The 55991-nt window shown below is 61.1% G+C and carries 56 protein-coding genes, 1 tRNA gene and 2 pseudogenes (2 of these 59 only partly in view); 30 read left to right on the forward strand and 29 right to left on the reverse strand.

Features of this window, described 5'->3' with window-relative positions; translation table 11 throughout:
• Together ACSQ9D_RS19950 and ACSQ9D_RS19955 are read right to left on the reverse strand one after the other, a co-directional pair.
• Window positions 1-491: the beginning of a BMP family lipoprotein gene (locus ACSQ9D_RS19950; protein ID WP_024313430.1), read on the reverse strand. The gene continues 502 nt to the left of window position 1, outside the view; 491 of the gene's 993 nt are visible here — the first part of the coding sequence; the start codon lies at window positions 489-491; its stop codon lies off the left edge, out of view.
• A gap of 316 nt (window positions 492-807) precedes the next feature.
• Window positions 808-1125 carry a hypothetical protein gene (locus ACSQ9D_RS19955; RefSeq protein WP_436283597.1) on the reverse strand — a complete coding sequence of 106 codons (318 nt, stop codon included), beginning with the start codon at window positions 1123-1125 and terminating at the stop codon, window positions 808-810.
• Window positions 1126-1353: 228 nt separating this feature from the next.
• On the opposite strand from ACSQ9D_RS19955, the gene ACSQ9D_RS19960 reads away from it, so the two are divergent.
• A tRNA-Ser gene (locus ACSQ9D_RS19960) sits at window positions 1354-1443 on the forward strand.
• A gap of 191 nt (window positions 1444-1634) precedes the next feature.
• Here the strand turns inward: ACSQ9D_RS19960 and ACSQ9D_RS19965 are convergent.
• The 12 genes from ACSQ9D_RS19965 to ACSQ9D_RS20020 form a co-directional block, all read right to left on the reverse strand.
• A complete protein-coding gene (locus tag ACSQ9D_RS19965; protein ID WP_436283598.1) occupies window positions 1635-1889 on the reverse strand; it encodes a hypothetical protein in 255 nt (84 codons plus the stop codon).
• Window positions 1890-1983: 94 nt separating this feature from the next.
• Entirely contained in the window at window positions 1984-2343 is a 360-nt protein-coding gene (locus ACSQ9D_RS19970) for a type II toxin-antitoxin system PemK/MazF family toxin (protein ID WP_436283599.1), read from the reverse strand.
• Window positions 2340-2576, reverse strand: a complete 237-nt coding sequence (locus ACSQ9D_RS19975) for an antitoxin MazE family protein (protein WP_436283600.1) — start codon at window positions 2574-2576, stop codon at window positions 2340-2342. The genes ACSQ9D_RS19970 and ACSQ9D_RS19975 overlap by 4 nt, the downstream gene beginning before the upstream one ends.
• 387 nt (window positions 2577-2963) lie before the next feature.
• Entirely contained in the window at window positions 2964-3485 is a 522-nt protein-coding gene (gene msrA, locus ACSQ9D_RS19980; protein ID WP_047516145.1) for a peptide-methionine (S)-S-oxide reductase MsrA, read from the reverse strand.
• 127 nt (window positions 3486-3612) lie between these two features.
• Window positions 3613-4008: a hypothetical protein gene (locus ACSQ9D_RS19985; RefSeq protein ID WP_436283601.1), complete on the reverse strand. Its 396-nt coding sequence runs from the start codon at window positions 4006-4008 to the stop codon at window positions 3613-3615.
• Window positions 4009-4198: 190 nt separating this feature from the next.
• Window positions 4199-5503, reverse strand: coding sequence for a nicotinate phosphoribosyltransferase (gene pncB, locus ACSQ9D_RS19990; protein WP_436283602.1), 1305 nt, complete (start codon window positions 5501-5503; stop codon window positions 4199-4201).
• Window positions 5504-5674: 171 nt separating this feature from the next.
• Window positions 5675-6028, reverse strand: coding sequence for a hypothetical protein (locus ACSQ9D_RS19995; RefSeq protein ID WP_436283603.1), 354 nt, complete (start codon window positions 6026-6028; stop codon window positions 5675-5677).
• Between the two features lie 87 nt (window positions 6029-6115).
• Complete coding sequence (locus tag ACSQ9D_RS20000; RefSeq protein WP_436283604.1) at window positions 6116-7075, reverse strand: 2-hydroxyacid dehydrogenase; 960 nt, start codon at window positions 7073-7075, stop codon at window positions 6116-6118.
• An 8-nt stretch (window positions 7076-7083) separates the two neighbouring features.
• A complete protein-coding gene (locus ACSQ9D_RS20005; protein WP_436283605.1) occupies window positions 7084-8721 on the reverse strand; it encodes an ABC transporter ATP-binding protein in 1638 nt (545 codons plus the stop codon).
• Window positions 8718-9866, reverse strand: a complete 1149-nt coding sequence (locus ACSQ9D_RS20010; RefSeq protein WP_436283606.1) for an ABC transporter permease — start codon at window positions 9864-9866, stop codon at window positions 8718-8720. Before ACSQ9D_RS20010 ends, ACSQ9D_RS20005 begins: the two co-directional genes overlap by 4 nt.
• A complete protein-coding gene (locus ACSQ9D_RS20015; protein WP_436283607.1) occupies window positions 9866-10957 on the reverse strand; it encodes a microcin C ABC transporter permease YejB in 1092 nt (363 codons plus the stop codon). The genes ACSQ9D_RS20010 and ACSQ9D_RS20015 overlap by 1 nt, the downstream gene beginning before the upstream one ends.
• Before the next feature lie 169 nt (window positions 10958-11126).
• Window positions 11127-12962, reverse strand: coding sequence for an extracellular solute-binding protein (locus tag ACSQ9D_RS20020; protein WP_436283608.1), 1836 nt, complete (start codon window positions 12960-12962; stop codon window positions 11127-11129).
• 224 nt (window positions 12963-13186) lie between these two features.
• On the opposite strand from ACSQ9D_RS20020, the gene mepA reads away from it, so the two are divergent.
• From mepA to ACSQ9D_RS20050, 6 genes are all read left to right on the forward strand, one after another.
• Window positions 13187-14260: a penicillin-insensitive murein endopeptidase gene (mepA, locus tag ACSQ9D_RS20025; protein ID WP_436283609.1), complete on the forward strand. Its 1074-nt coding sequence runs from the start codon at window positions 13187-13189 to the stop codon at window positions 14258-14260.
• 88 nt (window positions 14261-14348) lie between these two features.
• Complete coding sequence (locus tag ACSQ9D_RS20030; protein ID WP_037115063.1) at window positions 14349-14729, forward strand: methylglyoxal synthase; 381 nt, start codon at window positions 14349-14351, stop codon at window positions 14727-14729.
• 36 nt (window positions 14730-14765) lie between these two features.
• On the forward strand, window positions 14766-15791 hold the full coding sequence (locus ACSQ9D_RS20035) for a glucokinase (protein WP_436283610.1): 1026 nt from the start codon (window positions 14766-14768) through the stop codon (window positions 15789-15791).
• A gap of 96 nt (window positions 15792-15887) precedes the next feature.
• Window positions 15888-17675: an ABC transporter ATP-binding protein gene (locus ACSQ9D_RS20040; RefSeq protein WP_436283611.1), complete on the forward strand. Its 1788-nt coding sequence runs from the start codon at window positions 15888-15890 to the stop codon at window positions 17673-17675.
• A gap of 21 nt (window positions 17676-17696) precedes the next feature.
• Entirely contained in the window at window positions 17697-18521 is an 825-nt protein-coding gene (gene dapB, locus ACSQ9D_RS20045; RefSeq protein WP_436283612.1) for a 4-hydroxy-tetrahydrodipicolinate reductase, read from the forward strand.
• 21 nt (window positions 18522-18542) lie between these two features.
• Window positions 18543-19178, forward strand: a complete 636-nt coding sequence (locus ACSQ9D_RS20050; RefSeq protein WP_047516166.1) for a 2,3-bisphosphoglycerate-dependent phosphoglycerate mutase — start codon at window positions 18543-18545, stop codon at window positions 19176-19178.
• Window positions 19179-19233: 55 nt separating this feature from the next.
• Here ACSQ9D_RS20050 and ACSQ9D_RS20055 read toward each other — a convergent pair.
• A pseudogene (locus ACSQ9D_RS20055) lies at window positions 19234-19543 on the reverse strand (winged helix-turn-helix transcriptional regulator).
• A gap of 86 nt (window positions 19544-19629) precedes the next feature.
• Here ACSQ9D_RS20055 and ACSQ9D_RS20060 point away from each other — a divergent pair.
• Window positions 19630-20466 (forward strand): oxidoreductase, encoded by an 837-nt coding sequence (locus ACSQ9D_RS20060; RefSeq protein ID WP_436283613.1) that lies wholly within the window; start codon window positions 19630-19632, stop codon window positions 20464-20466.
• Between the two features lie 192 nt (window positions 20467-20658).
• Here ACSQ9D_RS20060 and arsK read toward each other — a convergent pair whose 3' ends face one another.
• Genes arsK through ACSQ9D_RS20090 form a run of 6 tightly spaced genes read right to left on the reverse strand, consistent with a single transcriptional unit; the run spans window position 20659 to window position 24693 of the window.
• A complete protein-coding gene (arsK, locus tag ACSQ9D_RS20065) occupies window positions 20659-21999 on the reverse strand; it encodes an arsenite efflux MFS transporter ArsK (protein ID WP_436283614.1) in 1341 nt (446 codons plus the stop codon).
• Window positions 21996-22739 carry an arsenical resistance protein ArsH gene (gene arsH, locus ACSQ9D_RS20070; protein WP_436283615.1) on the reverse strand — a complete coding sequence of 248 codons (744 nt, stop codon included), beginning with the start codon at window positions 22737-22739 and terminating at the stop codon, window positions 21996-21998. Before arsH ends, arsK begins: the two co-directional genes overlap by 4 nt.
• Entirely contained in the window at window positions 22696-23118 is a 423-nt protein-coding gene (gene arsC, locus ACSQ9D_RS20075; protein ID WP_436283616.1) for an arsenate reductase (glutaredoxin), read from the reverse strand. Before arsC ends, arsH begins: the two co-directional genes overlap by 44 nt.
• Window positions 23115-23810 (reverse strand): aquaporin, encoded by a 696-nt coding sequence (locus ACSQ9D_RS20080; RefSeq protein WP_436283617.1) that lies wholly within the window; start codon window positions 23808-23810, stop codon window positions 23115-23117. Before ACSQ9D_RS20080 ends, arsC begins: the two co-directional genes overlap by 4 nt.
• The gene (locus tag ACSQ9D_RS20085; protein WP_436283618.1) at window positions 23807-24340 is read right to left on the reverse strand and encodes an arsenate reductase ArsC; all 534 of its coding nucleotides are present in this window, start codon (window positions 24338-24340) and stop codon (window positions 23807-23809) included. The genes ACSQ9D_RS20080 and ACSQ9D_RS20085 overlap by 4 nt, the downstream gene beginning before the upstream one ends.
• Entirely contained in the window at window positions 24337-24693 is a 357-nt protein-coding gene (locus tag ACSQ9D_RS20090) for an ArsR/SmtB family transcription factor (protein WP_436283619.1), read from the reverse strand. Before ACSQ9D_RS20090 ends, ACSQ9D_RS20085 begins: the two co-directional genes overlap by 4 nt.
• Window positions 24694-24735: 42 nt before the next feature.
• Between ACSQ9D_RS20090 and ACSQ9D_RS20095 the strand changes: the two genes are divergently transcribed.
• A complete protein-coding gene (locus tag ACSQ9D_RS20095; protein ID WP_436283620.1) occupies window positions 24736-25254 on the forward strand; it encodes a DUF6428 family protein in 519 nt (172 codons plus the stop codon).
• Between the two features lie 94 nt (window positions 25255-25348).
• Here the strand turns inward: ACSQ9D_RS20095 and phnF are convergent, their stop codons facing one another.
• Window positions 25349-26080 carry a phosphonate metabolism transcriptional regulator PhnF gene (gene phnF / locus ACSQ9D_RS20100; RefSeq protein WP_436283621.1) on the reverse strand — a complete coding sequence of 244 codons (732 nt, stop codon included), beginning with the start codon at window positions 26078-26080 and terminating at the stop codon, window positions 25349-25351.
• A 98-nt stretch (window positions 26081-26178) separates the two neighbouring features.
• Here phnF and phnG point away from each other — a divergent pair, with 98 nt between their 5' ends.
• From phnG to ACSQ9D_RS20115, 3 genes are read left to right on the forward strand one after another with little or no spacing between them, the layout of a single operon-like run.
• A complete protein-coding gene (gene phnG, locus ACSQ9D_RS20105; protein ID WP_436283622.1) occupies window positions 26179-26649 on the forward strand; it encodes a phosphonate C-P lyase system protein PhnG in 471 nt (156 codons plus the stop codon).
• Complete coding sequence (gene phnH, locus ACSQ9D_RS20110; protein WP_436283623.1) at window positions 26649-27257, forward strand: phosphonate C-P lyase system protein PhnH; 609 nt, start codon at window positions 26649-26651, stop codon at window positions 27255-27257. The genes phnG and phnH overlap by 1 nt, the downstream gene beginning before the upstream one ends.
• A gap of 4 nt (window positions 27258-27261) precedes the next feature.
• Complete coding sequence (locus ACSQ9D_RS20115) at window positions 27262-28371, forward strand: carbon-phosphorus lyase complex subunit PhnI (protein ID WP_436283624.1); 1110 nt, start codon at window positions 27262-27264, stop codon at window positions 28369-28371.
• A 5-nt stretch (window positions 28372-28376) separates the two neighbouring features.
• Here ACSQ9D_RS20115 and ACSQ9D_RS20120 read toward each other — a convergent pair whose 3' ends face one another.
• Window positions 28377-28571: a hypothetical protein gene (locus tag ACSQ9D_RS20120; RefSeq protein WP_436283625.1), complete on the reverse strand. Its 195-nt coding sequence runs from the start codon at window positions 28569-28571 to the stop codon at window positions 28377-28379.
• Between the two features lie 47 nt (window positions 28572-28618).
• Between ACSQ9D_RS20120 and ACSQ9D_RS20125 the strand changes: the two genes are divergently transcribed.
• The 4 genes from ACSQ9D_RS20125 (at window position 28619) to ACSQ9D_RS20140 (ending at window position 31663) form a co-directional block, all read left to right on the forward strand.
• Window positions 28619-29500 (forward strand): alpha-D-ribose 1-methylphosphonate 5-phosphate C-P-lyase PhnJ, encoded by an 882-nt coding sequence (locus ACSQ9D_RS20125; RefSeq protein WP_037115024.1) that lies wholly within the window; start codon window positions 28619-28621, stop codon window positions 29498-29500.
• On the forward strand, window positions 29497-30273 hold the full coding sequence (gene phnK / locus ACSQ9D_RS20130; protein WP_436283626.1) for a phosphonate C-P lyase system protein PhnK: 777 nt from the start codon (window positions 29497-29499) through the stop codon (window positions 30271-30273). Before ACSQ9D_RS20125 ends, phnK begins: the two co-directional genes overlap by 4 nt.
• Window positions 30274-30338: 65 nt before the next feature.
• Window positions 30339-31049 (forward strand): phosphonate C-P lyase system protein PhnL, encoded by a 711-nt coding sequence (phnL, locus tag ACSQ9D_RS20135; protein ID WP_436283627.1) that lies wholly within the window; start codon window positions 30339-30341, stop codon window positions 31047-31049.
• Window positions 31046-31663: a DapH/DapD/GlmU-related protein gene (locus tag ACSQ9D_RS20140; protein ID WP_436283628.1), complete on the forward strand. Its 618-nt coding sequence runs from the start codon at window positions 31046-31048 to the stop codon at window positions 31661-31663. Before phnL ends, ACSQ9D_RS20140 begins: the two co-directional genes overlap by 4 nt.
• A 93-nt stretch (window positions 31664-31756) precedes the next feature.
• On the opposite strand, the gene ACSQ9D_RS20145 is transcribed toward ACSQ9D_RS20140, so the two are convergent.
• Window positions 31757-31969 carry a hypothetical protein gene (locus ACSQ9D_RS20145; protein WP_024313466.1) on the reverse strand — a complete coding sequence of 71 codons (213 nt, stop codon included), beginning with the start codon at window positions 31967-31969 and terminating at the stop codon, window positions 31757-31759.
• A gap of 324 nt (window positions 31970-32293) precedes the next feature.
• Between ACSQ9D_RS20145 and phnC the strand changes: the two genes are divergently transcribed.
• The 8 genes from phnC (at window position 32294) to ACSQ9D_RS20185 (ending at window position 39627) form a co-directional block, all read left to right on the forward strand.
• Window positions 32294-33139: a phosphonate ABC transporter ATP-binding protein gene (gene phnC, locus ACSQ9D_RS20150; RefSeq protein WP_436283629.1), complete on the forward strand. Its 846-nt coding sequence runs from the start codon at window positions 32294-32296 to the stop codon at window positions 33137-33139.
• Window positions 33140-33224: 85 nt separating this feature from the next.
• Entirely contained in the window at window positions 33225-34130 is a 906-nt protein-coding gene (gene phnD, locus ACSQ9D_RS20155) for a phosphonate ABC transporter substrate-binding protein (RefSeq protein ID WP_037115015.1), read from the forward strand.
• A gap of 70 nt (window positions 34131-34200) precedes the next feature.
• Complete coding sequence (gene phnE, locus ACSQ9D_RS20160; RefSeq protein WP_436283630.1) at window positions 34201-35172, forward strand: phosphonate ABC transporter, permease protein PhnE; 972 nt, start codon at window positions 34201-34203, stop codon at window positions 35170-35172.
• A gap of 8 nt (window positions 35173-35180) precedes the next feature.
• Window positions 35181-36521 carry a phosphonate ABC transporter, permease protein PhnE gene (gene phnE / locus ACSQ9D_RS20165; protein ID WP_436283631.1) on the forward strand — a complete coding sequence of 447 codons (1341 nt, stop codon included), beginning with the start codon at window positions 35181-35183 and terminating at the stop codon, window positions 36519-36521.
• Window positions 36522-36652: 131 nt separating this feature from the next.
• Window positions 36653-37348, forward strand: coding sequence for a DUF1045 domain-containing protein (locus ACSQ9D_RS20170; protein WP_436283632.1), 696 nt, complete (start codon window positions 36653-36655; stop codon window positions 37346-37348).
• A gap of 12 nt (window positions 37349-37360) precedes the next feature.
• Window positions 37361-38500, forward strand: a complete 1140-nt coding sequence (locus tag ACSQ9D_RS20175; protein ID WP_436283633.1) for an alpha-D-ribose 1-methylphosphonate 5-triphosphate diphosphatase — start codon at window positions 37361-37363, stop codon at window positions 38498-38500.
• Window positions 38497-39096 carry a phosphonate metabolism protein/1,5-bisphosphokinase (PRPP-forming) PhnN gene (phnN, locus tag ACSQ9D_RS20180; RefSeq protein ID WP_037114999.1) on the forward strand — a complete coding sequence of 200 codons (600 nt, stop codon included), beginning with the start codon at window positions 38497-38499 and terminating at the stop codon, window positions 39094-39096. The genes ACSQ9D_RS20175 and phnN overlap by 4 nt, the downstream gene beginning before the upstream one ends.
• A 9-nt stretch (window positions 39097-39105) precedes the next feature.
• A complete protein-coding gene (locus tag ACSQ9D_RS20185; protein WP_436283634.1) occupies window positions 39106-39627 on the forward strand; it encodes a GrpB family protein in 522 nt (173 codons plus the stop codon).
• Window positions 39628-39640: 13 nt separating this feature from the next.
• Here ACSQ9D_RS20185 and ACSQ9D_RS20190 read toward each other — a convergent pair whose 3' ends face one another.
• Both ACSQ9D_RS20190 and polA read right to left on the reverse strand, forming a co-directional pair.
• A complete protein-coding gene (locus ACSQ9D_RS20190) occupies window positions 39641-41971 on the reverse strand; it encodes a DNA translocase FtsK (protein ID WP_436283635.1) in 2331 nt (776 codons plus the stop codon).
• A gap of 172 nt (window positions 41972-42143) precedes the next feature.
• On the reverse strand, window positions 42144-45143 hold the full coding sequence (polA, locus tag ACSQ9D_RS20195; RefSeq protein WP_436283636.1) for a DNA polymerase I: 3000 nt from the start codon (window positions 45141-45143) through the stop codon (window positions 42144-42146).
• 422 nt (window positions 45144-45565) lie between these two features.
• On the opposite strand from polA, the gene ACSQ9D_RS20200 reads away from it, so the two are divergent.
• On the forward strand, window positions 45566-45982 hold the full coding sequence (locus ACSQ9D_RS20200) for a MarR family winged helix-turn-helix transcriptional regulator (RefSeq protein WP_016552356.1): 417 nt from the start codon (window positions 45566-45568) through the stop codon (window positions 45980-45982).
• A 43-nt stretch (window positions 45983-46025) separates the two neighbouring features.
• Here the strand turns inward: ACSQ9D_RS20200 and ACSQ9D_RS20205 are convergent.
• A pseudogene (locus ACSQ9D_RS20205) lies at window positions 46026-46435 on the reverse strand (MHYT domain-containing protein); the annotation flags it as partial.
• Between the two features lie 204 nt (window positions 46436-46639).
• Here ACSQ9D_RS20205 and ACSQ9D_RS20210 point away from each other — a divergent pair.
• Both ACSQ9D_RS20210 and ACSQ9D_RS20215 read left to right on the forward strand, forming a co-directional pair.
• A complete protein-coding gene (locus ACSQ9D_RS20210; RefSeq protein ID WP_436283637.1) occupies window positions 46640-48028 on the forward strand; it encodes a M20/M25/M40 family metallo-hydrolase in 1389 nt (462 codons plus the stop codon).
• 483 nt (window positions 48029-48511) lie between these two features.
• Window positions 48512-49294, forward strand: coding sequence for an SH3 domain-containing protein (locus ACSQ9D_RS20215; RefSeq protein WP_436283638.1), 783 nt, complete (start codon window positions 48512-48514; stop codon window positions 49292-49294).
• Between the two features lie 182 nt (window positions 49295-49476).
• Here the strand turns inward: ACSQ9D_RS20215 and ACSQ9D_RS20220 are convergent, their stop codons facing one another.
• Together ACSQ9D_RS20220 and ACSQ9D_RS20225 are read right to left on the reverse strand one after the other, a co-directional pair.
• A complete protein-coding gene (locus ACSQ9D_RS20220) occupies window positions 49477-49659 on the reverse strand; it encodes a hypothetical protein (RefSeq protein ID WP_436283639.1) in 183 nt (60 codons plus the stop codon).
• A gap of 168 nt (window positions 49660-49827) precedes the next feature.
• Complete coding sequence (locus tag ACSQ9D_RS20225) at window positions 49828-50154, reverse strand: GCG_CRPN prefix-to-repeats domain-containing protein (RefSeq protein ID WP_436283640.1); 327 nt, start codon at window positions 50152-50154, stop codon at window positions 49828-49830.
• A gap of 229 nt (window positions 50155-50383) precedes the next feature.
• Between ACSQ9D_RS20225 and ACSQ9D_RS20230 the strand changes: the two genes are divergently transcribed.
• The 3 genes from ACSQ9D_RS20230 to dnaJ all read left to right on the forward strand — a co-directional run.
• Entirely contained in the window at window positions 50384-52729 is a 2346-nt protein-coding gene (locus ACSQ9D_RS20230; protein ID WP_436283641.1) for a transglycosylase domain-containing protein, read from the forward strand.
• 236 nt (window positions 52730-52965) lie between these two features.
• Entirely contained in the window at window positions 52966-54882 is a 1917-nt protein-coding gene (gene dnaK / locus ACSQ9D_RS20235; RefSeq protein ID WP_024313480.1) for a molecular chaperone DnaK, read from the forward strand.
• A gap of 84 nt (window positions 54883-54966) precedes the next feature.
• Window positions 54967-55991, forward strand: the 5' portion of a protein-coding gene (dnaJ, locus tag ACSQ9D_RS20240) for a molecular chaperone DnaJ (protein ID WP_436283642.1). It continues 103 nt past the right edge of the window; the window shows 1025 of its 1128 coding nt (coding positions 1-1025); its start codon is at window positions 54967-54969; the stop codon falls past the right edge of the window.

Consider the following 55991-nt stretch of genomic DNA (forward strand, 5'->3'; position numbering starts at 1 on the left):
TAGCCGCATTCGAACTTGCGGATCAGCGGAATGTCCATGCCGCCGACGAAGCCGACCTTGCCGGTCTTCGAAGCGAGGCCAGCAAGTGTGCCAACGAGGAAGGAACCTTCTTCTTCCTTGTAGACGACGGAACGGACGTTCGGTTTGTCGACGACGGCGTCAACGATGACGAACTTTGTGTCGGGAAATTCAGCTGCGACCTTCTCGATGGCCGAGGTCCAGGCGAAGGAGACGGCGATAACCGGGTTGAAGCCACGGCTTGCGAAGTTGCGGATTGCCTGTTCGCCCTGGGTGTCGCCGGTCGGCTCGAAGTCGCGATAAGCGATCCCCGTTTCCTTCTTGAACTTCTCGGCGCCATTGTAGGCTGCTTCGTTAAAGGACTTATCGAACTTCCCGCCGGTACCGTAGACGAGCGCCGGTTTGACGTCGGCGGCGAGCGCCGTCGTGGACATGGCAGCCACGGCCAGGAGAGTCAGAAGGGATTTTTTCATGAGTTGCAGCCCTATTGTTTCTAATTGTTTGGGTCCTCCCGCAAGCCTGATCCAGGCATGTCTGCGGAACCACCGACCTCCCCCCGGAGGCCTGGCTGGGCGCATCCTTGCATGGCTCAAAAAAAATTTCACGAGAAATTTTTCGGCTGGTAAAAATTTGCCGCAATTGCCAAAAATCAGCTCATACGGGCTGATTTTTGCGCAAAATCATCGTCGGGCTGCGATTTTTCTAGCCAAGCGGGAAGCTTGAGCCGGTTTCGCGCAGGACCCCATATCCGTTCGGATTTGAGGCCAACGAGATAGGTAGCGACTTGGATTATGCAGCAAAACGGCCCGCGATCGGCGGCTTTTTGTAGCCCGCCATCCACAACAGAAGCGACAGCACCAGAAATACCGCGAAGGCCGGCTGAAGCATGAGCCACTGGAAGGCAAGGGTGTAGAACCGCGGGTGGATATAGTAGGCAATGCTCGATTGCAGTGCTTCCAACGACGACGGATTCAAGTCCTGCCATGCGTCACCCATGGGCGTTATGACCACGGAAGAGGCGGCAACGGACTGAATAGAATCGATCGTTCCGGCAATCACGGCAACAGCCAGCGCAACAAGACTTGCCAAACGCAAAAGGAAACGCATCGATCTCTCCGGCCACTAATGCACCGGACTCTCAGCCGGCCAGCCGCGCCATTCGCCACCCAAATGAAAGATAGTTACGGGCGGGTGGAACTGCAATGGAGGCCTTGGCCGCACTTTTACCGGAAGAAGTCAAAAAACTGTTAGATTTGGGTTGATCGGCGAAAATTCATCGGTATATATCGCGGCCGTTCCGACGATTTGCATCTTAGCCGATGCAGACCGCCTAATGGACAGGTGGCCGAGTGGTTTAAGGCGCACGCCTGGAACGCGTGTGTACGTGAAAGCGTACCGTGGGTTCGAATCCCACCCTGTCCGCCATTTCAGTATAGAACTTTGCACGCCAGTTTCCGCCGATTTCCCGCCCCCGATGGCGACAAGCGGGCGTAAAAGCTCGTCTTTCGATCCCTTGATGAACACCTCGCGCTCTGCTCGGCCTGTCGCGCCGTCGAGACGCGCAGATAGAGGGCGGCGCGTAGCGGCACGGTCATAGGGCATGTCTCCTTGTCATGTCATGGGGTCGGCCCGAACAGTTCGCCAAAGAAATCACCGAACCACGTCTCGAACAGCTCGATCTCGGCTTGCGTGACCGGAAGCGGATCGGACCAGTCGTCGGTCACGGTCCATGTCTCGGGTTCAAGCTTGGGCGGACGCCCGATACGGGGCAAAGGCCGGACCTCGGCGTAGCTGTAGAGGTCGTTCGGCAACGCGCCGTTCGTAGCGCGCCCGCGGCGTTTGGGGCTTCTGTGGGCACACGTCTTGGACATCCACCAAGCATCGCGCGAGCGGCAAGATTCCAGAACGACCTATGCGCCGCCGATGGCCGTCTTTTGCCGCGCGGTCGGGGTTATGCGTCGCGCATCATGGCTGCTTTCCCCTTCCGGCCCTTGGCGTCACCGCCATGCCAAGGAACACGGTCATGGCCTGATTGAGCCGCACCATGTCCTCGTCATCGAGCCGTCCGACATGCGCGCCCATCTTGGCCTTGGGAACGGTGGTGATCTTGTCCACCATCAGGCGGCAGGCGGAACGCAGGCCGTTACGCTCGTTCGGTTCCACGACAAGACGGAACAGCGGCGCGTCGGTCGGATCAAAAGTGAAGGCGCAGATCGTGATGGAGTCGGTGGCGTCGAAACTGTCGTCCTGCACGATGACGGCGGGGCGCGGCTTTCCCGCATAGTCCTTGCCCCCGGAGACGGTCCAGACCTCGCCGCGCCTCATTCATCGCCACCGTTAAAGTCGATGGCCGACACGGCGTCGATGAAGGCTTGATCGTCATAGGCGTCGGCACTGGCGGCGACGGCCTGCGACTGGCGGCGGGCCTGCTCCCGGAAAGAGGGAGAGCGCACGTCCGGCACCCAAATCTGGATGGGACGCAGCCCCTGCGCGCGCAGCCGCGCGCGATGCTCGCGCACCTTCTCCCGAACGAACTTGGTCCTCGATGCTGTCACCATAATCGGCCTCCGAATGAATGTTTACATGTAAACTAGCATGTGATGCTTTCGAAAGCCAGATTTTTGTGTGTGACGGGGCAGAATGCCACGCCGCCAGAGTGACGCCGGGGTTGCTGCCGGATGGAAACGGAACGAGGCCAATCCGCCAGATTATTATCAGATGGCGATTAAACGCTGACCTGATCTGATGCAGCGATTGCGCGCTGTCCGCAGGAATTGCATGTGGCACCGGTTGCGCGTCTTGGGCCAACCATTCGCATGGGCCTGATGGCCGCTTGAAGTCTCCGGGCAGCTTGCCTCTTGATGTGCGTTACCTCCCGACGTCCATCCCGAAATGCAAAGGCCTTGCCGTCAGGCAAGGCCTCCTTTGTTTCGCGCACGCTCGGCTCATCCAACGGCGGCGGTGTCTTCCTGCCGTTTCGGCAATTTCCACCCGGGTCGGACAAAATGGCATGTGTATCCGCTCGGAATGCGTTCCAAATAGTCCTGGTGCTCCGGTTCCGCTTCCCAGAAATCACGTGCGGGAGCGACTTCGGTAACCACGTTCCCGGGCCATAGACCCGATGCGTTCACGTCGGCAATGGTGTCTTCGGCGGTCAAGCGCTGTTCGTCGTCGGCGTAGAATATCGCAGACCTGTAACTGCTGCCGAGATCGTTGCCTTGCCGGTTGAGTGTCGTCGGATCATGGATCTGGAAAAAGAACTCAAGGATGTCGCGGTAGCTGATCTTCGAGGGATCGAACATGATCTCGATCGCCTCGGCATGGTTGCCGTGATTCCGGTAGGTGGCGTTTGCTACCTCGCCACCCGTGTAGCCCACGCGAGTGGACACGACGCCGGGATAGCGTCTGATGAGATCCTGCATACCCCAAAAGCAACCGCCCGCCAGTACCGCACGCTCTACAGTCATTGGATCGTCCTTTCAGCCAAACAATGCGCGTCAAGCATAGGCAGCCCGCGCCTTGCCCCTAAATGGGGACTGGAACCCACTTTTGCCAGTTCATGCCTCGCTCCAGCCTTGGGATCTATGGCTCGAACTAGCGCTTCATGTCGGGACAGACGTACGGAACCTTCGCCGCAGCATAGGTCCGCTCGATAACATCCTTTCCCGCGGTGATCTGAAGAGTGAGACCATCCGAGGAAACGGCTTTTATTTTGGCCCGTATCGTCGCTCCGTCCTCGTCCCATGAAAGCTCCTTGGGGGACGATTGCTTCCAAGTCCTCAGAGCATACGTCTCCCAGCAGGAATCGATAAGGAGTTTGCCCTTCGGCAGGAAGATCATCATCGGGCCGGGTAGGCCGGACTGGGCGTTGGTTTCAATCCACGGCGTGCCAACCAGCGAAGACGCAAATGCCTTCTCTGCGGCAAGGGTGGGCGTTGCGATAGGCGTGACTGCGATCGTGGCAATTGCTGCAACGGAGGGGATTTTCAAACTCTTTCTCCACAGGCGGGAAATCGGATCGCCGAGCATCATTCAACGTAGGGCGACAATGTGGCGGGAGGAGCACCCTTAGAGCGGCATCCGAACGGTGCAGCCTGGTCCCTCCTCGGGAGATCATGGTCGGCAAAGCGCAAGGTCATGACGCAACACTGGCGTTGGTTTGATGAGAGCCCGGCGGCGCTTAAACGAGCACTGCCTGATCGACGCGGTCTTCCGTCCCGAAGAACTTCAGGTAGCGTTGAACCTCCGCCGGATCGCCCGTCGCCTTCTGCGGATTGTCCGACAACTTCACCGCAGGGCGGCCGTTGGCGTCGCTGACCTTGCAGACGATCGAAATGGGATTGAGCCCGGAGATCTCCGTCGGCGCGCAGCCGACGAAGTCGTTGGTGAGGTTGGTGCCCCAGCCGAAGCTCATGCGAACCCGACCTTCGAAGTGCTTGTAGGTGTCGATGATAGCATCGACATCAAGCCCGTCCGAGAAGATGAGCAGCTTCTGGCGGGGATCGCGGCCCATCTTTTTCCACCATTCGATGATCTTCTCGCCGCCCTCGATCGGTGGGGCGCTATCCGGGCGGAAGCCGGTCCAATCAGCGACCCATTCGGGCGCGTCGCGCAGGAAGGCGGCCGTGCCGAACGCATCTGGAAGCACGATCAGCAGGTTGCCGCCGTAAAGCTTGTTCCAGTCCCGCAGAACCTTGTAGGGCGCATTGCGCAGTTCCTTGTCTGTCGCGGCGAGCGCTGCGGCCACCATCGGCAGCTCGTGGGCATTCGTGCCCACGGCCTCCAAATCGGAATCCATGGCGAGCAGGACGTTGCTGGTGCCGGTGAAGGCAGGGCCAATGCCTTCCTTCAATGCTTCGACGCACCAGCGCTGCCACAGGAAGCTGTGGCGGCGGCGCGTGCCGAAATCCGAGATGCGGAGACCAGGCAGTTCACGCAGCCGCTCCACCTTCTCCCACATCCTTGCCTTCGCGCGGGCATAGAGAACATCGAGCGTGAACGGCCCAAGCGCTTTCATCGCAGAGCGCGAGCGCAGCTCGTTGACGATGGCGAGTGCCGGGATTTCCCACATGGTCGTGTCCTTCCACGATCCGTGGAAGTCGAGCACATACTGGCCGTCGCGCTTCGACAGCTCATATTCCGGCAGTTGGAAATGAGAGAGCCAGGCGAGGAATTCAGGCTCGAAGATCTGCGCGCGCCCGTAGAAGCTGTTACCTGCGAGCCAGATCATCTCCTTCTTGGAGAGGCGGAGCGAACGGGCATGGTCGAGTTGCTCGCGCAGTTCGCCCTCGTCGATCTCTTCGGCCAACAGCACCCGTTTTGTACGGTTGATGAGCGTGAAAGTGGCGTTGACGTCTGGATAGAGTTTCCAGATCATCTGCAGCATGAGCAGCTTGTAGAAGTCCGTGTCGATCAGGCTGCGAACAATCGGATCGAGCTTCCAGGTGTGATTGTAAACGCGCCGTGCGATATCGGTCTTGGCCATGAACTCCGCCCATTCCCAAACCGGACAAATCGCGCCAAAAGCCGACGCACGAAGACCGGCTCGTGTGCTTTCTTATCGAAAAATCAGCCGATAAAGTCCAGCGCAAATAGAAATGTACCCCGCCGGCAATCCGGCAGGGCTTGCTGGAGACCGCCTTGACCCGCCCTGTTCTTATTGCGCAGGCGCGTTCGGGGTTGCCGGTGCCGCGTTCGATGCCGGCGGCTGGGACGGTGTCTCGGTTGGTACGGCCGCCTTGCCGTTCTGCAGCGAAGGCAATGGCGCCGGTGACGGCTGCTGCGACTGAAGATGCTGTCCAGGCTGCTGCGGCGCGACGTCCGCCAACTCCTTCCTGCCCCAGATTTCAACGGGGATCCATACGATGAAGGCAAGTATCAACGCGACGATCAGGACCATAAGAATACGAGTGCCCATGCGGCCCTGCTTTGCCTTGATTGGCGAAATCGTTTCTTCGGCGTGGAGCTTGCCGTCGGATTCTTCCCAGTGCGTTTCCGTCTGGTGAGCCATGCCTTTCTCCTTCCGGTGCCGCGCGGGCCATGGTCGGCCCGGCACCTCATCTGGGAGAACGAATGGCGCGCAGCATGGTTCCTGCGCTCAATAGCCTGCCTGTCGGTCGACAATGAATTGCAGCGGCTCGCCGCTCTCATAGCGGGCGATCTGGTGCTCGACGTGCCGGAAGAGCGCGGTCTCGTCGGATACGGCTGCATCGTGCGGCGTGATGAACACGTTTTCCAGCCCCCAGAGCGGATCGTCGGACGGCAGCGGCTCGACCGCGAATACGTCGATCGAGGCGCCGCCGAGCACGCCGTTCTGAACCGCGGCGACAATGTCGGCCTGGACCTGGCTTTTACCGCGGCCGGCATTGATGAACACTGGCTTGCCGAGCGCTCCGCCCTGCCGCAGTTTTGCGAACAGCCTGGCATTGTAGAAGCCGGTGGTCTCAGGGGTCAGCGGCAGCAGGCCGACGAGAAAATCCGTTCTGGACAGGAATTCATCGAGCTCGCTGGCGCCGAACGTCTCGACGCCGTCGATCTCCTTGCCGCTGCGCGACCATCCGATGACGTTGAAACCCATGATCTTCAGCTTGCGCGCCGCGTCCTGGCCAAGCACGCCCAGTCCCATGATGCCGACGGTGATCGCGGCTGCCTCAGGCGCAACGAGCTTGCCCCAGATGCGCGCGCGCTGGTCCTTGTCATGCTGGTATTGTTGCCTGAGGTGCATGAGGCACTGCATCACGACCCATTCGCTCATACGGGTCGTCAGGCTCCGATCGACGAAACGGACGATCGGAACGTCGGGCAACCCTGCAAGGTTCATGAAGCTGTCAACGCCGGCGCCGCCGGAGAAGATGGCCTTGAGGTTCGGGGCGCGCGTAAAGAGATCCGCGTCCGGCTTCCAGAGTAGCGCATAGTCAATGCCGGTCAGATCAAGATCCTTGCTCGCCGGGTCGGCAATATTGATGCTGCCGCGGTCCGGAAAGGCCGTCTTGAGGATGCGGGCGACGGTCTCAGGGTCGAACTTGAGGTCGACGAGGATGGGCGGTCTTGCGGACATGGTGTTCTTTACTGTTGGACGGCGAGTGTCGGAACCGCCTCGATGTTGAAGGCGGCAGCCATCAGGGCCTTGGTATAGTCGTCCTTCGGCGCGCGGAAGATCTCCGCGGACGGACCCTGCTCGACGACCTTACCGAAGCGCATGACGATGACGTCGTTTGCCAGCGCCTTCACCACTTTCAGGTCATGGCTGATGAAGAGGTAGGCGAGGTCATGCTTCTTCTGCAGATCGCGCAGCAGGTCCACGACCTGTGCCTGAACGCTCATGTCGAGCGCGGATGTCGGCTCATCCAGCATCACGAAGCGCGGCTTCAGCACCATGGCGCGGGCAATGGCGATGCGCTGGCGCTGGCCGCCGGAAAACTCGTGCGGATAGCGCCAGCGGGTCAGCGGGTCGAGGCCGACTTCCTCCAGCGCCCAGCAGACGCGCTGATCGCGCTCCTCGTAGGAGAGTGACCGCTCATGCACCTTGAGGCCTTCCGCGATGATGTCGCCAACCGACATGCGGGGGCTGAGCGAGCCGTAGGGGTCCTGGAATACGACCTGCAACTGATTGCGCAGAGGGCGCATTTCCGTGAATGAATAGTTGGCTATATCCTCGCCGACGAAGCTGATCCGACCTTGCGAGGAGATCAGCCGCGTCAGCGCCAGGCCCAACGTTGTCTTGCCGGAGCCGGATTCGCCGACGACGCCGAGCGTCTGTCCGGCGCGCAGCTGAAGATCGATGCCGTCCACGGCCTTCACATGATCGACGACCTTGCGCATGAGGCCGGCCTTGATCGGAAACCAAACGCGGATATCGGCCCCCTGCATCACGACCGGCTTGGAGGGATCGGCAAGCGGCGGCTCGCCGCGCGGCTCTGATGCCAGTAGATGCCGGGTGTAGTCGTGCTTCGGATTGCGGAAGACCTGTTCCACCGTACCAGTCTCGACGATCTTGCCCTTGGTCATCACGCAGACGCGGTCGGCAAATTTGCGTACGATGCCGAGGTCGTGGGTGATGAAAAGCATGGACATGCCATGCTGGCCCTTCAGTTGCCGCAGCAGCTCCAGAATCTGCGCCTGCACGGTGACGTCGAGCGCGGTCGTCGGCTCGTCGGCAATCAGCAGCTCCGGCCGGTTGGCGAGCGCCATGGCGATCATCACGCGTTGGCGCTGCCCACCGGAAAGCTCGTGCGGGTAGGCCTTGAGGCGCTTTTCCGGCTCGCGGATGCCAACCTGGTTCAGCAATTCAAGGATCCGCTTGCGGGCAGCCTGCCCGGTCAGGCCTTGGTGCAGTTCGAGGATCTCAGCAATTTGCTTCTCGATCGAGTGCAGCGGGTTGAGCGATGTCATCGGCTCCTGGAAGATCATCGTGATGTCATTGCCGCGCACCTCGCGCAATGCTTTGTCGGATGCCTTCAGCAGGTCCTTGCCCTTGAAGAGGATTTCGCCCGAGGGATGGCTTGCCGCCGGGTAGGGAAGCAGGCGCAGGATCGAATTGGCAGAGACCGATTTGCCGGAGCCGGACTCGCCAACCAGCGCCACGACTTCGCCCTTGCGGATATCGAACGACACGTGATCGACAGCCAGCGATGTATCTCCGCCCTGGTGGAAAGCCACCGAAAGATCGCGCACGGAAAGCAGTGTTTGGGCAGCGTCACTCATTGAAACGTCTTCCTGGGATCGAATGCATCACGAACTGCTTCGCCGATGAAGATCAAGAGCGACAGCATGATCGACATGGTGAAGAACGCGGTCAGCCCGAGCCACGGCGCCTGCAGGTTCGCCTTGCCCTGGGCGATCATCTCGCCGAGCGAGGGCGAACCGGGCGGCATGCCGAAGCCGAGGAAGTCGAGCGAGGTCAGCGTCGTGATTGAGCCCGACAGGATGAACGGCAGGAATGTGAGCGTCGCCACCATCGCGTTTGGCAGCAGGTGACGCCACATGATCGTCCGGTTGTTCACCCCGAGCGCGCGGGCAGCGCGCACATATTCGAAGTTGCGGGCCCGCAGGAATTCCGCGCGCACGACGCCGACGAAGCCGACCCACGAGAAGAGCAGCATGATCCCGAGCAGCACGAAGAAGCCGGGCGGCAGGATGGCGGCGATGATCAAGAGGATGTAGAGCACCGGCATCGACGACCAGATCTCGATGAAGCGCTGCAGCAGCAAGTCCGTCCAGCCGCCGAAGTAGCCCTGGATCGCGCCGGCGCTGACGCCGATGATGGCCGAGCAGATCGTCAGTACCAGGCCGAACAGGACCGAGACGCGGAAGCCGTAGATGACACGGGCAAGCACATCGCGTGCCTGATCGTCCGTGCCGAGCCAGTTGAGATTGCCAAAGTTGCAGCCGGGGTCGGCCGCTCCTTGTGGATAGCCGGAGCAGCGCTCCTCCTTGCTCATCAGCCAGAAGGGCGGTGTCGGTGCCGAATGCGGGATGTTCGAATTGACAGAGCGATAGGAGTAGCGGATCGGCGGCCAGATCATCCAGCCGTTGGCATTGATCTCGTCGGTGATGACGTCGGAGCGGTAGTCCGTCTCGGCCAGGAAGCCGCCGAACTTCTCCTCGGGATAGTTGACGAGTACGGGAAACAGGATCTCGCCCTTGTAGGAGGCGATGATCGGCCGGTCATTGGCGATGAACTCCGCAAACAGGCTGAGCACGAACAGGATGAGGAATAGCCAGAGCGACCAGTAGCCGCGCCGGTTCGCCTTGAAATTCTTCCAGCGGCGGACGTTGGTCGGCGACTGTAGGCCTTTGCGAGGCGGCTTGACCGGCGTCGCTGTCGTCGGATTGGCGGCGGTGTCCATCAGACGTCCCTCCGCTCGAAGTCGATGCGCGGATCGATCCATGTGTAGATCAGGTCGGAGATCAGGCTGACGAACAGCCCGAGCAGCGAGAAGATGTAGAGCGTCGCAAAGACGATCGGATAGTCGCGGTTGACGACCGAGAGATAGCCGAGCCGCCCCAGCCCATCGAGCGAGAAAATGTTCTCGATCAGCAGCGAGCCGGTGAAGAAGGCGGAGATGAACGCGCCGGGGAAGCCGGCGATGATGATCAGCATGGCGTTGCGGAACACATGGCCGTAAAGCATCTGCCGCTCGTTCAGCCCCTTTGCCCGCGCGGTCACGACATATTGCTTCTTGATCTCCTCGATAAAGGAGTTCTTCGTCAGCAGCGTCGTCGTCGCAAACGCCGCCAGCGAGAGCGAGATCAGCGGCAATGTCAGATGCCAGAAGTAGTCGAGCGGCTTCTGCCACCAGGCGAGCTGGTCGAAATTATCGGAGACAAGCCCGCGCAGCGGGAACCAGTCGTAGAACGACCCGCCGGCAAAGAGCACGATCAGCAGGATGCCGAACAGGAAGCTCGGAACGGCATAGCCGATGATGATGATACCCGAGGTCCAGACGTCGAAGGTGGAACCGTCCTTGACCGCCTTGCGGATGCCGAGCGGGATCGAAATGCCATAGGAAAAGATCATGATCCAGACGCCGAGCGAGGCCGAGACCGGCAGCTTTTCCTTGATCAGTTCGAGCACGGATGTGTTGCGGAAGAAGCTCTCGCCGAAATCGAAGCGGATGTAGTTCCACATCATCGCGCCGAAGCGCGTCAGCGGTGGCTTGTCGAAGCCGAACTGCTTTTCCAGTTTGGCGATGAGTTCCGGATCGAGGCCCTGGGCGCCGCGATATTTCGAGCTGCCTTCGTCAAGTCCGCTGCCAAGAAGATCACCGCCGCCACCGGAAATGCGCGCATCTGCGCCCTGTGCATCGCCGGTCAGTTGCGCGATGACCTGTTCGACCGGACCGCCGGGAGCGAACTGAATGACGGTGAAGGAGATGGCCATGATGCCGATGATCGTCGGGATCATCAAAAGCAGGCGGCGAAGGATATAGGCTCCCATCAGTGAAGACCCTTCCGGGAAAGCGCGCGTCGTGTGCCGTCCAGTCTATCGCCGTTCAATCGGTGCAGTCTCCTTGTGATGTCGCCCGGCACGCAGTGCCTTGTCCTGATTCGCATTGGTCATTTGGAGCCCAGTCACCTCCTCAATGCAAGTCCGCCTGCCTGCATGCCTATTTCGCATCCTTCGACCACCAGACATCGGGAAAGCCGATGGAGTAAGTCGGCAGTTCCGCGGGATGGGTCAGCTTGTTCCAATAGGCTATGCGCGAGTTATTGCTGTAGAAAAGCGGGATCACATAGTGATTGGCGAGCAGGACGCGGTCCATCGCCTTAATCGCCGCGACCTGTTCATCACGATTGGGCGCGAAAATAATCATCCGGATCAGGGCGTCGATCGCTGGATTGGCGATGCCGGCGTAGTTGCGCGAACCCTGCTGGTTTGCGGATTGCGAGCCCCAATAATCCATCTGCTCATTGCCCGGGTTCATCGTCTCGGCCCAGACAGACCAGATCATGTCGTAGTCGAAACTTCTGACGCGGTTGGTGTATTGGGAAGCGTCAACAGTGCGCAGGCGCGCGTCGATGCCAATCTTCTTGAGGTTGTTCACAAACGGCATCACCGAGCGCTCGAAGGACGGGTTGGACAACAGGATTTCGAAGCTTATCGGCTGGCCGGTCTTGGTATTGACCATGCGGTTGCCCTGAAGCTCGTAGCCCGCCTCCTTGAAAAGCCCGATCGCCTTTCGCAGATTGTCCCGAAGCTTCTGCGGGTCGCCAGCGACCGGATTGGTGTATGGCGTGGTGAAGACTTCAGGAGGAACCTGGTCTTTCAGGCTTTGGAGAATTTCGAGTTCGCGCCCTTGCGGCAACCCGGATGACGCAAGTTCCGTGCCCCAGAAGTAGCTGTCGATGCGCTTGAACGCATTGAAAGCGAGGTTGCGGTTGAGATCTTCGAAATCGAGAGCGTAGTTTAGGGCTTCGCGAACGCGTGGATCCTTGAACTGATCGCGTCGCAGATTGGGCGTTAGCGCCTGCATGACGCCGACGGCGCGCAACGCATTCGGCACCTCTTCACGGATCACGCGGCCATCCTTGATGGCGGGAAAGTCATAAGCCTTGGCCCAACGGCTCGCCTGCGTTTCCTGGCGGTAATCCACGTTGCCGGCACGGAAGGCCTCGAATTCGACCTCGCGATCTCCGAAGAAGGTGTAATTGACATTGCGGAAGTTGTTCTGGCCGACATTGACGTTGAGGTCCTTGCCCCAATAGTCGTCGCGGAGTTCGTAGCGGACCGTGGATCCGGCGGTAAATGCGGCAATCTTGTATGGACCGGAGCCCATGATCGGCTCCAGCGTGGTTTTGGCAGTATCGCGCGGCTTGCCGTCCGAACCCGTCCCTTCCCACCAATGCTTCGGCAGGATCATCAACTGCCCGAGGATGTTTGGAAGCTCCTTGTTGCCCTTCTCATCAAAGATGAAGGTCACGTCGCGGTCGCCGGTCTTTTCGGCGCGAACGACATGCTTGTAGTAGTTGGCGTAAAGCGGGTTCAGTTCCTTGAACTTGTCAAGGCTGAAGATGACGTCCTCAGGTGTAACCGGCTGACCGTCCGCCCACTTTGCTTCGGCGCGCAGCCGGAAGGTTGCGCTCGATATATCCGCCGGAAAGGAAATGCCCTCGGCCAAAAGTCCATAGCTGGCAAGCAGCTCATCATCGGCGGACTTGGTCAGCGTCTCGAAAACCAGCGCGGCGCCGTCGGCAAGTTCGCCCTTCGCCGGCAACGGGTTGAACGTGTCGAAGGTGCCGGTCGTCGAAAGATTGAGCGTCCCACCCTTCGGCGCATCCGGGTTAACGTAATCGAAATGCTTGAAGCCGGGCTTGTATTTGAGTTCGCCGATGGTCGAAGTACCAATTTGGAAGTTCTGGTCCTGTGCCTGAACCGGCGGGGCCAACCAGCTCAAAGCGACCAGAGCAACAATCAAACTTCTTTTCGACCACGTACGCGCCATTCGCCAACCCCGATTACTTCGCTTTCATCGACAATAGGCGAAAACCGGGCGAAAAACAGGTGATATGACAGTTTTTGTCAGGCTCGCGGGATCGAACCACTTTGTTGCCCGGGTAAGCTCGGCTCATTTGCTGCTTATGCAAAACATCGATTCACCAAAATTGCCTTTCACGGTAGATTGGACGCAAATCACTCGGCCGCGGCCGCAGACGTTCAGGACATGGCATGGCCCTCCATACCGCTCGGACTTTCCAGACATTTTTGAAATTGGCATTCGCCGGCGTGCTCGGTGCAAGTCTCGTCGCCGGCGATGCCAGCGCCGAGCAGAAGCAGCCAAGTCCCGGGAGCGCCAAGGCCCTCTTCGGCGCCGTCGCCTTGCCAAACCAGGGGGCGGTGCAGCCCTTCGGCTTCTACGCGAAGGGCTGCATGTCCGGCGCCGTCGCACTTCCGACCGATGGCCCCACCTGGCAGACCATGCGGCTGTCGCGCAATCGCCGCTGGGGCAATCCCGCCATGATCTCTCTCTTGGAGCGGCTGTCCCGGGATGCGGCAAAGTATGACGGATGGCCAGGCCTGCTGGTCGGCGATATCTCGCAGCCGCGCGGCGGTCCGATGTTCAACGGCCACGCCTCGCACCAGATAGGACTTGATGCCGACGTGTGGCTGACGCCGATGCCCGCTCACCCGATGAGCGTCGAGGCGCGCGAAACCGTGCCCTTCACGACGATGCTGCAGAAGGGTGCCTTCCTCACCATCGATCCGAACGTCTGGACCGAATCGCGCGCCCGGCTTTTGATGCGTGCGGCCAGCTACCCGCAGGTCGAGCGGATCTTCGTTAATCCAGCCATCAAGAAAAAGATGTGCGATACCTGGAGAGGCGACCGCACCAATCTCGCCAAGCTGCGCCCGATCTACGGTCACGATTCCCACTTCCACATCCGCATCAAGTGCCCGCCGGGCGCAGCCTCGTGCAAGCCGCAAGCGCCGGTCCCTGCTGACGACGGATGCGGCAAATCGCTGGCATGGTGGTTCACGAAGGAACCATGGGCGCCGCCGAAGCCGCCGAAGCCCGGTACGAAGCCGGTCAAGCCGCGCGAAGTGATGGTCTCCGATCTTCCGAATGCCTGCTCGTCGGTTCTCACGGCGCCGTCCGTCAGCTCGGTGCAGACGGCCACCTTTGGCGGCGCCGCGGCTGCTGCCCCGGAGGTCGCGCCGATGGCGCTGGTGCCTGCCGCGGCGTCTGATGAGGCGCTGCCTGCCATCGGACCGGTACCGGACGACAAGCCGTCCGGCGAGTGAGGCGCTGCCAGCGCGGTGGTCTTTCAAAAGACGGGCGCTTCGTATAGAAGCAGCCAAATCGATTGAATTTCACGTGGAGGTCCTTTTCATGGCCGGCGGCAAGTGCCTTGCATTGATTGCGCATGACCAGAAGAAGGATGACATGGCGGAGTTTGCACGCCGCAACCGCGAGACATTCGCAAACTGGAAAATCGTCGCCACGGGCACGACCGGCGGTCGGGTGCTCGAGGCCGCTCCGGACCTCGATGTGACCCGCTTGAAAAGCGGCCCGCTCGGCGGCGACCAGCAGATCGGGGCGCTTATTGCCACCGGCGAAGTCGATGCGCTGATCTTTTTTGTCGATCCTCTGACGCCGATGCCGCATGATGTCGATGTCAAGGCTTTGATGCGGCTTGCAATCGTCTACGATATCCCGATGGCGCTCAACGAAGCGACCGCCGACAAACTTATTGCCACCCTTCACGCGTAACCGGCGCTTGAAAAGCGCGCACGCACGGAACCCGCCATGCCACAGCTCGATACCAGCGAAACCGCCATGCCCTTTCCGATCCTGATCGGCGACATTGGCGGCACGAATGCCCGTTTTGCGATTATCCCGGACGCTGCGGCAGAGCAGATCCATTTTCCCAACGTTCGCACCGCCGATTTCGAGACGATCGACGATGCGATCCGCAGCTGCATTCTCGAAAAGAGCAGCTTGCGGCCGCGTTCGGCGATCTTGGCGGTGGCCGGGCCGATCAGCCGGGACGAAATACCGCTGACCAATTGCGACTGGGTGGTGCGCCCGCGAACCATGATCGATGGCCTCGGTATCGAAGACGTCCTCGTCGTCAACGACTTCGAAGCGCAAGCGCTGGCAATCGCTGATCTCTCTGACGACAACCGCGAGCGCCTTGGCGATGCATCGGGCGACATGATTGCATCCCGCGTCGTCCTCGGCCCGGGCACCGGTCTCGGTGTCGGCGGGCTCGTTCACGCGCGAGGCTCCTGGATTCCCGTGCCGGGCGAGGGTGGTCACGTCGATCTCGGGCCGCGTACCGCGCGCGATCTCCAGATCTTCCCGCATGTGGAGACGATCGAAGGCCGGATCTCGGCAGAGCAGATTCTCTGCGGCCGCGGCATCGTCAACCTCTACCGGGCCATTTGTGCCGCTGATGGCATTGCCCCCGCCTATTCCGATCCGGCGGACATCACGTCGCACGCGCTTGCCGCTTCCGATGAGGTCGCCGTTGAGACGATTAGCCTGTTCTCGACGTATCTCGGCCGCGTCGCCGGTGACATGGCGATGATCTTCATGGCCCGCGGTGGCGTCTTCCTGTCGGGCGGCATCTCGCAGAAGATCCTTCCGGCGCTGAGAAAGCCGGAATTCCGCGCTGCGTTCGAGGACAAGGCGCCGCATTCCGAGCTGCTGGCGACGATCCCGACCTATGTCGTCACGCACCCGCTTGCGGCTCTGGCGGGTCTCTCGACCTATGCCCGCAAGCCCGAGAGCTTCGGGGTCTCGACGGATGGGCGTCGCTGGCTGGCGTAACGGCTCTGGTCAAAAGCCTGCCAACTCTTTATAGAGCCGCGCGAGCGCACGCAGTCATGAGGACATGCGTGTCCTGACACACAGGAAGACTGATTTTTGCAAGCACCGGACACCCAGCAGAAGCCTGAAACGAGCGACAGCATCACCGGCATCTTGAAGCGCATCATCGCAGAAAACGGCCGGGATCATCTCTGGGGCTATGTTTTTGCTATCAGTTGCCTCGTCATCGTTGCCTTGTCGACGGCGTATACCGCCTGGATCATGAAGTCGGTGATCAACGAGGCGTTCGCAAACCGGCGCGCCGATATTGTCTGGGCCATCTGTTTCACCATCTTCATTGCCTTCGTGCTGCGCGGTTTTGCGAGCTATGGCCAGGCGGTGGTCCTCTCCAAGATCGGCAACAATATTATGGCGCGGTATCAGCAGCGCGCCTATTCGCACCTGATGAAACTGTCGCTCGGCTACTTCAACCAGACGCGCTCGGCCCACGTCGTTGCGCAGCTAAACCAGAACATCAGCGGCATCCGTGATGTGATGAACCTGACGATCACGTCGACGGTGCGCGATCTCCTGACGTTCATCTCTCTGCTCGCCGTGATGATCATCCAGGATCCGCTGCTCAGCCTGGCAGTTTTCGTTCTGGCGCCGCCTCTTCTTTACGCGTTGCGATACGTGTCGAAGCGGCTTCGCACGGCGACCAAGGATGCAATCCACGTCAACAGCCATGTCGCCGGCGCGATGCAGGAAACCATCCAGGGTATCGCCATCGTCAAGGCCTTCACCATGGAAGGCCAGTTGGAGCAGAAGGTTGACAGGCTTGTGGAGAGCGCCGAACGGCGTGCGAACCGTATCGCTCGTCTATCCGAACGGACAGCGCCGCTCACGGAAAGCTTTGCCGGCCTTGCGGTCGCCAGCGTCCTTGCCTACGCCGCTTACCGCACGATCTACAACAATATTCCGCCGGGCGCCTTCTTCTCTTTCGTAATGGCCTTGCTACTGGCCTACGATCCCGCACGCCGCCTCGCACGCCTGCAGGTGCAGATGGAGCGTGCCGTCGTCAACGCACGCATGATCTATGAATTCCTCGATACGGTGCCGCATCAGCGCGATGTGCCTGGCGCGAAGGCGCTTGTCGTCACGGAAGCCAAGATTGAATTCCGCAACGTCTCCTTCGCCTATGGCGAGGATGAGGTGTTGCGCGATGTCAGCTTCTTTGCCGAAGGCGGGAAGACGACGGCGCTTGTCGGGCCATCCGGTGCCGGCAAGTCGACGATCATCACGCTCATTCCGCGCTTCTACGACCCGAAGGCTGGGCAAATCCTGATCGACGGCCAGGACATCGCGCATGTGACGAAACAGTCGCTGCGTGAGCAACTGGCTTATGTCTCCCAGCAGCCGTATCTCTTTGAGGGTACGATCCGCGACAATATCCGCTACGGCCGCCCGGAGGCGACCGATGAGGAGGTCGAGCGCGCCGCGCGCCTTGCCTATGCACACGACTTCATCCTGGCACAGCCCCACGGCTACGACACCCCAGTCGGAGAAAACGGCGTGACGCTTTCCGGCGGTCAACGCCAGCGCCTGTCGATTGCCCGCGCCCTGGTGCGCAACGCTCCGATCTTGCTGCTGGATGAAGCGACCTCGGCGCTGGACACGGAATCGGAGGCGGCGGTCCAGAAGGCACTCGATGGGGCCATGGTTGGCCGCACGGTGGTCGTCATTGCCCACCGCCTTTCGACGGTTGTCCGCGCCGACAAGATCGTGGTTATGCAGCAGGGCCGGATCATGGAGGAAGGCGATCACGAGAGCCTTGCACAGCGCAGCGACGGTCTCTACGCTCGCCTCAACAATCTGCAGAGGCCAGCAGCCTCCGATGCCCGCTGACACATAGGATGATCGACTGACATGAGCGATGCTGCGATGAAACTGGTAGTGGTTGGAGCAGCAGGACGCATGGGGCAGACGCTCATACGGCTTGTCGATTCGATGGATGGGGTCACGCTGCATGCGGCTGTTGCCCGCCCCGGCTCACCGTTCGTCGGCAAGGATGCCGGCGAAATTGCCGGTCTTGGGACGAACGGCATCACTGTCGGGGACGATCCTCTCGCGGCGTTTCTTCATGCCGATGGCGTCCTCGATTTTACGACCCCCGCAACAACGAACGAATTCGCCGCACTTGCCGCTCAGGCGCGCATCGTCCATGTGATCGGGACAACCGGCTGCTCGGTTGAGGACGACGCGAAGATTGCGGCCGCCGCCCGTCACGCCCGGGTGGTGAGGTCGGGCAACATGGGCCTCGGCGTGAACCTGCTCAGCGTCCTTGTCGAGCAGGCCGCTCGTGCGCTCGATCCGGCCGACTGGGACATCGAAGTCCTCGAAATGCATCACAAGCGCAAGGTCGACGCGCCCTCGGGTACGGCGCTAATTCTTGGCGAAGCGGCGGCCAAGGGCAGGGGCATCGATCTCGCATCGAAGTCGGTGCGCTCGCGCGACGGTCACACCGGTCCGCGCGAGGAAGGCACCATCGGCTTTGCGACGCTGCGCGGCGGCTCGGTTGTCGGCGAGCATTCGGTGATCTTTGCCGGCGAGGGCGAAACGGTGACGATGTCGCACAGCGCCACCGATCGTTCGATCTTCGGCCGCGGCGCCGTCAAGGCGGCGCTGTGGGCGCGGGATAAGAAGCCCGGTCTCTATTCCATGCTCGACGTGCTCGGGCTTTCTTCAAAGTAATCTTTTTCGGAGGCATTTTTCATGAGCGGCACCCTCGTTCTCGTTCGCCACGGCCAAAGCGACTGGAATCTGAAGAACCTTTTCACCGGCTGGAAGGACCCGGAGCTGACCGAGCTTGGCATCCAGGAGGCCAACACCGGCGGCAAGGCGCTGGCCGACTACGGTATCAAGTTCGATGTCGCCTTCACCTCCGACCTGAAGCGGGCTCAGGACACGCTGACGATCATTCTCGACAATGTCGGCCAGCCGGACCTCAAGACACTCAAGGATCAGGCGCTCAACGAGCGCGATTACGGCGATCTCTCGGGCCTCAACAAGGACGATGCCCGCGCCAAGTGGGGCGAGGAGCAGGTCCACATCTGGCGCCGCTCTTATGATGTTCCGCCGCCGGGTGGCGAAAGCCTGCGCGACACCGGCGCCCGCGTCTGGCCTTACTACCTGACGGAAATCCTGCCCCGCGTGTTGCGCGGCGAAAAGGTGCTCGTCGCCGCCCACGGCAATTCGCTGCGCTCGCTGGTGATGGTGCTCGACCGCCTGACCAAGGAACAGATCCTCGCGCTCAACCTCGCGACCGGCGTCCCCATGGTCTACAAGCTCAACGCCGATTCCACCGTCGCCTCCAAGGAAGTGCTCGGCGACATGTCCGGCGCGCATTGAGTTCAAAGGCGCCGCGTGTCATCGGCGCGCGGCGCTTTTTCGAATTTGCCCGGTTCTAGCTCTTTGCCGCGTCCGTTGCCCGAGGCGACTGCGCGCGGGCGGCCTCGAAATCCGGCAGGCGATTGGCGATCCACTGCCAGAGCGCCACGACTTCTACCAGAAGCTCGCCGCCAAGCGGCGTCAGTTCATATTCCACGCGTGGCGGCACCTGCGGGTAGAGCGTTCTTGGCCTCCGCCAATATGTGCATGACCCGCAGCGGCCATTTGGCGCTGGCGCGTTCCAGCATCTCGCGAGCAAGCGCGTCCTGCGCGTCCGTCAGCGTTTCGCAGAAATCGAATGTACCATCGTCCACGTTAGTTACCATTGGGTATGTATAGCTCCTATGGGTGCCTTCTTTCAAGATGAAACTGATTTGCCTATATGGCCTTCCGACGGATCAAGGAGATTTCCATGTCACAGGTTTGGTTGATTACAGGCAGTTCTCGTGGGCTCGGCAGGGCGCTCGCTGAAGGGGTACTGGCGGCAGGGCACAAATTGGTCGCAACGGCGCGCGATCCGTCGCAACTTGAGGATCTCAAGAAACGCTTCGGCGACAGCGTCCTGACAGCCACCCTCGATGTAGCCGATGAGCGGTCTGCCGCATCGGCCGTGAAGTCGGCGGTCGACCGGTTCGGCCGGCTGGATGTTCTCGTCAACAATGCAGGTTACGGCGATGTCGGCTCGATTGAGGATACAAGCCTTGCCGAGTTCCGTGCCCAGATCGAAACGAACCTCTTCGGAACGATCATCGTCACCAAGGCTGCGCTGCCGGTAATGCGAGAGCAGGGTTTCGGACACATCATCCAGTTCTCCTCCGTCGGCGGTCGCATCGGCCCGGCGGGGCGAGCGCCTTACGCTGCCGCAAAATGGGGCGTGGAGGGCTTCTCGGAAGTTCTGGCCAAGGAGGTCGGCCCGCTCGGCATCAAGGTGACGATCATCGAGCCGGGCGGTTTCAGGACCGACTTTGCCGGCTCGTCCACCACACTTCGGGAAGGTCGGCCGGAATACGACGACACTGTCGGAAAGATGGCGCGCTATCAGCGCGATTATAACGGCAGGCAGCCGGGCGATCCGGCAAAGGCAGCCGCCGCCGTCGTCCATGTCGCCAGCCTTACCGAACCGCCACTGCGCTTGCTGCTCGGCAGCGATGCGTTGCGTGGCGTCGAGCAGAACGACGCTGCACGAGCCAAGGAGCATGCGGCTTGGCGGGAACTTAGTGTCTCAACCGATTTTGAGCCCGGCGGCTGACGAATGGTCAGGCCCGGATCCGCAATCATCGTCACGAGCTGCTCGCGACTGGACATGACGTTCATAACTTTGCCTATGATGATACGGTTGATGCAGCACCTTGCCGGAGAAGCTAGGTACACGGGATAAGGGCAGCGATCGCGCCAGCAAGGCCGTGAGCCAGTAGGCGACGGTGGGGGCGGCGCGGTTCCTCTAGCGCTCTGCCGCGTCCGTTACGCGCGAGGTTTTTGCGCGGACGGCCTCGACGTCCGGCAGGCGATTGGCGATCCGCTTCCGGAGCGTCACGAATTCCGCCGGAAGCTCGTCGCCACGCGGCGTCGTAAGATGCGATCGGTCAAGCAGCTGCGCTAGCCGGCCAATTGCGACAAAAGCGAGGACGGCAATAGCACCGACGACGGCGGCGACCGCGAGCGACCACGATACGCCGATGTTCTCCATCATGAACGCGAGGACAAATGGGGCGGTCGACGAAATCACCAGGCGGATGGACAACACCTGGCCCTGTCGTCGCCCGTAACCTTCGCTGCCAAACAGTGCCAGCGGCAAGGTTCCCTGCACGATGCTGCTCAGCCCCGAGCCAAGGCCGAAGACGACGGCGAAGACCAATGCGCCTGGTACCGACGGGGCGGTGACGATCAGAGTGACCAGGGCCGCCGGCAGCAACACCGCTGAGATGAGCGCCAGCGTCAGCTGCGACAATCCGCCACCGAAGACCATGTTGATGAAGCGGCTTAGCACCTGCGACGGGCCAAACAGCGTGCCGACCATCACCGAAAGGGCTCCAAGCCCAAGTCCGGATAGCACCGGAACCATGTGCACGAGGAGTGCGGCGTTGACGAAGCTCTCCAGAGCAAACCCCATGACCATCAGGATGAAGGCCGGCGTTCGCACGGATGGCGGAAGGCTCGGTTCGACGTGCTTTGCCGCTTCGTTCTTCTCCCGTTTGCGGGTTTCGCTGACGCTGCGCGACAACCATGCATGAATGGGAAGGCAGACGAGCAGATTGATACCCGCGAAGATCAGATAAACGTCCTGCCAGGACATGTGCGCGTTGGCCGCCGTGGTGATCGGCCAGAAAATCGTCGAAGCAAAGCCAGCGATTAGCGTCAGATAGGTGATGCTGCGCTGGGCAACCTTCGGCCTGATCTGGACGAGCAAAGCAAAGGCGGCCCCATATTGCACCAGATTGGAGGCCGTCTCGATCGCGATCAGTGCAGCGACGAAGGTGATCTTGCCGGGAGCGAACGCGCACGCGGCAAGCGCTGCGGCCGCGATCGCCGAGCCCGCCGTCATGACACGGCCGGCGCCAAAGCGGTCAATCCACCTGCCCATGGCCGGCGCCGCCAGGGCGCCGATCAGGAGAGCTACGGACAGCGCACCAAAAATCCATTCCGACGACCAATCGAGATCCCGCGCCATATCCGGCGCAAGGATGCTGAAGCTGTAATAGAGCGTTCCGTAGCCGATGATCTGCGTCAGACCGAGGGCGAGGATTGCCGCGACAGGGGAGCGTTCGGCGCTGGTCGTCGTCATAGGGATTTGAGGCTCACGCGCTGTTCGAGTTTTTCGGCCGCCTCCTTCCGTTCGCTGTAGCGATCAGTGAGATAGGCCGAAGCATCGCGCGTCAGCGAGGTGAACTTCACCAGCTCCTCGCACACATCGACCACGCGGTCGTAATAGGAGGATGGTTTCATGCGGCCGTCGGCATCGAACTCCTGGAAGGCCTTGGCCACCGACGACTGGTTCGGAATGGTGATCATCCGCATCCAGCGGCCGAGGATGCGCATCTGTCCGACTGCATTGAAGGACTGTGAGCCGCCGGAAACCTGCATGACGGCCAGCGTCTTGCCCTGCGTCGGGCGCACCGAGCCCACCGCCAGCGGGATCCAGTCGATCTGCGCCTTCATGATGCCGGTCATCGCGCCATGACGTTCGGGGCTGACCCACACCTGGCCTTCCGACCATTCAGACAGCGCGCGCAGCTCCTGCACCTTTTGATGCGTCACCGGAGCACCGTCTGGAAGCGGCAGACCTTCCGGATTGAAGATCCTAACCTCGCAGCCGAAGTGATCGAGCAGCCGTGCCGCCTCCTGCGCTAGCAGGCGGCTGTAGGACACAGTCCTCAGCGAGCCACAAAGGATAAGAATGCGCGGCTTGTGGGTCGAGAAGGGCGGCCGCAACGCCGAGAGATCCGGCTGGCGCAGATGCTCCGGGGACACGGCAGGCAGATCAGACAATGCGCTTGCCATGGCCGTCGAGGACCTGTTCGCCATCCTCCTTGGTGAAGGCGCCCTTGTGGGTGTCGGGGAGAATATCCAGAACGACTTCGGACGGGCGCGCAAGCCTGGTGCCGAGCGGCGTGACGACGAACGGCCGGTTGATCAGGATCGGGTCTTTCAGCATCGCGTCGAGCAGTTGATCGTCGGTCAGGGCAGGGTTATCGAGACCGAGATCCGCATAGGGCGTTCCCTTTTCCCGGATTGCTCGGCGCACGGTCAACCCTGCGTCGGCGATCATCTTCACGAGCTGCGCACGCGACGGCGGGTCCTTCAGGTATTCGATGATGTCAGGTTCGATGCCGGTGTTGCGGATCATCGCCAGCGTGTTGCGTGACGTGCCGCATTGCGGGTTGTGATAGATGGTAACGTTCATAACTTTGCCTCTGACGATGCGGTTGATGCAGCACCTTGCCGCAGAAGCCAGGTGCACAGGATGAGGGCAGCGACCGCGCCAGCAATCTCTGCGAACCAGAACCCCGGTAAATCGACCGGGCGGATCCCGGAGAAGGTGTCGGTCAACGACCGTGCCAAAGCGACGGCGGGATTGGCGAATGAGGTGGAGGCGGTGAACCAGTAAGCGGCCGTGATATAGAGCCCCACAAGCCAAGGCACCGCCCTCTGTTCGAACTTGATGCCGGCGAGGATAACCGCTATCAGCCCGAACGTCGCCACTCCTTCGGAGAACCACTGCGCGCCGCCGGTACGAGCCTTGCTCGAGATTTCGACCAGCGGCAGGCCGAACATAAGGTGAGCGGCGATTGTGCCGGCCACGCCGCCGGCAATCTGAGCCAGGATGTATCCCCCAAAGTCGCGCTTCGGCAACTTGCGAGAGATAGCGAAAATCAGCGAGACCGCAGGATTGAATTGGGCTCCGGAGATCGGGCCGAGGATTGTGATCAGGACCACCAGGATTGCGCCGGTCGCCACCGTGTTCCCCAACAATGTCAGGCCAACATCCTCAGTCAGCGATGCTGCCATGACGCCAGATCCGACCACTGTTGCGACCAGCATGGCTGTCCCAAGTCCCTCTGCGACCAGCCGGCGCGGCAGATCGAACCCGGTCATCGGCTCGCCCCGGTTGGTTTTAAGGTCGCGCCCTCCAAGGTGCCGATCTGATGGAGATGCGTTTCCAATGCGAGTTTGTCGATCGATGCAAGCGGTAGGCTGATAAACGCCATGACCCTATTCTTCAGAAAGCGAGCAGCCTGAGCAAAAGCGCGACCCTTCTCGACGTCGCTGCCTTCGACGGCGGCCGGATCCTCCACACCCCAATGGGCCGTCATGGGATGGCCGATCCAAACCGGACAGGCCTCGCCGGCAGCGCTGTCGCAGACCGTGAAGATGAAGTCCATCTCCGGCGCGCCCGGCTCGGTAAACTCGTCCCAGCTCTTCGAGTGGAAGCCGTTCGTTGGGTAACCAAGCGCCGCAAGCTCCTTCAGCGCCAGAGGGTTGACCTGACCTTTTGGCTGGCTGCCGGCTGAATAGGCTTTGAAGCGGCCATTGCCCTCGGCATTGAGAATGGATTCCGCCAGGATCGAGCGGGCCGAATTGCCCGTGCAGAGAAAGAGCACATTGTAAACGCGGTCGGCGGTCATTGCAGTTTTTCCTCCATTTTAGGGGTACAGCAAGCCGCGACCTTGGCGGCGGGCGCGCAGATTTCCGGGTGCCCGGAGCAGCAGTCTTCCATCAGGAAGCGAACCAGGCCGCCGAGCGCCTCATAGTTCGCGGTGTAGATGATCGATCGGGATTCGCGCTGCTGCGCGATCAGTCCTGAGCGTTCCAGCTCCTTAAGATGGAAGGAGACGTTGGACGGCGATACCACCGCTTCTTCTGCGATCGCGCCTGCCGCCATGCCGTTCGGGCCGGCGACCACAAGCATGCGGACGATGCGCAGGCGGGTTTCCTGAGACAGCGCGCCAAATGCGACGAGGGCTTGACGTTGATCCATATTTCAACAATCCTTGAATAATTGAAACGAGGAATAACGCAGATGAACGCGATCGACAATAGCAAAGTTCAGGAAGACGATATCAGCCTCGGCCTGTTGCTCAGTGCACTTGCCGGTGCCAGAGATTCTCCGCTGATATTCTATTGCGACGGGCGACCGGTGAAGCCTGGCTACCATGTCACCGAGGTCAAGGTCGGCCAGTTTTCGGCGCTGGACTGCGGCGCCAACCCTGAGGCATGGACGGAGATTTTCATTCAGCTCTGGGATATCGAGGAGGGCGAGCGCACCCATATGCCTGCTGGCAAATTCTATGCGATCATCCGCAAGGTCACGGAGCACGTGAAGCTCGATGATTCAGCCAAGCTGACCTTCGAAGTCAGCGACGGCGTTCAACCGATGCGGCTCTACCGCGCCGCGATGCCAACGCTGCCCGCCGGCACTGTGCACGTCGAGCTATCGCCGCGGCCCGCCAGCTGCAAGCCGCGCGATCGGTGGCTTGCCCAACAACAGGCACAATCCTGTTGTGCCCCCACGGCGGGAAGGAACGCCTGTTGCGGCTGACGCCGCACGGCAATGACGCATGACCGTCAGGATAGGGCGTCTAAATCTAATGCCAGCTTTGGAGGGCCGGGTTTTCCGGCGCGCCCGGCCTGTCTCAGTTCTCGATGGTGAACTGCACCCGATCCGCCGAAAACCGACTGATCGCATATTGCACTGGCACACCCTCTAGATCCGTGTTCATCGCCTTGGTGATCAAGACGATCGCCCCCGGCGTCAGTTCCAGTGCCGCCAGATCGGCGGCGTCGGCATGGGCGGCGGTGACCTGCGTCGTCGCGCGTACATAGTCGGATAGGCCGAGTTCGGCAAAGGCCCGGGTGATCGATTCCGTCTTCTCGTATGCCGCCGGCATGCCGGCAAAGCGTTCGGCGGGAAACCAGGCCGTGGCGCAGGAGACCGGCCGATTGTCGGCCTTGCGCACCGTTTCCATGCGGATCACCGGCGCCCCCGGCCGCAGCTTCAGCCAGCGGGCCACCTCGTCGTCCGCTCTCTCATCGCTATGCCCAAGCAGCAGTCCGCGCATTTCGCGCGCCTGCTCACCGATACCGGTCGTGAACCGCGTGCGTCGGGTGATCGGAAAGTTCAGCCGTTCCTTGCGTTCGATCAGTGTGCCGCGGCCCTGCACAGCGCGCACGATGCCCTCCTGGGCAAGCGCAGCAATCGCGCTGCGCACCGTATGGCGGTTGACGCCGAACTGCAGCGCCAGAACCGTCTCCGGCGGCACCATGCCTGCCTCGTCATAAGCGCCGGCGCTGATTGCCTGGCCAATGCGGTCGGCAATCTGGCGCCATAGCGCTACGCCTGTCTGTCTTTGTACCTGCCCAGCCATTTTGCCCCTTGATGTCACACGCTTGTCACGTCGGCGATTTAAGCGTAACTCTATCTTGTATAGTTGTCTATATCAATAGACATTTAAAGGATGTGGCAATGAGCTTGGCGGAGAAGAATGAGCCGGCGGCGGCAGGCGGACGCAAGCGCGTGGTCGACCTGCTCGCACGTGCAGAGCGACCGGAATTGGTTGAAGCATGGAACGGCCTGGCGGAGAAGCCGGTGGTCCAGCCGGTGCGTGGGCCGGAAACGGGCCTCGTCATGGTCCGCGGCCGCATGGGCGGCGGTGGTGCACCGTTCAATCTCGGTGAGGTGACCGTGACGCGTGCGACCGTTCGTCTTGCTTCCGGCACTGTCGGTCACGCCCAGGCGCTTGGCACGGACCGCCAGAAGGCGCGGCTTTCGGCCATTTTCGATGCGCTTTGGCAGGAGGCTGCGACGCAGCAGTTTGTCGAGCAGACGCTGCTTGCGCCGATCGCTGCCCGGGTGGCCGCAGACGAGCGCCGCCGGGCCGACGAGACGGCCGCGACCCGCGTCGATTTCTTCACCATGGTTCGCGGAGACGACTGATGAGCCTCAAGACGGAAGCGCTGACCGGAGGCTTTGCTGAGCCGGTCTTCCACGCACAGAGCGTGTTCAAGCTGATGATGGATGCGATGGCGCGTCCCGGCACGATCCAGACGGTCGCTCCCGACGCAACGCCGCCGGCACCGCTCGGCATTGCCGCCGGCGCGATCGCGCTGACGCTCTGCGATCACGATACGCCCGTATGGCTGTCTGCCGGGCTCGCAAAATCGGCCGTGCCTCAGTGGCTCGGCTTCCACACCGGCGCGCCGGTAACGCCTGAGAAGGCCGAAGCCCGCTTCGCCTTTGTCGAAGCTGGTACAACGATGTCCTCCTTCGGTCTCTTTGCCGCCGGGACGCAGGAATATCCCGATCGCTCGACCACCCTGGTCATCGAGTTGGCGGATCTCGAGGCGGGACGCAGGCTCGCCCTGATGGGGCCGGGCATTAAGACAGTGACGGACATCGCGCCGATCGGCCTGGCCGATACCTTCCCCCGCCTCTGGACGGAGAACCGCGCGCTCTTCCCGCGCGGCATCGACATCGTGCTGACGTCGGGCAACCGTTTCCTGTGCCTGCCGCGCACCACCAAGATCACCGCAACGGAGATGTGACCCCATGTATGTTGCTGTCAAAGGAGGCGAGGCCGCCATTGCCAATGCCCATCGCCTGCTGGCGGATCGCCGCCGCGGCGACCGTTCGCTGCCGGCTATCGGCATCGACCAGATCGTGGCGCAGCTGGCGCTTGCCGTCGACCGCGTCATGGCGGAAGCCTCGCTTTACGATCGCATGCTGGCGGCTCTCGCCGTTCGCCAGTCGCGCGGCGACATGATCGAGGCGATCTTCCTGCTGCGCGCCTACCGCACGACGCTGCCGCGCTTCGGCTACTCCAACCCGATCGACACGGCCCGGATGAATATCGAGCGCCGTGTCTCGGCCACCTACAAGGATCTCCCGGGCGGCCAGTTGCTCGGCCCGACCTTCGATTATACCCACCGCCTGCTCGATCCGTCGCTCCTGGCAGATGACGCCGTGGACGAGCCGACGCGGCGCGACGCCCAAGCCGGCCGCGTCATGCGCGTTTCGGACATCCTCGCTCAGGAAGGCCTGATCGAGGGTGATGGCGAAATGCCTGAGGATCACGAGATCGGCGATCTGACGCGCGAGCCGATGGAGTTCCCGATGACGCGCGACCTGCGCCTGCAGGCGCTTGCCCGCGGCGACGAAGGTTTCCTCTTGGCGCTCGGCTATTCGACCCAGCGCGGCTACGGCCGCAACCACCCCTTCACCGGCGAAATCCGCATCGGCGAGGTCGAGGTGGAGTTCGATGTTCCCGAACTCGGCTTTGCTGTTTGTCTCGGGACCATAAAGGTCACGGAATGCCAGATGGTCAACCAGTTCAAGGGCTCGTCCAAGGCGCCACCGCAGTTCACCCGCGGCTACGGCCTGGTCTTCGGCCAGAGCGAGCGCAAGGCGATGTCGATGTCTCTCGTCGACCGGGCGCTGCGTGCCGAAGAGCTCGGCGAGGACATCACCGCTCCGGCGCAGGACGAGGAATTCGTCATTTCGCACGCCGACAACGTCCAGTCGACCGGCTTCGTCGAGCACCTGAAGCTGCCGCACTACGTGGACTTCCAGGCTGAACTCGATCTGGTCCGTCGTATGCGCAGCGAATTCGAAGCCGGCCGCGCCGGTGGCGGCGACACCATCAAGGAGGCGGCCGAATGACGCGATCAGTCTGCGCCGCCGTCACCGCCCCCACCGTCGTCAGCATCGAAAGCGGCGTCGCCGCCACCAGCATGACTGACATCGCCGCCGCCATTAGCAGCTACGCCATTTGTCTTCGGCTTGAAGAGGAAGGGGAGGACGACGAAGCAGGTCATTATAGCCAAGATCACGAGCACTTCGCTCGAAGTATCGGCTTCCATTGTGACCTTCCTTCTGTCTGGCCCCTGCAACCACAGGGTAATCAAAGATGACTGATCTGGCCACCTACAATTTCGCTTATCTGGACGAACAGACGAAGCGGATGATCCGCCGCGCCATCCTGAAGGCGATCGCCATTCCCGGCTATCAGGTGCCCTTCGCCTCGCGCGAAATGCCGATGCCTTACGGCTGGGGAACCGGTGGCGTGCAGGTGACGGCCTCGATCATCGGTCCAGACGATGTGCTGAAGGTCATCGATCAGGGCGCTGACGACACCACCAACGCCGTCTCGATCCGCGCTTTCTTCCAGAAGGTCGCCAATGTCGCGGTCACGACGCACACCAAGGATGCGACGATCATCCAGACGCGCCACCGCATTCCGGAAGAGAAGCTTGGAGCGAACCAGGTGCTCGTCTATCAGGTGCCGATCCCGGAACCGCTCCGCTTCCTCGAGCCGCGCGAGACCGAAACCCGCAAGATGCATGCGCTGGAAGAATACGGCCTCATGCATGTAAAGCTTTACGAGGACATTGCGCATAACGGCCGCATCTCCAAGACCTATGCCTATCCGGTGAAGGTTGCCGGCCGCTACGTCATGGACCCGTCGCCGACGCCGAAGTTCGACAATCCGAAAATGCACATGTCGGATGCGCTGCAGCTCTTCGGGGCAGGGCGCGAGAAGCGCATCTATGCCGTTCCGCCCTATACCGATGTCGTCAGCCTCGACTTCGACGATTACCCCTTCGAGATCCAGCGCTTCGGCAAGCCGTGCGCGCTGTGTGGAGCCGAAGAGGTTTATCTCGACGAGGTCATCCTCGACGACAAGGGTGGCCGCATGTTCGTCTGCTCCGACACCGACCACTGCGAAGACCGCCGCGCCCAAGGGCATGTCGGCGAGATGTTGGCACCCAATCAGGAGGCCGCCGAATGACCGACGCCCCGCTTCTCAAAGTCAACGACGTCTCGAAGTTCTACGGCAATCGCATCGGGTGCCGGAACGTCTCCTTCGAGCTCTGGCCCGGCGAAGTGCTCGCCATCGTCGGTGAATCCGGCTCGGGCAAGACGACGCTTTTAAACTGCATATCGACCCGTTTGATGCCGACCACCGGCAGCGTCGAATACCACATGCGCGATGGCGCCTATCGCGATCTCTATCGTATGAGCGAGGCCGAACGCCGCTTTCTGATGCGCACCGACTGGGGGTTCGTGCATCAGAATCCGGCTGACGGTCTGCGCATGACGGTGTCTGCCGGCGCCAATGTCGGCGAACGCCTGATGGCGATCGGTGACCGCCACTATGGCAACATCCGCTCGACGGCGGTCGATTGGCTGCAGCGCGTCGAAATCGATGCGGGCCGTATCGACGATCAGCCGCGCGCCTTCTCCGGCGGCATGCGTCAACGCCTGCAGATCGCCCGCAATCTGGTCACCGGTCCACGCCTCGTCTTCATGGATGAGCCGACTGGCGGCCTTGATGTCTCGGTGCAGGCCCGCCTGCTCGACCTCGTGCGCGGTCTTGTCAACGATCTCGGCCTTGCCGCGATCGTCGTCACCCACGATCTCGCCGTCGCACGCCTGCTGTCGCATCGCATGATGGTGATGAAGGATGGCCATGTCATCGAGCACGGCCTGACCGATCGCGTCCTGGACGATCCGCGCGAGCCGTACACTCAGCTCCTTGTTTCCTCCATTCTGCAGGTCTGATCGCGCATGCTGTTTGGAAGCCGGCTACCGGCTTCGCGATAAAGCGAAAACTAAGGAAAGAAATCATGGCAACGCCCCTTGTTGTTTCTGAAGTCGCCAAGAGCTTCACCATGCACCTGCGCGACGGCATCAAACTGCCGGTCGTTTCGGATGTGTCCTTTTCCGTGGCATCCGGCGAATGCGTCGTCCTCGGCGGGCCGTCTGGCATCGGCAAGAGCTCGCTTCTGAAAATGATCTACGGCAATTATGCCGTCGACAGCGGCCAGATCCTGATCAAGCATCAGGACAAGATCGTCGATCTGGCGAGCGCGGATCCGCGCACGGTCATCGACGTGCGCCGCCACACGCTCGGCTATGTCAGCCAGTTCCTGCGCACTGTGCCGCGTGTCGCGGCGATCGACGTCGTCGCCGAGCCGCTGGTGGCGCGCGGCGAGAAGGCCGACGCCGCGCGGGAAAAGGCCGCCGAACTGCTGTCGAAACTGAACCTGCCGGAAGCGCTCTGGCAACTTCCGCCCGCCACATTCTCCGGCGGTGAGCAGCAGCGTGTCAACATCGCCCGCGGCTTTATCACCGAGCATACGGTTCTCCTGCTCGACGAGCCGACCGCCTCGCTCGATGCCAAGAACCGTGCCGTGGTCGTCAGGATGATCGAGGACAAGAAGAAAGCCGGCGTCGGCCTTCTCGGAATTTTCCACGACGAGGAAGTGCGCGAAGCTGTCGCCGACCGCATTCTCGACGTCCAGAAGTTCTCGCCACGAAAGGCAATTGCCGCATGAGCCGCAAGATTGGCATCGAGCCCTATTTCCATGAAACGGCATCCGTGAGGAACGCCATCTTTGGCCGCTTCACGGAAGTCTCGGAGCGCTGCCGCATCGACGAGGTCGAGTTCGGCGACTATTCCTACGTCATGCAGGACGGCTCCATCTGGTGCGCGACGATCGGCAAGTTCGTCAACATCGCCGCATCGGTGCGTATCAATGCCACCAACCACCCGACCTGGCGCGCGACGCTGCACCACTTCACCTACCGCGCTGCCGACTATTGGCCGGACGCCGATATGGAGACCGATTTCTTCGCATGGCGCCGCTCCAACCGCGTCGTCATCGGCCATGACGTCTGGATCGGTCACGGCGCCACCATTCTACCCGGCGTCAAGATCGGCAATGGTGCTGTCATCGGCGCCGGTGCCGTTGTCTCCAAGGACGTTGCAGCCTACACCATCGTCGGCGGCGTGCCTGCAAAGCTCATCCGCGAACGCTTCGCGAAGGAAATCGGCGAGCGGATGGATCGGCTTGCCTGGTGGGATTGGGAACATGACCGCCTGCGGGTCGCCTTGGCTGATTTTCGCAATCTGAGTGCCGAGGATTTCCTCTCGCGCTACGAGCAGTGAACAAAGTCCCCTGGGTTCGCTCCAGGGGCCGCTTGACGTCCTGCTGGCGTCTCAAGGCTGCTCAGACGGCACTCCGCGGTCTGTCAGGAGAGCCTACGGCCTCGGATTCTTTGCCAATTGCCACTCACCGGTCGCGTCCGCCTCCACGCGCTTGTTGCCGCGGTAGAAGATCGGTAGCCCGGTTTTTTTGTCCATCGAGAAACGGCTGGGCGTATATTTTTCGTCCTCATGCCCACGGGTGGCGAGGCCGAGTGCCTCCTTGAATTTGCCGGCGTTGCACAGGCTTTTGAAGAGAGTTTGATCCATCGCTTTTGCTCCAGCATCCTTCCTGAACTGCCTGCCATTGACGGGTGATTGGGTCAACCATCAATGACGGACGTTCTCATCGCCTGCTGTCCGGACTGGCCTGGTGTGCAATCGCACAGCCAGCTTCTGATAGGCAGCTCGTCCAATCCGTCACCCGGCACGCCGAGGCAACAGCGCGCCGGCGCCCGGCTGGATTTCGGCATCAGGGATGCGCCCACCAAAGCCCCGATTATGACAGTCCTTACATAAAACTGACATTCCCCATTCATGAAGCGGGACTAATGCACTGCCTCATATCGCATCTGGACTATGAGGAAGAGCATGATGTTCGAGCTGAGGAATGTCACCCGCCGTTTCGGAATCAAGACAGCCGTCGATTCCGTGACGCTCGACATTCCTCAGGGCCAGATGGTCGGCATCATCGGTCGTTCCGGCGCCGGCAAGTCTACGCTGTTGCGCATGATCAACCGCCTGCAGGAGCCGACCTCCGGATCGATCCAGTTCGCTGGTGTCGAGGTCTCGACCCTCCGCGGCCAGGCATTGCGCAACTGGCAGCGCGATTGCGCCATGATCTTCCAGCAGTTCAATCTCGTTCCGCGTCTCGACGTGTTGACCAACGTCATGCTCGGCCGTCTGAACCATCGCCCGACCGCGATGAGCCTGCTCGGCATCTTCACCCGCGAGGAGCGAATTCATGCGATCGCAGCTCTTGAGCGCCTCGGAATCGAGCAGACGGCGCTGCAAATGGCCGGCACGCTCTCCGGCGGCCAGCAGCAGCGTGTCGCCATTGCCCGGGCTCTGATGCAGAACCCGAAGATGGTGCTTGCCGACGAGCCGATCGCCTCGCTCGATCCGCTGAACGCCAAGATCGTCATGGACGCGCTGCGCGACATCAACGAGCGCGAAGGCATTACCGTCGTCACCAACCTGCACACGCTGGATACGGCTCGCAACTATTGCGAACGCATCGTCGGCATGGCCGCTGGCCGCGTCGTCTTCGACGGCAAGCCGTCCGAACTGACGGCCGGTGCCGTCAAGCAGATCTACGGCACCGACAAGGACGGCGCCGGCATCGACGAGACGATGACCTCGACCTCGATCAACATTCCCGCGGCCGCGGCCGCACAACAATCCGCCGGCCTGCAACCGCTGGCGCTGGCCGGTCTCTGAGAGGGGCGGCCTCGATCGCAAGCCCGCGTTATGGGCACCTTCTTAAACAGAGTTGCCGGGGACACCGGTCAATCAGGAGAGAACCATGTTGAAGAAAGCACTTTTTGCGGCCACGGCGCTGTTTGCGCTTGCCGGCGTTTCGCATGCTGCAGACCTCAAGGAATTCCGCGTTGGTATTCTCGGCGGCGAAAACGAAGCTGACCGTCTGCGCAACTACGCTTGCCTTGCAGACCACCTGAAGACCGAATTCGGCTTCGAGAAGGTCTCGCTCTTCCCGGCTGCTGACTATGACGGCGTTATCCAGGGTCTGCTCGGTGGCACGCTCGACTTCGCAGAACTCGGCGCTTCCGGCTACGCTGCTATCGCTATCAAGGACGAAAAGGCTGTGACCCCGATCCTGACGACGGTCCAGAAGGACGGCTCGACCGGCTACCACTCGATCGGTCTTGCTCTCAAGTCCTCGGGCATCAAGGACATCAAGGATGCCAAGGGCAAGAAGCTCGGCTACGCCGATCCGGACTCCACCTCGGGCTACCTCATTCCGCTCACGCAGATCCCGAAGGACACGGGCATGCCGAATGACAAGTACTTCGCCTCCACGCAGTTCAACGGCGGCCACGAGAACAACCTTCTCGCTGCCTACGACGGCAAGGTCGACATCGCTGTCGACGACTCTTCGGGCATCGGCGATTTCAAGGACGGTTACACCTCTGGCACCTTCCGCAAGGCAGTCGACAAGGGCACCGTAGACCCGAACAAGCTCGTCGAAGTCTGGCGTTCGCCGTTGATCCCGAACGGTCCGCTCGTCGTTCGCAACGAACTCGGCGCCGATTGGCAGGCAAAGCTCACCGACTTCTTCACGAAGCTCCCGAAGACGGACGCCAAGTGCTTCGCAGCCATCGAAGGCGGCGACTACCAGGGCTACACCAAGGTTCAGCCTGATTTCTACAACGCCATTATCGACGCTCGTAAGGCTGCCATCGGCGGTTGATCGATCCTGATAGCTGGAGGGCGGCCGTTACAGGCCGCCCTTTTTCCTGCGAAAAAAGCGGACACCGTTCATGACTTTTGCCGATCCCAACGCCCACGCGCCGACCACGCCGCAAAGCGCCCGTGAAATCGGTGACGCCTGGGGCAAGATGGTAGCTCGCCGCCGCCTCTATACCGGCCTCGGTCTGGTGATCCTGCTTACCGCCCTCGTCGCTTCGGTACGCTTTGCCGACGAGAGCAATGCCGGCCATTTCTTCGAGCGCCTGCCGCACCTCTTCGATTTTCTGAGCTGGCTCATTCCCAAGGATTGGAACGACGTCTGGCGCGCATTGTTCGATATCGCAAGCCCGATGCAGAAGACCGGCGAAGAGTATAATTTCGCCGAGGGTCGCGTTCCGGTCTGGGGTGGCTTCTATATCCCCGAATATTTCGAGCTGATGATCATCACGATCAATGTCGCGTTGGTCTCGACCATCATCGGCTTCATCTTCGCCGTACCGCTCAGCTTTCTTGTCGCCCGCAATCTGGCGCCCTCCAATCCGTTGCGCATCGTTGCCAAGCGGCTCACCGAATTCCTGCGCGCCTTTCCCGAGATCGTCATCGCCGGCCTGTTTTCGGCGATTCTGTCGATCGGCCCGGTCGCCGCCATCATCGCCGTCAGCCTGCACACCATCGGCGCGCTCGGCAAACTCTTCTACGAAGTCGTCGAAAACATCGACATGAAGCCGGACGAGGGCATGAAAGCCGTCGGCGCCAGCTGGTCGGAGCGCGTGCGTTTTGCCGCCCTGCCGCAGGTCATGCCGAACTTCGTCTCCTACGCACTGCTGCGCCTTGAGATCAACGTCCGCGCCTCCACCATCATCGGTGCGGTCGGCGGCGGCGGTATCGGCGAGGAACTCAAGCTCTCGATCTCGCGCGGCTTCGGCGCCAAGACGGTCGCGCTCGTCCTCCTGCTCTTCATCACCATCGTTGCGGTCGACCAGTTCTCCGCATGGCTGCGCCGCCGTCTCGTCGGCGAGCACGCCTTCCTTTTGCAGCATTGAGGTCCCCCATGACGGTGATCGACGCCAACCGGATGCACGAGATCGAGCAGCGCTACCCGGAGTATTTCAAACGCTCCTTCCGGCAGCGCTTCGGCGGTCTGATGGCCGTCATCGTGACGCTCGTCTATGCGCTCTACGCAACCTGGTTCTTCGACCTGCCGAAGCTGCTCGCCGAGGCCCATTGGGAGCGCGTCGGCCTCTATCTCAGCCAGTGGGTGAGCTACGACGTGCAGCCGGAGTTTCGCATCGGCGACGACGCCATCACCGTCAAATATCCGCGCTTCTCGCCGCTCGGTGACGACCCGCATCCCAATTGGGTCATCAACAATCCGGATGGCAGCGTCACCGTTTCGGTCAGTGGCATGGGCCGCACTGTCACCGTCTCCAAGACGGAAACGACGGTGACCGCTCGCGGCGTCAGCGTGCCGGTGGAAGTCTCTAGCGGCGCGCCGAAGGTTATCGGCCCTGTGCCGAGCTGGATGACGGTCTATGACGACAACGTCCTGGCCGATCTCGGCTTTGCCGGCGATGTCAGCATCTCGGTTGATCGCGTCAAGGTGCGCAAGCGCTTCCTCGGCTGGGCGAATTTCGTCTTCGACACCCAGTCCCCCTTCTTCGACAAGCCGGTGGGCGAAGTGCTAAGCCTGATTGTTTCGGGGCCGGAACTGAAGCCCGGCCAATCCAACCTGTCGCTCGCCTTCGACAATGTCTGGAACAACAGCGCCTGGCAGCACGGCGACGTCTGGACCAAGCTGTTCCAGACCATCGTCATGGCCTTCCTCGGCACGCTGCTCGGCGCCCTGCTGGCCTTTCCGCTGGCCTTCTTCGCCGCGCGCAACATCACGCCGAACCGCGTGGTCAACCAGGTGCTGAAGAGAGCCTTTGATTTCCTGCGCTCGGTCGACATGCTGATCTGGGCGCTGTTCCTCACCCGTGCCTTCGGCCCCGGTCCGCTCGCCGGCAGCGGCGCCATCGTCCTCACGGAGACTGGCACGCTCGGCAAGCTCTATTCCGAAGGCCTCGAGAATATCGACAACAAGCCGCGCGAAGGCATCAAATCGACGGGCGCCTCCACCGTGCTCACCCATCGCTACGGCATCATCCCGCAGATCGTGCCGGTCTTCGTCAGCCAGACGCTCTACCAGTGGGAATCCAACGTCCGCGGTGCGACCATCATCGGCGCCGTCGGTGCAGGCGGCATCGGCCTCAAGCTCTGGGAAGCGATGCGCACCAACGCCAACTGGGAAAACGTCGCCTATATGGTGCTGTTGATCCTCATCGTCGTCTTCCTGTTCGACATGGCCTCGAACGCGCTGCGCCACCGGCTGATGGGCACCAAGGTCCACTGAAAAAGCGCAGGATCGTTCGGGATCATCATCATTCTGTCACGGAAATCTTTTAGCCGGAAGCCAGCTTGCGGTGGCGGTCAAATCACTGAAGACTGCCATCCGCATTCCGATTGATTCCCAGGATACGAGCCTTGCGCTACGCACTCTATTTCACACCGCCGAAGGATGATCCTTTGAACGGAACGGCTGCGCTCTGGCTCGGCCGTGATGCCTTCACCGGCGAAACTTACCCGGCTCCCGATCATTCGGACCTGCCTGCTGCCGAGCAGTTCGAGTTGACCGCCGAGCCTCGTCGCTACGCCTTCCATGCGACAATCAAGGCCCCCTTCGCGCTCGCCGCCTCGGTCACCGAAAAGGACCTGCTTCAAGTCGCCGAGGATTTCGCCGCCCGCACGCCGGCGTTTGAAATCCCCGAGCTGGTCCTGGGGCAGTTGGGCAAGTTTTTCGCTCTCGTGCCGGCTTCGCTGCACCCACCCCTTCAAGATTTCGCGGCAACGGTGGTAAAATTCTTCGAACCGTTCCGAGCCGCCCTGTCGGAGGCCGACATTGCCCGCCGGAACCCGGAGAAGCTGAGCGACAGGCAGCGTGCCAATCTGTTGCGCTGGGGCTATCCTTATGTGATGGATGACTTCGGTTTCCACATGACGCTGACCGGCCAGGTGCCGGAGGAGCGCGCCGGCGTGATGAAGGCCATTCTGACCGAGCGTTTTGCCGCGTTCACCGGCCGGCCGCTCGCGATCACGGGCCTTGCCGTTTTCGTTGAAGAGGCGCGTGGCGCGCCGTTCAAAGCCCATTCCTGGTGGCCGCTTGCTGGCGCCAAAAGCTGAAAGACTGATCCGATGACCACAGAAACCGTCTTCTCCAACGCCCGCATTGTCCTCGAGGATAGGATCATCGAAGGATCGGTCCTCGTCCGCGACGGCAAGATCGCCGATATCTCGACAGGCAGCTCCACGGTCGGCGAGGATTTCGAAGGCGATTATCTGATCCCGGGTCTCGTCGAACTGCACACCGATCATCTCGAGGGCCACTATTCGCCGCGCCCCGGCTTGCGCTGGAACAAGATCGCGGCGATTCAGGCCCACGACGCCCAGATCGTCACCTCGGGCATCACGACCGTTTTCGACTGCCTGCGCATGGGCGCCGACGAGGACGGCGGCTTCGAGCACGGCGAAATGCGTGAGATGGCCGATGCCATCCAAAAGGCCGAGCAGGAAGGCCGGTTGCGCGCCGAGCACCTGATCCACCTCCGCTGCGAAGTCTCCGCCGACAATGTTTTGGAACATTTCGCCGACTTCGAGAACGATTCCTACGTTCGCCTCGTCTCACTGATGGACCACGCCCCGGGTCAACGTCAGTTCCAGACCATGGACCAGTACATCTTCTACTACCAGAAGAAGCGCGGCCTCTCCGATGCCGAGTTTGCCCGCTTCATCGAAAAGCGCGTTGGCGAATCCGAGCGCAATTCCACGCCGCACCGCATCGCGATTGCCAAGGTCTGCGCCGAGCGTGGCATCACCGTTGCCAGCCATGACGATGCAACGTTGGCGCATGTCGACGAAGCCATCGAAAACGGCGTTCGCCTGGCGGAATTCCCGACCAGCTTCGATGCCGCCAAGGCCTCGCATGAGCACGGCATGAGCGTGCTGATGGGCGCGCCGAACATCGTGCGCGGCAAGTCGCACTCCGGCAACATCGCCGCCCGCGATCTCGCCGAACGCGGCGTCCTCGATGTGCTGTCCTCCGATTACGTGCCGCTCAGCCTGCTCTACGCACCGTTCCTCATCGCCGACGAGGTCGAGAGCATTTCGCTGCCGAAGGCGATCGCCATGGTCACCGCGACGCCGGCCCGTACCGTCAGCCTCAATGATCGCGGCCGCATCGCAACCGGTCTGCGCGCTGATGTCGTCCGCGTCTTCCGCGACCACGGCGTTCCCGTCACCCGCTCCGTCTGGCGCGAAGGGCGCCGCGTCGCATGATGCCCTCGCACGAACCCCACATCGTTCCCGGAACCGAGCGCGGCATCATGGTCGTTGTCGTCGGTCCGAGCGGCGCCGGCAAGGACACGCTGATGGCGCTCGCGGCCAAGTACTTCCGGGGGCGCCCGGACGTGCATTTCGTCCGCCGCGTCATCACCCGTGACAGCGAGGCCGGCGGAGAACATCATCTCGCCGTGTCGGACCAGGGCTTCGCCTCCATGGAGCAGGCCGGAAGCTTCTCGGTTTGGTGGGAAGCGCACGGCCTGAAATATGGCATTCCGGCGGAGGTGTCGGTATCCCTTGCGCAGGGAAATCTGGTCGTCGCCAATGGCTCCCGTTCGGCGCTTCACCATTTCAAGGCCGTTTTTCCGCGGCTCAAGGTCATCAATGTGACGGCGCGTGCCGAGGTGCTGGCAAGCCGCCTGGAGGCTCGCGGCCGCGAGACACAGGAAGATATCATGGCTAGGCTCGCCCGCGGCCCGCTCACCGTCCGCGGCGACTACGACGTCGTTGATCTCGACAACAGCGATTCACGCGAAGAGGGCGAACGCCGCATGGTCGAGGCGCTGAGCGCCTGCCTGGCGGAGATCGGCTAGGGGACAACGATGCGGCCGGTCAGGGTAGTCGACTACGACCCGAAATGGCCTGACCTCTTCGAGGCCGCAAGGGCCGAACTCCTCGATCTGGCCGCCGATCGTATTCTCGCGATCGAGCACATCGGCAGCACTTCGGTTCCGGGCCTGGCCGCCAAGCCGAAAATCGATCTCGATGCCGTGCTCGCGAACGGAACGGCGTTGGCCGAGCTCGGCGCGTTGCTTCCATCCGCCGGTTTTCGCGATCACGGCGATCCCCATGGCGCAGGCCGCTGGACCTTCACCCGCGATCACGATTGCTATGGCCTGCGTCTCTATCTCTGCACGTCAGGCAATCCGGCTCACCGCGACCGCCTCCTATTCCGCGATTATCTCAGGCTCCACCCGGACCGGGCGGCAGAGTATCAGTCGCTGAAACGGCACCTTGCCGAAGAGGCCGACGGCGATTGGGACGTCTATACCGGCGGCAAAAGCGACTTCGTAGCCGAAACGCTGCGGATGGCTGAGGCCGAGACCAAGTTGCCGCGCGGATAATTTTCCTGTGCGATCACTCGCTCTCGCCGCTGCGCGCCGTCACGATCTCTCTTTTGCCGACATGATTTGCCGGGCCGACGAGGCCTTCCTTCTCCATGCGTTCGACAAGCGAAGCTGCGCGGTTGTAGCCGATACCGAGACGGCGCTGGATGTAGGAGGTCGAGCACTTCTTATCGCGCAGGACGACCTTGACGGCCTTGTCGTAGAGATCGTTGCCGTCCTCGGCCGCCATGTCGCCCTTGTCGAAAACGGCGCTGTCCTCGTCGTCGACCTCTTCCTCTTCCTCAGCCGTGACGGTGTCGAGATATTCCGGCCGACCCTGCGTCTTCAGATGCGCGACGACCTTCTCCACTTCGGTATCCGAAACGAACGGGCCGTGCACGCGGGCAATACGCCCGCCGCCCTGCATATGAAGCATGTCGCCCTGACCGAGCAGCTGCTCTGCGCCCTGTTCGCCAAGGATGGTGCGGCTGTCGATCTTCGACGTCACCTGGAAGGAGATGCGTGTCGGGAAGTTCGCCTTGATGGTGCCGGTGATGACATCGACGGACGGACGCTGGGTGGCCATGATCAGGTGGATGCCGGCGGCGCGCGCCATCTGCGCCAGGCGCTGGATCGCCCCTTCGATTTCCTTGCCCGCGACCATCATCAGGTCAGCCATCTCGTCAACGATGACGACGATGTATGGCATCGGCGTCAGGTCCATTTCCTGTTGCTCTTCGATTGGCGCACCGGTGCTTCTGTCGAAGCCGGTCTGGATCATGACGTGGATGGTCTCGCCCTCGTCGCGTGCCTGCGCCACGCGGCTGTTGTAGCCGTCGATGTTGCGCACGCCGAGGCGCGACATTTTGCGATAGCGATCCTCCATCTCGCGCACCGCCCACTTCAGCGCCATGACCGCCTTCTTGGGGTCGGTGACAACAGGCGTCAGCAAATGCGGGATACCGTCGTAGACGGACAGTTCCAGCATCTTTGGATCGACCATGATCAGGCGGCATTGCTCCGGCGACATCCGGTAGAGCAGCGACAGGATCATCGTGTTGATGGCGACGGACTTGCCCGAGCCCGTCGTGCCGGCGACGAGCAGGTGTGGCATCTTTGCGAGCTCGGCGATCACGGGCTCGCCGCCGATCGTCTTGCCGAGGCCGAGCGCCAGCTTGTAGCCGCTCTTCTCGAAATCCTGGCTCTCGATCATCTCGCGGAAATAGACGGTTTCGCGCAGCACGTTCGGCAGTTCGATGCCGATGACATTGCGGCCGGGGACCACCGCAACGCGTGCAGAGAGCGCCGACATCGAACGGGCGATATCGTCGGCCAGGCCGATGACGCGCGAGGATTTGACGCCCGGCGCCGGCTCGAACTCATAAAGCGTGACGACGGGACCGGGGCGGACGTGGATGATCTCGCCCTTGATGCCGAAATCCTCAAGTACGCTCTCGAGAAGACCGGCATTCTGCTCCAGCGTCTCCTGCGACATGATCTCGCCAACCCGTTCCGGTGGCTCCTGCAGCAGTGAATGCGATGGGAATTCATAACCGGAGGCATCGATCCTGGAGGGGACAGTCTTCTGCGCAGCAAAACGCGGTGCTGGCGCAAGCGGCTGCGGCGCCTGTGTGCGGACCGGCACCGGAGCGATGGGCTGCGTTTTCGACTGGGCCACCGACGCTTCCTCGACATGGGTCTGCGTTGCGCGGTTGCGTGTCGAAGCAGGGACTGGCGCAGCCGGAGCCGGGGTGACTGGCGCCGGAGCTGGCGCCTGTGCAACAGCTGCTGCGGGCCGTTGGCGGCCAGGCTGCCATTCCAAGATCCGGAACCGACTGATGATCGATTCCGGACTGACCACGGGCCTCGGCAGGCAAACCTGAGGAAGCAAGATCGGCTCGGCCGGAGCTTCCTCGAAGGCCATGACTTCCCAGAACGCGAAGTCAGAGATGGACGCCAGTTCGGCGGATGCCCGGATATGCGTTTCAGCATCGGGCTCGACAAAAATCACCGGCGATGCGGCCGCAGCCTGCGGCACCTCGATCGCGGGCGGGGTCTCCGGTTCGTAAACGTCGAACGGAACGTTGACGACGACCGGTGCCGGCGGCTGTGCGCTGACACACATGTCTGCCGCAACGTCCCGTGCGCCAAGAGGCGGCGTGTGAACGGGCGTCACCGGCACGCGTTTAGGATTGATCAGATTCTCGGGCGTGCGGGTGAACCGCACGTTCGGTGCCAGTGAAAAATTGCTCTGCCAGATTGGTGCCGTAGGCTTCTCGCCCGCGTGTTCCTGCAGCTGTTCACCTTCGACTTCCGTGGAAATATCCTCGGCCCCTGTCAGATTGGTTCTAGGAAAGCGCATACGACCGCTACTCACTCATGATTAGCAACTATTACCCGCTTCCGGATTAGGAAATGAAGGTTAATAAGTTCCTTCTGCCTGCGCGCTGTTTCAGCGAGAAAATACAAGAAAAATGTTTTGTATCAATGGCTTGCAAGGTAATGAAAATTTTAATGGATTTTCGACGAAGCGCTCAGTGGGCTTCGTCCCAGTTGGTCGCCGAACGCGCATCGACCTTCAGCGGCACGCGCATTTCAAGCGCCGGCATGGTGGCATTTTCCATGACCGAAACGATGATCGGCGTCGCCTTTTCGACGTCACCATCCTCGACCTCGAAGATCAATTCGTCATGCACCTGCAAGAGCATGCGGACGCGGTCGCCAAGTCCCGCCTCCGCCAGCGCCGGCTCCATCTTGATCATCGCCCGGCGGATAATGTCTGCGGCCGATCCCTGGATCGGGGCGTTGATGGCCGCACGTTCGTTGAAGGCGCGCACCGACGGATTGGACGAGCGAATCTCCGGATAGTTGATTCGCCGCCCGAAGATCGTTTCGACGTAGCCCTTGTCGCGTGCCATCTGCTTGCGGCTGTCCATGTAATCACGGATACCGGGGAAGCGCTCGAAGTACTTCTTGATATAGTCGCCCGCTTCCGAGCGCTCGATCGACAGCTGATTGGCAAGACCGAAGGCGGAAATGCCGTAGATGATGCCGAAGTTGATTGCCTTCGCTCGACGCCGCACCTCTGACGGCATGCCCTCGACTGGTACGCTGAACATCTCCGATGCGGTCATGGCATGAATATCGACGCCTTCGGCAAAGGCCTGCGTCAGCTGCGGAATCTCGGCGACGTGCGCGAGCACGCGCAACTCGATTTGGCTGTAGTCGGCCGAGATCAGCTTGTGGCCCGGTGTCGAGATGAAGGCGGTGCGGATCTTTCGGCCTTCAGCCGTGCGCACGGGGATGTTCTGCAGGTTCGGTTCTGAAGACGAGAGGCGGCCGGTTGTCGTCGATGCCAGTGAATACGAGGTGTGAACCCGCTTCGTCTCGGGATGGATGTATCCCGGCAGCGCATCCGTGTAGGTCGACTTCAGCTTGGTCAGCTGGCGCCAGTCGACGATCTTGCGTGGCAACTCGAAGCCTGCGGCTGCGAGGTCTTCCAAGACGCTTGCCGATGTGGACCACTGGCCGGTCTTCGTCTTGCTGCCGCCGGCGAGCCCCATCTTGCCGAACAGGATGTCGCCCAGCTGCTTCGGCGAGCCGATGGTAAAGCGCCCACCTGCAAGCTTGTAAATCTCATCCTCCAATGCGGCGGCGCCCTGTGCGAGGTCGCCGGACAGACGCGAGAGAATTTGCCTGTCGACGGTCACGCCGCGCGCTTCCATGTGCGCCAGAACAGGAAGCAAGGGCCGCTCAAGGCGCTCGTAGACCGTGGTGAGCTTTTCGGCGGCAAGGCGCGGCTTCAGGACCAGCCAGAGCCGCAGGGTGATGTCGGCATCTTCGGCCGCATAGTGCGTGGCGCGGTCGATATCGACGAGGTCGAATGTAATGTTCGACTTACCGCTGCCGGCCACATCCTTATAGGCAATCGGCGTGTGGCCGAGGAACTTCTCCGACAGCGGATCCATTCCGTGCGCGCCGGTTCCAGCGTCCAGCACGTAGGAAATGAGCATCGTATCGTCAAAGTTCTTCGTTTCGACGCCGTAACGCTTCATCAGCAGGTAGTCGTATTTGAGGTTCTGGGCGACCTTCAGGATCGACTCGTCTTCCAGCAGTGCCTTCAGTCGGGGGAGGGCATCGCGCATCGGAATCTGATTGTCGGCAAGTCCGCCGCCGAGCAGATCGCCGATGCCTGTCTTGTGGCCGATCGGAACATAGGCGGCGCGGATGCTGGTGCCGGTTAGATTCTTGTCGTTTTCGGCAATCGCCATCGAAAATCCGACGAGCTCGGCCTGCATCGCATCGAGCGACGTGGTTTCGGTATCGAAGGCGACCAGTCCCGTGTCGCGCGCATCGGCAATCCATTTGTCGAGCGTCGCGACATCGCGGATGGTGACGTAGCGTGAATGGTCGAAGGGCAGGGAGGCGAACGCTTCGGCGCGCGCCTTGGCAAGATCGCCTGGCAGGAAAGTGCCTTCACGACCGTTTGCGCCATTCGCTTTCGCGGGAACGGGCACCGACTCGCCGGCGACGTCGGGAATGCCGCCGGCAACCGGCTCGGGCTGGGCGACGTCGAGATCGGGGCCGCGTGCCGCTGCACCCCATTCCACCTTAACATCGATGGCGTCGATGGCGCTGGCATCACAATCGCAGGCGTCAGCCACGCGCCGCGTCAGCGATGTGAACTGCATTGCCTTCAGGAAGCCGATCAGCTTCGGCCCGTTCTGCGGCTCCAGGATGAGATCTTCCAGCCCGAGCTCCAGCGGCACGTCCGTGCGCAACCGCACCAGCTCACGCGACAGGCGCGCCTTATCGGCGTTTTCGATGATCGCCTGGCGGCGCTTTTCCTGCTTGATCTCCGACGCACGCTGCAAAAGCGTGTCGAGGTCGCCATACTCAGCCAGAAGCTGCGCAGCTGTCTTAGGGCCAATGCCGGGGATGCCCGGTACGTTGTCGACCGAGTCGCCGGTCAGCGCCTGAAGATCGATCATCTTCTCGGGCGGCACGCCCCATTTTTCGATGACATCGGGAATGCCGATCTGCTTGTCCTTCATGCTGTCGTACATGTGAACGTTCGACGTAACGAGTTGCATCAGATCCTTGTCCGAGGACACGATCGTCACGTCGGCGCCGACCGCTTCGGCCTGGCGAGCATAGGTCGCGATGATGTCGTCGGCCTCGAAACCTTCGGTCTCGATGCATGGCAGATTGAAAGCGCGCGTCGCGTGGCGGATAAGACCGAACTGAGGAATGAGTTCATCGGGCGGCGTCGAGCGGTTTGCCTTGTAGGCGTCGTAGAGATCCTTGCGGAACGTCTTTGCCGAATAATCGAAGATGACGGCCAGATGCGTCGGAGTTACGCCAACCGACGTGTCGCGCGCATCGGTCAGGAGTTTCCACAGCATGTTGCAGAATCCCGACACCGCGCCCACCGGCAAACCGTCGGATTTGCGGGTCAGGGGCGGGAGTGCGTGAAAGGCTCGAAAGATGAAACCGGAGCCGTCGACAAGGAAAAGATGATCGCCTTTTTTCATGGCGTCATGGATAGCGCGGCCACCCCGGAAGGTCCATATAAAGTTCCGAGGGTGAAAAGATTCTGCCTCACCAAACTGTTACTAATTTGTAATAGTCAATCTTTAGCTTTCCCTTGAAAAGCCACATTCGCGATCACAAATGATTACTACCGGCGTTTGATCGTGTTGATCGCGTCGAGGGTCTGATAGCTGGCTTGTCCCCCGCCGCATCGGACTTGGACAAAGGCCTTATCCCCTCTCCGGGCCTTTGTCCCCATTTTAGAGCCGCCATAGCCACACCTCCAGGCTATGGCGGCTTTGTTTTTCTGCTCTATCTTTCAAAGAACAGCCTGCGATGAAAGCATTGTCGTACATCGCATGCGATTTGTTGAATTGTTTTGTCGAGTATTTTGCGCCTAACTGAGAAGATGGGAATTCATCGTATGGACTCGGGAGCCTATCTTGCCAGCCAGCTGGCCAAGGGCTTCGCTCGTTCGCTGCAGCAGCGCGCGGCGAGGCTCGGCTTTTCGCCAGGGCAATTCCCGGTTCTTCTCGAACTCTGGGCCGAAGACGGGCTCACGCAGAAGCAGTTGCTGGCTCGCGTCGACATCGAACAGGCGACCATGGCGAACACGCTTGCACGCATGGCGCGCGACGGGCTGATCGATCGTCGTCCGCATCCCTCCGACAAGCGCGCCCAGCTGATCTTCCTCACGGACAAGGCCAAGGGCATGGAAGACGACGCGATCGAGGCGGCGCGTGAAGCCGACCTCGCGCTCTTTCAGGGTTTCAAAAGCTTCGAACGCGAATTGACCCTCGAATATATCCGCCGTCTTCTAGACAACGCCAAGAAGCTCTGAGTTGACGCTATTGCGCTGCCGTTATGGTCGCCGCGTTGTCGACCTGTGCCTCGATCGCCTGCATCCCTGTCAGGTGCATCGACCCGATGCCCAGCGCCATCAACCTCCACCCGAGACGAAAGAATAATCGCTCGCTCCCTCGGAGGCGACAAGAATCGCCAACCAGGAAACGCATATCGCGAACACGACGGAGAGCGCCGTCAGGCCGAGCCCGTAGGTGATCGTAAAGCCACCATCGTAGGCGAGCATTGAGATGAAATGTGTGGCCCAGATGCCGACACCGCAGGCAAATGCCGAAGCCATGACCTAGTTTCGTTGCTGCCCAAGATCGCATTCACGGGCGCGAGACAGAAGCCGCATCGAGGCAAGGTTGCCGATTAGGCAAACGATGACGGCCGCAACGATCAGGCGCCAGTCATGGTTGTCGCGAATGCAGGTGACCACAGAGAACATATCTCACCTCGAACAACGATTGGCGACAGTTAATTTAGGCCCTCCTAAATAACTGTAAATTGTATCTACGATTTCATGCCCTCATCTTCCGGTGTGTCGGAGCTTTGTTCTTTTTCAACCGACACTTTTTTGCCCGGTCTTTTTCGCCTCGAAAGCGATCGACCTTTGGTCTATCGTCCCGCGGAATTTCGAAAGGAGTCGAAAATGACCGATGTTATACCAGTGCTTTCGCGCGCGGACCAGAATTTGCCATCAAGCCTCGACAAGCTGTTCGAACTCTTGCGGATCAAATCCATCTCCACCGACCCGGCCTACAAGGCCGAATGCCGCAAAGCGGCCGAATGGCTGGTTTCCTATCTCAAGACGCTGGGTTTCGATGCTTCCGTTCGCGACACGCCCGGTCATCCCATGGTTGTCGCCCATCACGCCGCTGCGAGCGCCGACGCGCCGCATGTGCTGTTTTATGGTCACTACGACGTGCAGCCGGTCGATCCCATCGAACTCTGGGAGAACGACCCTTTCGAGCCGTCGATCAAAGATCTCGGCAACGGCCGGAAGATCCTCACCGGTCGCGGTACTGCCGACGACAAGGGCCAGTTGATGACCTTCGTCGAGGCCTGCCGTGCATACAAGGAAATCAATGGTGGGTTGCCCTGCCGCATCACCATCCTCTTCGAAGGGGAAGAGGAATCGGGTTCGCCTTCGCTGAAGCCATTCCTTGACGCCAACGCCGTGGAATTGAAGGCGGACTACGCACTCGTTTGCGACACCGGCATGTGGGATCGTGATACGCCAGCGATTGCCGCAGCGCTTCGTGGTCTTGTCGGGGAGGAGGTCGTCATAACCGCGGCCGATCGCGATCTGCATTCCGGCCTCTTCGGCGGTGCGGCCGCAAACCCGATTCACATCCTGACTGCCGCGCTTGCCGGACTGCATGATGAAACCGGCCGCATCACGCTTGAAGGCTTCTATGACGGCGTCGAGGAAACCCCGGCCAATATCAAGGCATCCTGGGAAACTCTCGGCAAGACGGCGGAGACCTTCCTCGGCGAGGTCGGTCTGTCAATCCCTTCTGGCGAAAAGGGCCGGTCGGTCCTTGAGCTGACATGGGCGCGCCCGACCGCCGAGATCAACGGCATCTGGGGTGGCTATACGGGCGAGGGCTTCAAGACGGTGATTGCCGCCAAGGCCTCTGCCAAGGTTTCCTTCCGCCTCGTCGGCACGCAGGATCCGGATGCTGTCCGGGAAAGCTTCAGAAGCTACATCAGCTCGAAAATCCCGGCGGATTGCTCCGTCGAGTTCCATCCGCATGGCGGCTCGCCGGCCATCCACCTCTCCTACGATTCTCCGGTGCTGACGAAGGCCAAGAATGCGCTTTCTGACGAGTGGCCGAAGCCTGCCGTTGTGATCGGTATGGGCGGCTCGATCCCGATCGTCGGCGACTTCCAGAAGATGCTCGGCATGGAGTCGTTGCTCGTCGGCTTCGGTCTCAGCGACGACCGCATTCACTCGCCGAACGAGAAGTACGAACTCGTCTCCTACCATAAGGGTATCCGCTCCTGGATTCGTATCCTGGAAGCGCTGGCAAAGTAACAGGCTGGAAGGTAACAGGCTGGACAGGCGTTCTCAGTCGAACGCCAGAAAAACAAAAAGGCCGGAACAAACCGGCCTTTCGTCATCCGCTTCACTTCGATGCCAGTACATCCGTGGTCAAGGAGGAAGCGAATGTTGCAGCCAAGGTGATCTGGAAAGGTTAACGATTGGTTAACGGCAGAGCCACGGCCAGATCGATGGAAGCGGCAACGTTGCTTGCGCGCACAGCTTTCCATCAGCTGCAATATGTTGGCCATCATGTCGGAATGCGGCGGCCGTATTTCAAGTAGGGCAATGCATTTCGAGGCTTTCGCTCGTTCAAATTGGGTTCATCCGAGCGGACTACAAATCATTGAAAGAAAAAGGTGATTGAGCTGAGATCGGCGCGAGGCGGCGAATGCCTAAGCCATGCCCGAGATACGCTGGCACCCTTTCGGAAAACGCGGGCAGCGCGGTTGCCTGCGTCGTCAAAGGAGTTGAAACGTGAAGTCCGTACTGATGAGGGTCGCCGCGGCGGCGGCGCTTTTGCTCGCACCGGCGATTGCTGAGGCAGCCGAGGGATTTGCGACCGCCAACGTCAACATGCGCGCCGGACCGAGCACGCAATATCCCGCCGTAACCGTGATTCCCGCCGGCGAATCGGTAGAGATCCATGGTTGCCTGGCGGATGTGCCGTGGTGCGATGTGGAATTCTATGGTGGTCGTGGCTGGGTCGCCGGTCGCTATGTCCAGGCACTCTATCAGAGCCGGCGCGTCTACGTCGGGCCAGAATACTACCGTCCCCTCGGAATTCCGACCGTGGTCTTCAGCGTCGGAAACGACTGGGATCACTACTACCGCAATCGCGATTTCTATCGCGACCGCGATCGTTGGCGCCGTAACCCCGTCTATGATCGCCCGCCCGCTGTCGTTCGCCCAGTGCGCCCCCCGGAATTCGACCGAAATCCTACAGCCGGTCGCCCGCGGCCTGATTTTGACCGGGGACCTGACCTGTGGCCGGAGTTCGGTCGCGGCCCGGATCGCAGGCCCGACGGAAGCCGCAGGCCGGACCGCCGCCCGGAGCAAGGCTCATCACCCGCTCGGCAGCCAGATTTCGACCGCGGCCCCGGCCGTCAGGATTTCCAGGGACGGCCCAATGACAATCGTCGGGACTTCCGGCGACCGCCGCAGCGCAACGATGACGCAAATCAGCGTCGCGGTGGCGATGGCCGTCGTAGGCCGCCTCCTTGCCAGCCGCACGATCCGGCCTGCGGCAACCAACAGTGATGAATCCGGGCGGTTGCAAGGCCGCCCGTCTTGCCGCCGACATGAGAAGGCCCGGCGCTCTGGGAGAGACACCGGGCCTGATCGCGATCGGCACGTTTGAGGGGAGACGGCCGACCCGTAGCGAAACGTGTAGGGCGTGTTTCGCTACGGAATTAATTCACTCCTTCGCTAATGGTTCCCTGCTACCAGAGAGAAACGGAATTCTGCCGACAGACGAGCAGCTCGCACATCTCTGCGAACGGGCCATGCAGCATCTTCAGGCGGCTTTCTTCCATCTTTGTCAGCCGGTAGCGGCGCGCAAACTCATGCACGCTCCAGACTTCGCGCAGCTTGAATTCTTCGATATTGCTAATGTCGATGCTCATAAATGCCTATATTTGCGCGCTCTGCGCTAATCCTAGGCGCAATTCGACGTGCTATATGTCAGATTTGTGACGGTAGCAACGAATGGCAGCCATGCCAAAAAAGCGTGGCTTGATAAACCAAAGGAAGCAAAGCCCGGGCCAAGTGGCGCCGGGCTTTGATTATCTTTATCAGCGCCAATCGTCGTGACGTCCACGCACCCACGGCGGCGGACGGTCCCATCCGTAGGATCGCTCATAGCGCCAACCATAGCGGGGGGGACCGCCCCATCCATAGCGGCGGTCGTCGCGCCATCCGTACCGCGGTGGCGGCGGCCGGTTCCAGTTCGGTCGGCAATTTCCCCACCGAGTGAGATGGTAGCCGCGACCGCAAGCATAATCGACAAGTACCGTATTCTTGGCCGCAGCGCCGTTCACCGGCGCGACCGGCATCGCTTCAGCCACGGAAACGCCAAATCCACAAATGGCGATCGCGGCTGCAATCATTCTCATACGCATCTCTGCACCTCTATTATGCAAGTCCCTTGCACGTGGATTAGAGAGCCGGTTGGGTGAACGGGGGCTGAACCAAATTTGACATTGTTGGGGCAACCGTTGGCCCGTCTAACCACGTCTTAACCACCCCTTAAATCGCCGCATTTAAAGTTCAACCGACTGGAGAACCGTTTGGCAAAACACGGTTTCTGCGATGTTGCTTAGCGCGAAGATGGAGTGCACCGGGTACTAGATGGCGGGCGGAGGCAAATCACGCGACAGGATCGAACCTTCTTTCAGCGGCCGCAACGACCGCGACGATGATGACGATTTCTCGCTCGATGCCGACGACCGTGTGGTCCGTGGACGCTCGAGCAAGCGGGCGGCTCCAAAATCGTCTCGCACACGGCAGCCCGAGAGACTAAAGCGCGGCCGCCGGGAACGCGAAGGCGGAAGCTTCTTCGGCTTCATCCGTCGCATTGTCTACTGGTGTATCGTTTTTGGCATCTGGGCCGGCATCGGCATTGCCGGCCTCGTCGTCTACTACGGGTCGCGCATGCCAAGCGCCAGCACCTGGGCCATTCCCGAGCGCCCCCCTAACGTCAAGATCACTGCGGTCGATGGCAGCGTCATGGCCAATCGCGGCACGACAGGCGGCGAAGCGCTCGCGCTCGAAGACATGTCGCCATACATTCCGGAAGCGATCGTCGCCATCGAAGACCGCCGCTTCTATTCGCATTTCGGCGTCGACCCGCTTGGCCTCGCACGCGCCTTCGTCACCAACCTGACGACCGGGCACATGGTCCAGGGCGGCTCGACGCTGACGCAGCAGCTTGCAAAGAACCTCTTCCTGTCACCGGAGCGCACGCTCGAGCGCAAAGTGCAGGAAGTCCTTCTCGCGCTTTGGCTGGAGCAGAAATATACCAAGGATCAGATCCTTGCGATGTATCTCAATCGCGTCTTTTTCGGATCGAACGCCTATGGCGTCGAAGCTGCCTCGCGCCGCTACTTCAACAAGTCCGCACGTGATGTGAACCTTGGCGAAGCCGCTCTGCTCGCTGGCCTTGTTAAGGCGCCGTCGCGCCTTTCACCGGCGCGCGATCCGCAGGCGGCGAACGCCCGTGCGCAGGTCGTGCTGCAGACGATGCGGGATCAGGGCTACATCACCGATGACGAAGTGAAGACCGCGATGTCGCAGACGCCGGCCAAGGCGAAGCGCTATTGGTCGGGCGCCGGGCACTATGTGGCGGATATGGTCATGGACCAGCTGCCCGGCCTGATTGGCGACGTCAAGGAGGACATCGTCGTCGATACGACGATCGACAAGACGCTGGAGAAGCGGGCCGAGCAGTCGCTGAACGACGTGCTCAGCAAAGATGGTGCCAAGCTCGACGTCTCGCAGGCTGCGTTGGTCTCACTCGACGGGACCGGCGCAATCCGCGCGCTCGTCGGCGGCAGGGACTATGCCGACAGCCAGTTCAATCGTGCGGTCACTGCCAAGCGGCAGCCGGGTTCATCCTTCAAGCCTTTCGTCTATGCGGCGGCGCTGGAAAAGGGCCTGACGCCGTTTTCCGTATTCAATGACGCGCCGATCCGTATCGGCGATTGGACGCCCGAGAACTACGAGAAGAAGTATAATGGCGAAGTGACACTTGCGACGGCCCTTGCAAAGTCGCTGAACACCGTCGCCGCCCAGCTGGTCATGTATGATGGGCCCGACCAGGTCATCAAGCTGGCACACCGTCTCGGCATCGAATCGGAACTGCTGCCCAATGCCTCTATTGCGCTCGGCACGTCGGAAGTGTCGTTGACCGAGCTTACAGGCGCCTATGCAGCGTTCATGAACGGCGGCTACAAGGCAACGCCGCACGTGATCCGGCGCGTGACGACGGCTGACGGCAGCAAGGTGCTCTATGAGAACACCTACGACAACCCGCCCCGTGTGCTGTCGGAAGCCATTGCCGCCAACATGAACACGATGATGATGGGCGTCATCAACCAGGGAACGGGAAAAAGTGCCAAGCTTTCCGGTTGGCAGGCAGCCGGCAAGACCGGCACCACCCAGAATTCCCGCGACGCGCTCTTCGTTGGCTTCACCAGCAACCTGACCACTGGCGTGTGGTTCGGCAACGACGATGGCAAGCCGATGAAGAAGGTGACAGGCGGCGGGTTGCCGGCCAAGGCATGGCAGGAGTTCATGGTCGCAGCCCACAAAGGTCTGTCGCCGGCACCGCTGTTCGGCAACGGGCAGTTTATGGCAGACCCGGCCAATTCTGGCTTCGGCGATCAGCCGATGGCGTCTGCCGAGCCCGGCGAGGCGCCGCCGCTTGAGGAGCCGACGACGATTGGCAGCATCCTTTCTGGTGTCTTTGGCGAATCGGCCGATGTGAGCGGGCGTTATCCACAGGCGCCCGACCGGCCAAAACGGCAGCCGATGGCCCCGACCCATGGCGGCCCGATCCCTCCCGCCGATGTCGCTCAGGATGGTGGGGACGGGTACGGCGATGCGCTTCCGCCGGGCGATATTGGCGAGCCTGAACCGTCGCAGGGCGGTCGTCCGAGACGGACGACTCTCCTCGACCTGATTATGGGACAATAGTCAACGAGTTTTGGCCAGGAAAACGCGATCTTCCTATGCCCGTCAAAATTAATTGTTGGGCGCTTGTTTTGCCCGTTTTCTGGCTGGTTCTCGCCTTGCAGTCCCGAAAACCGCTCCTTATATACGCGGCATCACCGCAATCACGATTGCGTTAATCTTAAAGACCCATCCCGTAAGGGGCTGTCAGGGAAATGCCTTCTCGGGGTTCCGACAGCTTGCTTCAAGGAGAGAATGACATGGCAAAAGTAATTGGTATCGACCTCGGAACGACAAATTCCTGCGTCGCGGTCATGGACGGCAAAGACGCAAAGGTCATTGAGAATGCGGAAGGTGCGCGTACGACCCCCTCCATGGTGGCATTTTCTGACGATGGCGAACGTCTCGTCGGGCAGCCGGCCAAGCGCCAGGCGGTCACCAACCCCACGAACACCCTCTTCGCAGTAAAGCGCCTGATTGGCCGCCGCTACGAGGATCCGACCGTTGAGAAGGACAAGAGCCTCGTCCCCTTCCATATCGTCAAGGGCGACAATGGCGACGCATGGGTCGAGGCCCAGAGCAAGTCCTATTCTCCGGCACAAATCTCCGCGATGATCCTTCAGAAGATGAAGGAAACCGCCGAATCCTATCTTGGTGAAAAGGTCGAGAAGGCCGTTATCACCGTTCCCGCATACTTCAACGACGCACAGCGCCAGGCAACCAAGGATGCCGGCAAGATCGCTGGCCTCGAAGTTCTGCGCATCATCAACGAGCCGACGGCAGCTGCACTCGCCTACGGTCTCGACAAGAAGGATGGCAAGACGATTGCCGTTTACGACCTTGGTGGCGGTACCTTCGATATCTCGATCCTCGAAATCGGCGACGGTGTCTTCGAAGTGAAGTCGACCAATGGCGATACCTTCCTCGGCGGCGAAGACTTCGACATGCGTCTCGTCGAATATCTCGTTGCTGAGTTCAAGAAGGACAACGGCATCGACCTCAAGGGCGACAAGCTTGCTCTGCAGCGCCTCAAGGAAGCTGCTGAAAAGGCGAAGATCGAACTGTCGTCCGCCCAGCAGACCGAAATCAACCTGCCGTTCATCACGGCTGATGCGACCGGCCCGAAGCACCTGACCCTGAAGCTGACGCGCGCCAAGCTCGAAAGCTTGGTTGATGATCTGGTCCAGCGTACGATTGCACCGTGCAAGGCAGCTCTGAAGGATGCAGGTGTCACGCCTGCTGAAATCGATGAAGTCGTTCTCGTTGGCGGCATGAGCCGCATGCCGAAGGTCCAGGAAGTCGTCAAGCAGCTGTTCGGCAAGGAACCCCACAAGGGCGTCAACCCTGACGAAGTTGTGGCACTCGGCGCCGCCATCCAGGCCGGTGTTCTGCAGGGCGACGTCAAGGACGTTCTGCTTCTCGACGTAACGCCGCTGTCCCTCGGTATCGAGACCCTTGGTGGCGTCTTTACTCGTCTGATCGAGCGTAACACCACGATCCCGACGAAGAAGTCGCAGACCTTCTCGACCGCCGACGACAACCAGCAGGCCGTCACCATCCGCGTTTCGCAGGGCGAGCGTGAAATGGCTGCCGACAACAAGCTGCTCGGCCAGTTCGACCTCGTTGGCCTGCCGCCGGCACCGCGTGGCGTTCCGCAGATCGAAGTCACCTTCGATATCGACGCCAACGGCATCGTTCAGGTTTCGGCCAAGGACAAGGGCACCGGCAAGGAACAGCAGATCCGTATCCAGGCCTCGGGTGGTCTTTCCGACGCCGACATCGAGAAGATGGTCAAGGACGCCGAAGCCAATGCTGAAGCCGACAAGAAGCGTCGTGAAGGCGTGGAAGCCAAGAACCAGGCCGAAAGCCTGATTCACTCCACGGAAAAGTCGCTGAAGGATTACGGCGACAAGGTCTCCGAAGCCGACCGCACTGCGATCTCCGACGCGATCGCTGCTTTGAAGTCTGCCGTCGAAGCAACCGAGCCGGATGCTGAAGACATCAAGGCAAAGACCCAGACCCTCATGGAGGTTTCCATGAAGCTCGGTCAGGCGATCTATGAAGCCCAGCAGGCGGAAGCCGGCTCTGCGGACGCTTCGGCGGAAGGCGGCGATGACAATGTCGTCGATGCCGACTACGAAGAAGTCAAGGACGACGACCGCAAGAAGTCCGCTTAAGCGAGGCGAAGCGGTTAAGCTTGAAACTGACATTCCGGCTGTCTTTGCGGCAGCCGGAAATCCATTTCCGGGGTCTAATCCTTAATGGCAAAAGCCGATTTTTACGAAACGCTGGGTGTCGCCAAGACGGCGGACGAAAAAGAGCTGAAAAGCGCCTTCCGCAAACTCGCCATGAAGTACCATCCGGACAAGAATCCGGGCGACCATGACGCCGAGCGCAAGTTCAAGGAGATCAACGAAGCCTACGAGATGCTCAAGGATCCGCAGAAGCGGGCGGCCTATGACCGTTACGGTCACGCAGCCTTCGAACACGGAGGCATGGGCGGTGGTGGTGGCGGTTTTGGCGGCGGCGGATTCTCCGACATTTTCGAGGATATCTTCGGTGAGATGATGGGCGGCGGCCGTCAGCGGCAGCGCTCTTCGGGCGGCCGCGAGCGTGGTGCCGATCTTCGCTACAACATGGAAATTTCGCTGGAGGAGTCCTTCTCCGGCAAGACGGCACAAATCCGGGTTCCGACATCGATTACCTGCGACGTCTGTTCCGGCTCGGGCGCAAAGCCCGGCACGCAGCCGAAGACCTGCGCCACCTGCCAGGGTTCGGGCCGCGTGCGTGCTGCACAGGGTTTCTTCTCGATCGAGCGCACATGCCCGACCTGCCATGGTCGCGGTACGATCATTCCCGATCCCTGCACGAAGTGCCACGGCCAAGGCCGCGTCACCGAGGAGCGGGCGCTCTCCGTGAATATTCCGGCTGGCATCGAAGACGGCACGCGGATTCGCCTGCAGGGCGAAGGCGAAGCTGGCATGCGCGGCGGTCCGGCGGGTGATCTCTATATCTTTCTGTCGGTCAAGCCGCATGAATTTTACCAGCGTGACGGCGCGGACCTCTACTGCACGATCCCGATCTCGATGACGACGGCCGCTCTCGGCGGCACCTTTGACGTGGCGACGCTCGACGGCACGAAGTCACGCGTGACGGTGCCGGAGGGCACACAGGCCGGCAAGCAATTCCGCCTCAAGGCCAAGGGTATGCCGGTGCTGCGTTCGCCGCAAACGGGCGACCTCTATATCCAGATCCAGATCGAGACGCCGCAGAAACTGACGAAGCG

Origin of the sequence: Rhizobium sp. LjRoot258 (assembly GCF_964254185.1) — a bacterium.
Taxonomy (GTDB): Bacteria; Pseudomonadota; Alphaproteobacteria; order Rhizobiales; family Rhizobiaceae; genus Rhizobium.

Coding starts and splice junctions, on each gene's coding strand:
- ACSQ9D_RS19955 (WP_436283597.1), bottom strand. CDS start 1,125: ATGCGTTTCCTTTTGCGTTTGGCAAGTCTTGTTGCGCTGGCTGTTGCC.
- ACSQ9D_RS19965 (WP_436283598.1), bottom strand. CDS start 1,889: ATGTCCAAGACGTGTGCCCACAGAAGCCCCAAACGCCGCGGGCGCGCT.
- ACSQ9D_RS19970 (WP_436283599.1), bottom strand. CDS start 2,343: ATGAGGCGCGGCGAGGTCTGGACCGTCTCCGGGGGCAAGGACTATGCG.
- ACSQ9D_RS19975 (WP_436283600.1), bottom strand. CDS start 2,576: ATGGTGACAGCATCGAGGACCAAGTTCGTTCGGGAGAAGGTGCGCGAG.
- msrA (WP_047516145.1), bottom strand. CDS start 3,485: ATGACTGTAGAGCGTGCGGTACTGGCGGGCGGTTGCTTTTGGGGTATG.
- pncB (WP_436283602.1), bottom strand. CDS start 5,503: ATGGCCAAGACCGATATCGCACGGCGCGTTTACAATCACACCTGGAAG.
- ACSQ9D_RS19995 (WP_436283603.1), bottom strand. CDS start 6,028: ATGGCTCACCAGACGGAAACGCACTGGGAAGAATCCGACGGCAAGCTC.
- ACSQ9D_RS20000 (WP_436283604.1), bottom strand. CDS start 7,075: ATGTCCGCAAGACCGCCCATCCTCGTCGACCTCAAGTTCGACCCTGAG.
- ACSQ9D_RS20005 (WP_436283605.1), bottom strand. CDS start 8,721: ATGAGTGACGCTGCCCAAACACTGCTTTCCGTGCGCGATCTTTCGGTG.
- ACSQ9D_RS20010 (WP_436283606.1), bottom strand. CDS start 9,866: ATGGACACCGCCGCCAATCCGACGACAGCGACGCCGGTCAAGCCGCCT.
- ACSQ9D_RS20015 (WP_436283607.1), bottom strand. CDS start 10,957: ATGGGAGCCTATATCCTTCGCCGCCTGCTTTTGATGATCCCGACGATC.
- ACSQ9D_RS20020 (WP_436283608.1), bottom strand. CDS start 12,962: ATGGCGCGTACGTGGTCGAAAAGAAGTTTGATTGTTGCTCTGGTCGCT.
- mepA (WP_436283609.1), top strand. CDS start 13,187: ATGGCCCTCCATACCGCTCGGACTTTCCAGACATTTTTGAAATTGGCA.
- ACSQ9D_RS20030 (WP_037115063.1), top strand. CDS start 14,349: ATGGCCGGCGGCAAGTGCCTTGCATTGATTGCGCATGACCAGAAGAAG.
- ACSQ9D_RS20035 (WP_436283610.1), top strand. CDS start 14,766: ATGCCACAGCTCGATACCAGCGAAACCGCCATGCCCTTTCCGATCCTG.
- dapB (WP_436283612.1), top strand. CDS start 17,697: ATGAGCGATGCTGCGATGAAACTGGTAGTGGTTGGAGCAGCAGGACGC.
- ACSQ9D_RS20050 (WP_047516166.1), top strand. CDS start 18,543: ATGAGCGGCACCCTCGTTCTCGTTCGCCACGGCCAAAGCGACTGGAAT.
- ACSQ9D_RS20060 (WP_436283613.1), top strand. CDS start 19,630: ATGTCACAGGTTTGGTTGATTACAGGCAGTTCTCGTGGGCTCGGCAGG.
- arsK (WP_436283614.1), bottom strand. CDS start 21,999: ATGACGACGACCAGCGCCGAACGCTCCCCTGTCGCGGCAATCCTCGCC.
- arsH (WP_436283615.1), bottom strand. CDS start 22,739: ATGGCGAACAGGTCCTCGACGGCCATGGCAAGCGCATTGTCTGATCTG.
- arsC (WP_436283616.1), bottom strand. CDS start 23,118: ATGAACGTTACCATCTATCACAACCCGCAATGCGGCACGTCACGCAAC.
- ACSQ9D_RS20080 (WP_436283617.1), bottom strand. CDS start 23,810: ATGACCGGGTTCGATCTGCCGCGCCGGCTGGTCGCAGAGGGACTTGGG.
- ACSQ9D_RS20085 (WP_436283618.1), bottom strand. CDS start 24,340: ATGACCGCCGACCGCGTTTACAATGTGCTCTTTCTCTGCACGGGCAAT.
- ACSQ9D_RS20090 (WP_436283619.1), bottom strand. CDS start 24,693: ATGGATCAACGTCAAGCCCTCGTCGCATTTGGCGCGCTGTCTCAGGAA.
- ACSQ9D_RS20095 (WP_436283620.1), top strand. CDS start 24,736: ATGAACGCGATCGACAATAGCAAAGTTCAGGAAGACGATATCAGCCTC.
- phnF (WP_436283621.1), bottom strand. CDS start 26,080: ATGGCTGGGCAGGTACAAAGACAGACAGGCGTAGCGCTATGGCGCCAG.
- phnG (WP_436283622.1), top strand. CDS start 26,179: ATGAGCTTGGCGGAGAAGAATGAGCCGGCGGCGGCAGGCGGACGCAAG.
- phnH (WP_436283623.1), top strand. CDS start 26,649: ATGAGCCTCAAGACGGAAGCGCTGACCGGAGGCTTTGCTGAGCCGGTC.
- ACSQ9D_RS20115 (WP_436283624.1), top strand. CDS start 27,262: ATGTATGTTGCTGTCAAAGGAGGCGAGGCCGCCATTGCCAATGCCCAT.
- ACSQ9D_RS20120 (WP_436283625.1), bottom strand. CDS start 28,571: ATGGAAGCCGATACTTCGAGCGAAGTGCTCGTGATCTTGGCTATAATG.
- ACSQ9D_RS20125 (WP_037115024.1), top strand. CDS start 28,619: ATGACTGATCTGGCCACCTACAATTTCGCTTATCTGGACGAACAGACG.
- phnK (WP_436283626.1), top strand. CDS start 29,497: ATGACCGACGCCCCGCTTCTCAAAGTCAACGACGTCTCGAAGTTCTAC.
- phnL (WP_436283627.1), top strand. CDS start 30,339: ATGGCAACGCCCCTTGTTGTTTCTGAAGTCGCCAAGAGCTTCACCATG.
- ACSQ9D_RS20140 (WP_436283628.1), top strand. CDS start 31,046: ATGAGCCGCAAGATTGGCATCGAGCCCTATTTCCATGAAACGGCATCC.
- ACSQ9D_RS20145 (WP_024313466.1), bottom strand. CDS start 31,969: ATGGATCAAACTCTCTTCAAAAGCCTGTGCAACGCCGGCAAATTCAAG.
- phnC (WP_436283629.1), top strand. CDS start 32,294: ATGTTCGAGCTGAGGAATGTCACCCGCCGTTTCGGAATCAAGACAGCC.
- phnD (WP_037115015.1), top strand. CDS start 33,225: ATGTTGAAGAAAGCACTTTTTGCGGCCACGGCGCTGTTTGCGCTTGCC.
- phnE (WP_436283630.1), top strand. CDS start 34,201: ATGACTTTTGCCGATCCCAACGCCCACGCGCCGACCACGCCGCAAAGC.
- phnE (WP_436283631.1), top strand. CDS start 35,181: ATGACGGTGATCGACGCCAACCGGATGCACGAGATCGAGCAGCGCTAC.
- ACSQ9D_RS20175 (WP_436283633.1), top strand. CDS start 37,361: ATGACCACAGAAACCGTCTTCTCCAACGCCCGCATTGTCCTCGAGGAT.
- phnN (WP_037114999.1), top strand. CDS start 38,497: ATGATGCCCTCGCACGAACCCCACATCGTTCCCGGAACCGAGCGCGGC.
- ACSQ9D_RS20185 (WP_436283634.1), top strand. CDS start 39,106: ATGCGGCCGGTCAGGGTAGTCGACTACGACCCGAAATGGCCTGACCTC.
- ACSQ9D_RS20190 (WP_436283635.1), bottom strand. CDS start 41,971: ATGCGCTTTCCTAGAACCAATCTGACAGGGGCCGAGGATATTTCCACG.
- polA (WP_436283636.1), bottom strand. CDS start 45,143: ATGAAAAAAGGCGATCATCTTTTCCTTGTCGACGGCTCCGGTTTCATC.
- ACSQ9D_RS20200 (WP_016552356.1), top strand. CDS start 45,566: ATGGACTCGGGAGCCTATCTTGCCAGCCAGCTGGCCAAGGGCTTCGCT.
- ACSQ9D_RS20210 (WP_436283637.1), top strand. CDS start 46,640: ATGACCGATGTTATACCAGTGCTTTCGCGCGCGGACCAGAATTTGCCA.
- ACSQ9D_RS20220 (WP_436283639.1), bottom strand. CDS start 49,659: ATGAGCATCGACATTAGCAATATCGAAGAATTCAAGCTGCGCGAAGTC.
- ACSQ9D_RS20225 (WP_436283640.1), bottom strand. CDS start 50,154: ATGCGTATGAGAATGATTGCAGCCGCGATCGCCATTTGTGGATTTGGC.
- ACSQ9D_RS20230 (WP_436283641.1), top strand. CDS start 50,384: ATGGCGGGCGGAGGCAAATCACGCGACAGGATCGAACCTTCTTTCAGC.
- dnaK (WP_024313480.1), top strand. CDS start 52,966: ATGGCAAAAGTAATTGGTATCGACCTCGGAACGACAAATTCCTGCGTC.